Source organism: Rhizobium sp. SVR5-9E, assembly GCF_056755095.1.
The window spans coordinates 1-41733 of the sequence record NZ_JBNDHS010000055.1 but is presented as its reverse complement, the minus strand read 5'-3'; the positions used below and the strand labels follow the sequence as shown (position 1 = coordinate 41733).

Sequence of the window (41733 nt, the reverse complement as noted above, 5' to 3'; positions counted from 1 at the left end):
CGGTCGTGTTCGCTGCGATCTCGTGGAGCCGATACAAGGCAGGTTCACCGCGACCGCTAAGCCAACCACCCTTCCCATCAGGCTGTCTTTGGATAAAAGTCTTTGTGTCTGCCGGGTGCTCGTACCGCAACACCTCAAACAACACCTCGCCGTCGGCGGAGGTGTAGTCGTATGTCACCGCATGGTGATAACCCTTCGACAAAAGGTGGTAATCGCTGAACGGCTTCGGCGGATCGGCCCTGCGGACCAACTTGAGGTGCGTCGTCGACTCCGGCCGCTCACTCTTCTCGCCTGGGGTAAACTCAGGTTCGCCGCACTTGGCGAGCACCCAGTCCTTCATCGCGATGGGATCCTCACCGCTGAAGCAGTTAACAAGCATTCCGCGAGGGGCTGACGGGTCGATCAGGATCGAAATCTCAGCCGATCCCTTTTTGTGGCCTGGAGCGTGCACAGTAACTCGGTTGCCGCGGGCCTTGCCGCCCACTGCGCGAGCGACCGCCTCCGGGCTTAGATAAACAGGATCAGATTGCGTTTTTGGGAGTGTCATTGGCCGTAGGTGCCCCATCGTAAATGTGTGATGCCATCATGGTGATTTGCGCTGCTAGACGCGGGTCGAATGTGGCGGTTCGCCTGCTTCCTGCCTGGGCGGCGTAAACGATGCGGCGACCGTCAGGCGTTTCGAGCAGACGGAGGCCGAGGAGCCGGACGGTGTCGGAGAGCTCGAGATCGAACTCTGCAATCGTTCTGAGACCCCCGTTGCCACTTGCGACAACGGGGTCAAGATCAAGGATTCTCATTGCGTGGCCTCACGGTTGCCAGCGAACACCAAGGGAAACCAGTGAGGCTTGGCATATTTCCGCTTAATGCTTTTTGCGACGGGCATGTCGAGCATTCCGCCGTCGAAGGCGTATACTAGAGCGCTGGTAGGCGTCGCCACGATCTTGTTGGCAGCGACAAGCTGGGTCATCGCAGCGATCGCTGTTTTCGACATGTTGATCCAGATTGCGACCTTGTTATCCAGATTTCCCCAAACCTCGTCGCCAGTGAATCCTGGGATGTCGCGTGCGAGCTCCACCATGGAGACGCCAGAGCGCCTCCCCAGGTATTGGTAGATGCTTGTTTCGAGTTCGGACTGCTCAATGTTGGTCTTCGACATTATGTTCCTCCCTGTTATTGCGGCAATGCGTTCGTCAGCGGCCCAAAGTCGACAGATCCGCGCCCACGGTTGCGCGTCGCGAAATAGCGACCTTCGATCTCACTGCTGTCACCAAGAAGTTTCGTCACGCCGCAGGCCAGGAGGAACGCATCAAACCGCTTCGAACGTCTGCAATGGTCAAGGCCAACGAGAAATTCGTGGATGACTGCTTCGACGAGACATGGTCCAATCGGCTTCGCATAAATCTTTAATCGAGCAAGACTGTCAGCTTCCTCACTGATGTCCACGGCATCTACCCTCCATCCACTCCAGCCGCGGACTGCGGCCATGCGGTTGCCAGCGGCGCGCTCGACCCGAGCGACATCGTCTGCGGTTTCGACAATCGTAAAGGCCAGAACTTCGGCCAGAGACGGGCCGTTGATTTCGGTAGAAATGCGCAAAAGTCCTCCTTCGCCGGCGCTCGGCCGGTCGGCAAATCGTTGATGGTGATGTTGATGATTACTCAGGTATTAAGTGAGAAATTCCGGATTCCGCCAAGGGGCGTCTAAAACTTTAGGCGGCCCTGGCAGCGATTTTATCTTCGATCCACGCGATAACTTCCGCGCGCACAAAAGCGACACGCCGGTCCCCTAGCGGAACCGCGGGGACAAACCGCCCTTCGGCGCGATATCGATTCACCATCGTTCGTGACAAGCTCGTCATTCTGCAAACATCATTGAGTGAGATCAGTTGAGGGGTATTGTCGTTACTGGCAGACGGAATCATGGTGTCTCCTCTTCATCGCCGATGACAGAGTCCCGGCGTCCGGTTGATCGATAGATTTGAGAAGGATCGGTGACCGAGACGCTGTGCTCGGGTTGATCGTTGATCGACGCCGAAGCGCCGCGTTCCTCGGGAACGCTGCCGGCAGCGAAGCTGCGGTTTCACCCGTAAGGGCTGAACCAGATCGTTCCGGTTCTCATGCGGGCACCACCCCGCGAAATCAGGCGGCCACCACGTCCGCTTGACTATGATGAATATGATGTAAACTTACAATTTTGTCAAAATAGATATTTATCTCAGGTTGCAATATATCGCTTGACGCGTTTGAAAGTTAACACCCGTTTACAGTTGTCCGCAGTATTGCGCCCACTCCTCCATGAGCTTGCGGCGCCTCTCCAAAGCATCGCTGCGAGCATACGAACGCTCGACCTGGTCGCCAACGGCATGCGCAAGAGCCGCTTCAGCAATCTCGCGCGGGGCGTGGGAAACTTCAGTTGCCCAGTCGCGGAAAGAGCTTCTGAAGCCATGAACCGTGACGTCCTTGCCGCCGGCTGCCTTCAGTGCTTTGGCTAGGCTGGCGTCCGAGAGCGGCTTCTTGTCGCGAACGCCAGGAAACACGTATTCGTTGACAGACTGCCGCTTCATTTCCTCAAGAAGATTGATGACCTTAGGGACCAATGGCACACGGTGTTCCTTGCCGCTCTTCATCCTGAGTGGTGGAATCGTCCAAATCTTAGTCTTGAAGTCGATTTCCGACCAAACAGCACCGCGGACCTCGCCAGAACGGCAAGCGGTAAGGATGCACAACTCAAGTGCCCTCGCCGATACACCACTCAAATCTGCTAGCGCTTTCATAAAGGCCGGCGCTTCTGCGTACGGCATTGCGGCGTGGTGTGACGTGGCGGTAAGTTCGTTCGGCTTGTGGAGAACGTGCTCCAAGGCACCTTTCCACGTGGCCGGATTTTCTCCAGAACGGTGGCCTTCCACCTTGGCAGCGTCCAGCACCCGTTCGATCGCTTCGCGCAGTTTTTCTGCAGTTTCCTGTCGGGTGCCCCACAGCGGGCTTAGCACGCTGATCACGTCTTTGGTCTTAATGCTGGCAAGCGTCTTGCTGCGGATCGGCCTTGCGTGGTTTTCGAGTAGGTTTCGCCAGCGAGCCTCGGTCTTGGCGCCGCGCCACCGGCCCGCTTTCACAGCAGCATCGACAAAGGAGTCAGCGTACTGTCCAAACGTCATCGCCCGTGGGATTTCAGCCTGCTCTTCATTGCGGGCTACGATTGGATCTACACCGCGGCGGACAAGAGCCCTCGCCAGTTCCGCCTTCTCCCGCGCGTCAGCAAGCCCGACCGTGTGCAGCGGCCCGATTCCCATCTCTCTGCGCAAGCCGGCGAACGTGTATTGAAAAATCCAGTACCTTCCGCCACCTTTTGTGACGAGCCACAGGCCTCCGCCGTCACGCAGTTTGGCGGCCTTGCTTGCCGCAATAGACTTAACGGTCAAAGCGTTCCGAGTATGGCTCCCCATATATCTTCCCCACTTTCTCCCCACTTTTGGGTGCTGTGCTATAGATAAGCGTCTTGGATGAAATGGACAATGGTTTATAGTGAAATCAACATCTTAAATCACTCCTAGTTGTCACTATGGAGCAATATGGACGTTAAAAATTATCCGGCCCGGGGAGCCAGTTTCAAAGGCCTGCATTGAAAGATGCGGGCCTTTTCCGTCTTAATCAACTATCTGGCCGGCGGCGGACGATCTTCAAAACATGTGGCGCGTAAGCGAGCGCCCTTGCGGCGGTAAGAGCATCTGCTCGCGGCAAGTCGCCTCCCGCGAACGAAGGTCCCATGGGCCCGGTTTTAAAGCCCAGCCCCCCCGAGTAAGTGAGAAAGGCCGTTTTCTATATAATCCTCTAGATTCCGGTCGGATCAATCAAATGCTATCGGGATAGTCCTTGGTCCCGTGCCTTAGGGAGCATGGCTCGCATTGAGGGGTCCATGGAAATTCGGAAGCCGTTTACGGTAAGAGAACTGCGAAACGCAGACCGCGGCCATCTCGTAAAGATCAGCAGCGGCTATGCCGATCATGATGACCTAGCATTCATCTATGAGACCGACCCAAAGTTTGCGCACGTCATCGTCCTCAAGACGACTTCAGTGAGCGGGCATGTACCCTACGCAGATAAGTTCCCAAATCATTGCCTCTGCGTGGACTACGGGGATAGCTGGGTTATCGAGCCGATCGAGGACACCAGGAGTTCGACTGTGTACTCTCCCAACGAGTTCGGCGCCTTGGTGTTTGCGCCTGAGCGGATAATTTTGACTTTGGGGATGCTCAAACAAGGTGTGCAATTTGAGCCTCGTTTGTTTGATCTATCGACTTTTGCACTCACTCGGGAAAGACCTAATGAGGCATATATCGTGAAGGCCTGGAAGCTGTGGGTGAACGACGAAAGTAGACGCGAGAGCGAAGCCACGCCACTTCTATTCTTCCAGGCGACGACTTTACCACATTGCTCTCGCTAGATTGTTTTCTAGGGATTCGCGTGTACTCAAAAAAGAATTCGCATATGCTAAAATAACCTTCAACAATTCGGGGGGAGTTGCGCATGGCGAGCCTGGATTGCGGCCGGGAAGCAGGAGTTGCTCCCGCCGGATCGAACAACATGATAAAGCGGCTAGCTCGATCAGCGGGAGATTGGCTGCTGGGCGTGGAGCCCGAGCGTCTCATCGGCATTGGGCGGCTGGTTACCGCGACTTTTGCAATCCTCGCCATCTATCTTGATCCTACCCGGCCGGTCTCACTCCATGAATCAAGAGTTATATTAAGCCTTTATATTCTTTTCTCAGTGCTGCTGGTCATCTTTCCGATCCGCAAGGCATTGGACAACATCAGCCTTGTCCATATTTTCATTCACGTTATTGATGTTGTGATCCTCGTCTGGCTGACGCTCCTGACGGATGAACTCACCAGTCCCTTCTTCGCAGTTCTACCGTTCGTTCTCCTCGCGATGACGATGCGCTGGGGCCTGAAGGGAGCGGCATTCGGTGCGTCCATTCTGCTGGTCGTCCAATTGATCGTCGGCCTGCCCGATTTAAGGGATGGCGAGTCCGAGCTTAACCTGTTCATCATGCGGTCGACCTACTTCGTCTTCTCCGCCGTCATCCTCGGCTATTTCGGTGCCTACCGGGAACGCAGCCGTCAGCGATTGGCTAAGCTCGCTGAATGGCCGTTTGATGCCATTGCCAATGACCGTCTCTCTTGGCTCGGGCTCTTGTTCCGGCACGCGTCTCGCGTCCTTGACGGCTCCCGCTTGTTCGTCGTCTGGCGCGACCAGGAAGATGACGCAGGCTGCGTCGCTTACTGGGCAGCCGATTGTTTGAAGCTTGTCGACATTCAAAACGCGGATTTCTGGCGCCGCCACGATCTCCAGCGGCCGCGCAATGAAGACGATGCGGCAGCGTCGCCAAGGGCCGACGAGGAATTGACCGATTTGATCGCCGACCTGCCTGAATTCGCAGGAGTGGCAGGCGAGCCTATTCGGCGGATTTCTGCTGCGTCCTTTTCCAGCGTTCGCTACCGCGGACGTGTTTTCGTCATCAATTCTCCCGGCCGGCCTGACGAAGGGAGCGCGCTGACGCAGATCATTGCGACACGCTTGGGGTCTGAATTGGAGCGTCTCGCGCTGATACAACAAACAACTGAAGCCGCCCGCTCGGAGGAGCGTGTGCGCCTAGCTTGCGACCTGCACGACAGCGTGCTGCAGGATCTCACTGCCGCACGGCTAAAGCTTAAGCTTGCCGGTGAGGCTGCAGGAAACGACTGGAAACGCCAACTCGATGACGTGAGCTCGCTGATCCTCGAACAGCAGCGGCGCGTCCGCCAATTCGTCGAGAACAATCGCGCCGTCGGCAGCCCGGCCATTATCTCCCTTGAGCACACGCTGACAGGCTTCGCCGGGCTGCTGTCACAGCAATGGAATTGTCAAATCGAGGTTTCGATTAGGCCGCTCGAGTTGGCTGTACCCACATGGATGGTTCACGAAATCAAACAGCTTATGTCAGAGGCGGCCGCAAACGCGGTATGCCACGGGCACGCGACACAGCTCCGCATGTCGATCAGTCAGACCGACTTCGGCCTACAGGTCGAATTCATTGACGACGGATTGGGAATGCCCAGCGGTACGACGCATCCAAGACCTTCATCGCTCTCGGCGCGCGTCGGCAAGCTTGGAGGGGATCTGACGGTTTACCGCACCACGCCCGGCATCAGAATTCAGATTGATTTACCGAGAATTACGGAGGCCCTTTGATCTACTCCGTGGTTCTTGCCGACGACCATCCTTTGCTCCTTGGTGGGCTCCAGCAAATTCTGCTGAGTGCCCCAGATTTCAAGGTGGTGGGTATGGCCGCCAACGGAGCGGACGCACTCACGCTCATTCGCGACCTCAAGCCCAATATCGCGCTGCTTGACGTGTCGATGCCACGGACAAGCGGACTCGAGGTGTTGCGGGCATTGAAGGAAGACCGGCTTCGATTGAAGGTAGTCTTTCTCACGGCAACGATGAGTGGCGCCCAGATCGCCGATGCGATATCGATAGGGGCGTGGGGGATTTTGCTGAAGGAATACGCGCCCGAAGCGCTGCTCGACTGCCTGCGTCATGTCGCAAGTGACAAGAAATGGCTGCCTGCAGAACTTATAGCCAAGGCCAACGAGACACCCGATGTTGCGGACTTGAGAAAATTCGAGCTCCTAACCGCTCGTGAGCGGGAGATAGCCGCTCTGATATGCGGTGGACTATCGAACCGAACGATTGCTCAAAAGCTAGGGGCCTCCGAGGGAACGATCGGAATCCATCTCCACAACGTCTACCGCAAGCTGGAGATCAGCAACCGGACAACGCTCGCGGCGTTACACGTCCAATACATGGCCTCGCGCGGTGGGTGACAGCAGTCAGGCTTCGCGGAGCCCACTTGGCGCCATGCTTCAGGTGAGCCTCGGCGCGCCGCCGGGCTGGCGCTTATTTTCCTTGTCATGCGCGATGGAGGCCAACGCCCAGATATTTTTCCTGGAGAACCAGACTAAAGTCCGTTTCGGCTCGGGCTTCAGTCCGATTTCCACCGACTCAATAATAATCCATGCTCTGATCGATCTGAGGCGCAGACGTTCTGCATCCTGCGGCAAAGGTTAAGGGCTTTCCTTACCCGCCTTCTGGAAAGCCCTTTTTTGCACATGGATGCTGGCCAGGCGTTCTCCGCCTCCAGTCGGAAAACGGGAACCTCGCGCCCCGTAGTCAGTTTCTCTTTGATCCAATCAAGGGAGAAGCGACATGCCCAACGATCTCGACGCCGGCTTCACTGGCACGCCGACTGAACCAGCGACCGGCGCCCGGAAGGTAGCGCAGACTGCCGCCGGCGCGCTCAGGCGTGAAACAAGCGCTGTGGCGGCAGGAGCAGCAGATCATCCTCATACTGCCACGAGCCTCGTACTCGGGATTGGAGCCATGGCCTTTGCGCTCGGCTACTTGATGGGGAAGTCATCAGCGGAAAGAGACTACCGCTACTGGTGGTAAGCCGCCATCCACGATGGCGTCCATTGTTAGATCTGTCACCGGTGTTCGTCATTTGCGTTTCAGTGATTGCTGCAACCAACCTCGGTGCGGCGCGTTCCTTCACGTAGGAAATCTGAGGAACCCATCAATGAAAACAATCCTTTCCGTTTCGGCCGTCGCCTTGGCATTGTCCACCGGCGCAAGCTTCGCCCAGCAACCCAGCGATGCGGTGCCTCCGCCGCGGGCAACACAACGGCGGCGCCCGAATCCAATCCGCCGGCGCCGCAAGCAAGTCCCTCAGATGAGGGCCGCCCGCGCGCTGATTGGCGCAGGGGACGGGGTGATCGCCGGCTGCCGCCGCCATCAAAGGCCGCGCATTTCTACATCCAGGATGGCGACGTCAAAATCGACATCAAGTGCGCCGATGACGAACCGACAAAGGTTTGCGCCGACCTCCTCTTGCAGATGCTGGACAGATTGGAAGGGTCGTCATTATCTCGAGGTGATCGCGACCGCGATCGTGGTCGTGATGGCGATGGCGATGGTTACCGGTAGGGTGTCAGGTATGCCCACGGCGTCAGCAAATATCCTCGGAATGACGCGTCTGAACTTAAATCCGGAAAGGCACCGACTGGTGAGGTTGAGGCTGCGTCATCTAAGCTCAAATCTCAGGCCCACTCCCTGCTTCGGCTTATAGCGCCACCGGTTGCTCGTTCGCGAAGTGCAAGACGACAGATAGATCGGCTACCAACTGAGCCATTTGGACGTCAGGCTAGGCCCGATACTACCCGACCGCCTCATCGATCCAAGCGGCTAAAGAAAAAGTGCCTATCCCAGTTCTTGGAGGCATGAAGCCAAAGCGCGCGGTCTCCATCGCAAGAGCCGCGCCCATGCGCGATAAGATGCGCAAATTCTTGATTGTCAGGCGAAGGGAAATGTCCGAGCCCAAGTTAAGGGGACCACACCGCCTACCCTGAAAAGTCGAGCCTCCACCAGGTCGGCTCATATGATATAAAAGGTAGCGGGAGGGAAATATTATGGGGCATCAGTATATTTCGCTCGGCGCAGCATGCAACGCCGCGATGATGATCAAAAAGCTGGGCCTGAAAAAGGCATCCTACCCGTTTGATTGGCTCTTTAATCTTGATAGCGGTCTCGCATCCGTTACCGAGATGATCCAGGATGACTTTCAGAAGGTCTGCGCACCTGACTCCTATATGCCCGGAAACCATTCGAAGATTACAACTGAAGTTGTCGCCTACCGCGATTATCCGACCGTCCTGCATATCCACACCAATCCGATGTCGACGACCAGCAAACATGATGAGCTGGTCCGGCGATTTGACCGCTTTCGCTGTGCCCTGAGATCAAGAGATAAGCTGCACTTCGTCTACTACCGCAATCTCGCCGCCTCCCGGCTGACCGATCCGTCCGCCACGGCGCAGCAGGTGCTAAGTCAGCTAATCGACGAGGCAGGCGGGTTCCTCGACACCATATCTGCGCGGCGCGGAGGCGACACGTCTCTGCTTCTTGTTCTGGAAACCAACATTGAGGACATCGTGCCGGCTTCGATCGCGCTGGCGTCAGCGACAGTGCCGGATAGCCGCATCAGAATCGGGCACGCTATCTCACGCTACGATGACAATCCTGAGCTCAACGATGTCTGGAAACGTCAATGGACCGATCTGCTGCTGAACCAGACGGAAATGCCCCTACACCTTACGGCCCGCGCTCTAGCCAAGATCTATCTCAGGCGGCTAAAGAGCTTCATCAAGGGCGACCGCCTGCCTTCCATTTCTTTGCCCTCGCCGCTCACCCATTGAGCGAGCGTTCGGCGAATTCGGAGATTCTTCGAACGACTAGAGGAAAGCGTTGCTGCATGGATCGTTCAACGGTCTGAATATGCAAGCGGAACCCGCACCATCGAAAAAACGAGCGCATCGGGGAGCCGGCATATGAGGGACCTTTTCACGCAAGGCTCGGCGGCCATCTCCGATTGCAGCCTCTACCGCTGGCGGCTCGACCGGATCCTCGGCAGCACCGGCCTGGTCTTCGCCTACTTCGGCGTGAACGGATCAACGGCCGACGGCGAAGAAGACGATCAGACGGTCATGAAGTGGAGCGGCTTCACGGTGCGCAATGGCGGCTCCCGATACATCGTCGGCAACGCCTTCGGCCTGCGCGCCCGCAACGTCCAAAAGCTCGCCGCGGCGGCAGACCCGATCGGCCCTCTCAACGATGCCTATCTTGCTGATATCATTGCCGAGGCTGACGTTCTGGTGCCCTGCTGGGGCAGCCGATTCAAGCTTCCGCGCAGGCTACGGCCTCGCCTGGACGACATGAAAGCGATGATCTTTGCTGCCAGAAAGCCGGTCAAGGCGTTCGGCTTCACCGACGCAGGCGACCCTCTCCACCCATTGATGCTCGCATATGCGACGCCTCTCATCGACTGGAGCGCCGAATAGCCAATTCGGAAAGCATCACGAGGCAGGCGATCATTAGAGCGCGGCTGTTTTTGCTTTCCTCGAGGCATGCGTTCGGTCTATCTAATATTCAGAGGGCCACGTTCATGGAACTTCTCCTGACGCTCGTCATGGCATTCAGCTTGGTTCACGGCGGTGCGGCACCGGATTTACAGAAGCGCGTGTCTGATCCGAGCGGAAGCCAGTCGCCAGTGAGGCCCTCGGCAAACGCCGAGGCTCCCCGCCTGCCCACCCTCCGGCAAATTCTTTCAGTGTACTCGACCAGCTTGAGCGGCAATCCCATGCGGGAGAGCAAAAATACGCTTCGCGTCGTCAGTCAGACGGGGAGGAATTTTGCGGCCGTGTTAGTTGGACCGATGCTCGCCCAATGGATCACCGAGTCTCGCGATGCTTCTCGCAGTTCTCGCACGTCTGGTATTCCTCGCCGGGTTCGCGTGGCGCTCGGATCGGCGTATCCCTCCTATGTCTACGATCGAGTCCGATACAAGATCGGGGAGCGAGGAGAATGGAATATCGCCAAATTGGCGCTCGGCAACGGCGCGCATGCCGTCACCTTGTCCGACACCGTCATTTTCGCCAATCAAGAAGGCGCCCGCAGCTTAGCGCTATGGGCGCATGAACTAAAGCATGTCCAGCAGTACAAGGAATGGGGCGTTCAGGGATTCGCCGAGCGATACATCTACAATTATATCAGCGTGGAGGCGGAAGCATACGCAGCCGGAGACAGGTTCGCCAAAGCCGACTGACGCGTCCCAGGGACGAGCGCCAAGACTTCGATGGCGTCTCACACGACATATTGCAGGTGCGCCTCGCTGGCGGCAATCAGGAATTTCTTGCGAACGTCCTCGGGCGTCGCCACGTCATTGAACGCGTCAAGGCAAGTGACTTCGGCCCGATAGAGCGCCGGCGCTTCCTTCAAGGGCCATTCGGTCACCATGAGCCGATAGGCATCGGCGACCGTTGCCACCACGCGAAAGCGGTCTCCTACTTTGATGTTCACCGGCTGGAAGGCTCGATCATCGACTTGCATGACGAAATACTCCGACGAATCACGCGACTCAACGAATCAGCGGGCGAGTCGTTCCGGCTGCCGCGGAACCATCGCCGGTACAAGGAACAAATCATGGGCGCTCGCTGTTGTATCCGCGAGATCAAGGGGGTTTAGCCATGACCGCCAACGGAGAGCGCCTAGCATTCATATTTTACATCGCCGCCATCATCACGGCGGGTTGCGTCATCGTCATCGGAGCGTTGCTGGCTCCAAAGCCTGACTATGCCGACAGACGACCGGCACAGATCGATCAGAGCCAATGACCGTAGAACCGAGCAAGTATCCGGGAGAACTACGCCCTGGTAGCGGTTTTCGGCGGCACTTCGGTGCGTGAGGCGACGCCCCTCCCGACAGCGGGCATCCCCGCCTCAAGGCAAGCCGCGATAAAGGCTTCGCGCGCCACTTCCGCGGGAACTGCCCGGCTGATCGCTCCACGGCATTTGTCGATTGCTCGATCATATCGCTCGCCATGACGCAAAGGCCATTCGTTTTCGAGAAAATCCAGGGCGTCGAAGGCGGTATGAAATGTCCGTTCAAGTCCGCATTGCAGGTGGATTGCGACTGGAACTCGCCAAGGGACGTCATTGATAAACATGATCACTCCTCCTTTCGCGATATACCAATGCATATTCAAAAATATCGGGTGCGTCGAATTGGGTTCAAGAGGTAGAGGCCGCCCTCTTTTCGAGTGATCGCCTTAGTTGCAGCCACTCTTTTTAGGTAGGCTTTCAACTCTCCTCTTTCGCGTGCGATATGGAACCGGTGCAGCCAGGTTGCGTTTGTCGTATCGTAATGCGGCATCAAATGCCGACCACCGACCACCAATTTGCGCAGGTACATATGAGGGGGATACAGGTCAAAATGGCGCGTGCCGCTCTGGGCTGGGGCGTGCCTGATCTTGCCGCCAGATCAGGCATCGCCGCCACGACATTAGATCGTGTTGAGAACGGCATCGATATGGAGCAATCGACGATGGATGCGATCCAGGCTGCTCTGGAAGCTGCCGGCATCGCCTTCCTGGATGGCGATTACTCCGGCTCGGGCGGTCCGGGTGTGCGGCTGGCACGGCCGCTAGGCTCGTCCCTCGACACCGACGAAGCTCAAACGATCCAGTACCGGGAGGTTTTCGAGAACGATGCGCCGCCCGGCGCCGGTGGCTGAACGGAAGAGAACAGCTATCAGATTTTCAAGCGCATTTCCTTGGCCAGTTCGAAGCCGACGGAGCGATAGACGGGCTCGCCGGGGTCCGAGGCGTGAATGACAACGGTGGTACAACCGATCGACTTCAGATAGTCGACAGCTGCCGCTGTCAGCGCGCGAGCGATACCCTTGCGGCGAAAGGCGTCGTCGACGTAGACGGACCATATATAGCCATGCAACCGATGCTGCGGGGCTATCACCTCGGGAAACGGCGACTGATGGAGCTGGCAGGAAGAGGAGCCGGCAATCGCGCCATCGGCGACAGCCAGAAAGGATCTCAGCCGGCGTTGCGCGCGTCCCTCCTCCATGAAGGTTTCGATCCGAGACATTGCATCGCGCCGATAATGATCCTCGGGCGTACCATAGCTCTCCCATATCCGCAGATAGTGGCCCGCAACGATAGCATCTTCATCGGGTGTGGCGGCGCGAATTTCCATAGCCTACCTCGCAAGCGCTCGCTCTTGTTGCCGCGGTCTCCGCTGGATTGGTGCTGATGTCATTGCAGGTGCGGCTTGCGGAGAAAGCTGTTGCGATCGGCCGACTTGACGCGCAGCCATGCTTCGCGGCCGTTGCGCAAGACCCGCATCGGGATCTCGGCGCCGGCAGGACCGCTCTTCCACACCTTGCGGTAAAAATCGGCGAGCCCCTCAACTTCCCCATCCCGCACCTCCGAGATGATGTCGCCCTGGCGCAAGCCGGCTTCAGCGGCCGGACCTCCCTCGGCAACACTCATGACGACCACATCGCCATTGCTCTCGGCGGAAAAAGCCCCAAGCCAGGGCCGGGGCGGTTTGTTGACACGGCCCCGGTTCAGCAGATCGTCGAGGATAGGTGGCAACAGGTCAATCGGCACCGCCATGTTGATATCCGCGACCTCTCCGCCATGGCTCATTTGCAGGCGAAGCGAGCCAATGCCCAGGAGTTTGCCGTCTGCATCGACGAGGGCCGCACCTCCCCATGAGGGATGAGCCGGCGTGGTGAAGATGGCCTCGTCGAGCAAATACTCCCAATAGCCGGCGAATTCCTGCTTGGCGACGATGTTCGCCTGCACGAACTGGCCAATACCATCGGCAAGGACCACCGGATCGCCGATGTTAGCTTTGGAAGCGTTACCGAAATCCAGCGCCGGGAGGTCAAGCGGCGCAAGCGCCTGCACCAGGCCGAAGCCGCTTTCCTGATCATAGGCGAGCGCATGAGCAGGAACGATATGCCCGTCGTTGCGGGTCAGCCAAACCTCTTCAGACTCGGTAATCAGATACCCAATCGTCAGCACCAGCCCGTTTTCCCGGATGACCACACCGCTACCCTCCCGTCGGGTGCCGAGTGTCGTTGCCGTGAAGGCATCTTCCGGAATTATGGAGCGCACGGCCACGATCGACCGTATGACGGTGTTGATACTACTCATGTTTAGACCTCTATGAGGCGGGCATTGGACGCATATATAGGTATGACGCTGCGCGCCAGACGCAAGGCTCCAGCGCCTCGAATTTCTGGATTGGTCCGCAGCAAAATATCGGCAGGAATGCGCCAGAGAAGATGCAAGGCATAGGCAGGAACGATTCGCCTGCTGCTCGAGCCATTCACTACTCCGCGGGATGCGGTGTCGCCGGATGGTGACCGGACGAAGATAGCGGACGGTTGCGCCACCCCGTCCAGCGGTTCACCAGCCGGAAATAGAGGCCGTAAGGCATTAGCTGAAGAAGCTTCAGCATCAGGATGAAGCGCTTCGGAAAATTGACCTCGAAGCGACCGGATTTGAGGCCCGCCGCAATCTGCTCCGCGGCTTTCTCGGGTGAAACCAGCGACGGCATCGGAAATCGGTTCTTGGCAGCCAACGAGCTCTCGGTGAAGCCGTGGCAAATGATCTGGATGCGGATGCCCATCTTGTCGAGATCAAATTTCAGGCTTTCGGCCATGTTGATCAGCGCCGCCTCGGCCGCCCCATAGGCCGCACCGGTCGGCAGGCCCCCGTAACCGGCAGCGGAGGAGACGATGGCGATCTGCCCCTGCCCCTTGGCCTTCATATGCCGGACGGCCGGCAGAAGGCAGTTGACGACACCGGAGAGATTGACGGCAAAGCTCTTCTCGAAATCCGCGCGGTGCATCTCCTCCGCATGAACAGGCACGTAAACGCCCGTGTTGAAGACCGCCAACGCGAGCGCGCCGTATTCGTATTCGATCGAGGCGAGCACATGCTCCATATCTTCGGGATCGGTCACGTCACCATCGAGAACGATGATGCTGCCCGAAAGACCGCTTGCCTCGGCCTGTAGTTCGGCGAGGCTTTCATGGTTGCGGGCGGTCACCGCGACTTTGTACCCCTCGCCCGCCAGTTTCAGCGCCAGCGCGTGGCCGATTCCTGTACTCGCGCCGGAAATCCAAGCTACTCCATGTTCGGGCTGGGCGATGAAAGTGCGCATGGTAGACTTCCTCAAGAACGGCATAATACCCCGCTGACCTTCGGTTAGCTTCTTTACCATACCATTGTGGCTGCTTTCGGCCGGTTAGATCGCCGATGATCAGGCGATGGCTTTCGGTAAGCTGAATAGGCGCTCCGAGAGCGGCCGCCGCGCGGGCGGCAATCCGTGGGTCACCGGGCTGGAAACGGCGCGAGGCGCGATGTATGGCGGGAAGTCTAATTTTGCCCCGGCAGACGGAGGCATGGAATAGCATTTCTTGCCAACCCAGCCTTGTGAAGGGAAAAGACCGTTCCTAAACTACAGGTTCCACAGAGGCAGATTCCATGACCGTCCATCCATCCGTTATCGAGGCGATCGGCAACACTCCGCTCATCAAGCTGAAGGGAGCTTCCGAGGCGACCGGCTGCACCATCCTCGGCAAGGCGGAGTTTCTCAATCCCGGCCAGTCGGTGAAGGATCGCGCCGCGCTCTACATTATCCGCGATGCCGAGAAAAAGGGGCTGCTGAAACCGGGCGGCGTCATCGTCGAAGGCACTGCCGGCAACACCGGCATCGGGCTGACTGTCGTCGCCAAGGCGCTCGGCTATCGCACCGTCATCGTCATTCCGGAGACGCAGAGCCAGGAGAAGAAGGACGCGCTGAAGCTGCTCGGCGCCGAACTCGTCGAAGTGCCCGCCGTACCGTACAGGAATCCCAACAACTACGTGAAGGTCTCCGGCCGCCTGGCTGAGCAGCTGGCCAAGACCGACCCGAACGGTGCCATATGGGCAAACCAGTTCGACAATGTCGCGAACCGCCAGGCGCATATCGAAACGACGGCCAAGGAGATCTGGGACGACACGAATGGCAAGGTCGACGGTTTCGTCTCGGCCGTCGGCTCAGGCGGCACATTGGCTGGCGTTGCCGCCGGTCTCAAGGCGTTCAACAAGGACGTCAAGATTGCCATTGCCGATCCTGAAGGCGCCGCCCTCTACGAGTTCTACAAGAACGGCGAACTGAAGTCCTCGGGCTCCTCGATCACCGAAGGCATCGGCCAGGGCCGTATCACCGCCAATCTCGAAGGTTTCACGCCGGACTTTGCCTATCAGGTTTCGGACGCAGAAGCGCTGCCCTACATCTTCGATCTCGTGGAACACGAGGGGCTTTGCCTCGGCGGTTCGACGGGGATCAATATTGCCGGCGCGGTACGGCTTGCAAAGGATCTCGGACCGGGTCACACCGTCGTGACGATTCTCTGCGACTACGGCAACCGCTACCAGTCGAAGCTTTTCAATCCCGATTTCCTGACGTCGAAGGGCCTGCCCATTCCGGCATGGCTGACGTCGTCCCAGGATATAAAGATACCTTACGAACCAACAGCGTGAGACCCCATGCCAGTCAATGCCCTCTATCGTGACGACTTCTATCTTTCGACATGCGAGGCGGTCGTAACCGCCATTCACGAGGACGGGGGCATCGAGCTGGACCAGACCTGCTTCTATGCTGCGTCGGGCGGCCAGCCGGGCGATACCGGCTTCCTCGAGCGCTCCGACGGTTCGAAGATCGAACTCGCGCCGACAAAGCATGGGGCAAGCAAGGACATCGTCATCCACGTTCCCGCGGAAGCCCAAGCGCAGCCGGCAGTCGGCGAAAAGCTTGTGCTCCATGTCGACTGGCCGCGCCGATACAGGCTGATGCGCATGCATACGGCCTGCCACCTGCTTTCCGTGGTCTGTTCCTATCCGATCACCGGTGCGGCCGTCGGCGAGGAGGAGAGCCGCATCGATTTCGACATGAGCGAGACGATCGACAAGGACGAGGTGACGGCGAAGATGATGGAACTCGTCGGCCAGAACCACCCGGTCTATATCCAGTGGATCACGGACGAGGAGCTGGCTGCGAATCCCGGCATCGTGAAATCGAAGAATGTACGCCCGCCGATTGGACTCGGACGGGTCAGCCTCGTCTGCATCGGCGAAAACTCGGCGATTGACAGCCAGCCCTGCGGCGGCACACATGTGTCGGAAACGCAGGAAGTCGGCCAGATTCACATCGCAAAGATAGAGAAGAAGGGCAAGGAAAACCGGCGCTTCCGCATTCGCTTCGGCGTGCCCGGCAACGAAGCCTAGACGATCAGGGGAGAGACAAGAATGAGCGAAGAGAAGAGCCGTTTCGTCGTTTCGGCCGACTGGTTGCAGGGCGAGCTCGGAAAGGCCGACCTGCGCGTGCTGGACGCCTCCTTTTATCTCCCGGCGCAGAATCGCGACGCCGACGCCGAATATGCAAGCGGCCATATTCCGGGCGCGATCCGCTTTGACCAGGACAAGATCGCCGATCACTCGACCGGCCTTCCGCATACCATCCCCTCGCCGGAATATTTCGCCGAGGAAGTCGGCAAGATGGGTATTAGTGAGACGGATCGCATCGTCGTCTACGATGGCATCGGCATGTTCGCCTCGCCTCGCGTCTGGTGGCTTTTCCGGGTGATGGGCGCGAAGAACGTCTTCGTTCTCGACGGCGGCCTCGACGGCTGGAAGGCGGAGGGCCGTCCGCTGGAGACGGACGTTCCGACGTACGAGCCGGCGACCTTCAACACGAACTATGCCGCAAGCCGCGTCGTGACGCTCGACACCATGCGCGACATCGTTTCCAGCGCAGCACTGCAGATTGCCGACGCCCGCAGCGCCGGCCGTTTTGCAGGCACCGAGCCTGAACCACGCGCCGGCATGCGTTCCGGCCATATGCCCGGCGCCCGTAGCCTGCCTTCAGGCGTCTTCGCCACCAAGGGCCGGTTCAAGTCGCTGCCGGAACTGAAGGAGACGATCGAGGATGCGGGAATAGACCTATCGAAGCCGGTCGTCACCTCCTGCGGCTCGGGCATTACGGCCGCAATCATCACGCTGGCGCTGGAATCGCTCGGTCATACCGACAACAAGCTCTACGATGGCTCTTGGAGCGAATGGGGCAGCCGCGGCGACACGCCGGTGGTGACCGGCCCGCCCGGTCCGGCCAAGGCCTGAGACCCTCCATGGCCAGACCTGCTTCCTCGCTCACGGCTCATATTACCCGGCTGGAAATGACCTCGCCGCCGAAGGCGAGCCTGCCGGTACCGGTCAATATTCAGACCGCGATCATGCGCACGCCAGATATTCCCCTGCCCTTTTACCGGCATCTTTACCGCCAGGTCGGCGCCCGCTGGCAATGGGTCGACCGGCTGAGGATGAGCGATGAAAAGCTGGCGGCAACCCTGCACGACAAGCGCAACAATATCAGCGTGCTTTACGTTAACGGGGCGCCTGCCGGCTTCTACGAATATTTCTGCGAGGACGAGGATACGATCGAGCTCTGTCATTTCGGCCTGATCGAGCACGCGCTTGGCCTCGGTATCGGCAAGTGGTTCCTGCTGCAGGCACTCTATGCGATCTGGACGCTGAACCCGACGCGCGTCACGACAACGACGAACAACCTCGACCATCCTCGCGCGCTGCAGCTCTACCAGATGTTCGGCTTCTCTCCCGTCTCGACCGGCACCGGCATCGTGCGGCCGCTCAGCGACAAGGAATTGCTGGAGCTCGCAAAGAAGAGCTAGCCTGGCAGGAATCGGGTGGTTTCAGCGCCTTTGGAAGCGCATTCATGGCAGTCAAAGAAGGAGACCTGCCATGACCGACATCCGTTTTTCCGCCATGCCGACCGCCGACGCCGAAAACCTTTGGAACGGCGGTACGGACGCCTATGGTTTCCCGCCAGAGACGATGGTGTCTGATGGCCCCGGCCATCCCTGCCGCCATTGCCTGAGGAATATCGATGCTGGCGAGGAATTGCTGGTCTTCGCCTACCGGCCGTTTCCCGAGCTTCAGCCCTATGCTGAAACCGGTCCTGTCTTCCTCCACAAGGAACGCTGCGAGCGCTATGCCGCCGAAGAGGTCCTGCCGCCGGTTCTGACGAGCCCGGATTTCATCGTACGCGGCTACAATGCCGAAAATCGCATCGTCTACGGCACGGGCGCGGTGACGCTGACACCCGATATCCGCTCCTACGCCGCCAAACTCCTTGACCGTCCGGAGATCGCCTACGTGCATGTCCGCTCGGCGCGCAACAATTGCTTCCAGTGTCGGATCGACAAGGAAAAGGCGCCGGCTTTCAGCGAAACCGGCGCCCTCATCTAACGTATGGTGATGGAGTTACGCTACGTTCAGCAGGCTTTCCGGTGCGTAGGCCTCATAGCCCAGCGCATCGGCAACCGGCTTGTTGGTGATGCGGCCCTCGTGAACGTTGAGGCCATTGCGCAAATGCTTGTCCTCGGCGATGGCTCGCATGCCGCGGTCGGCGAGCGTCAGGCCATAGCCGATCGTAGCATTGTTGAGCGCCTGCGCTGACGTGACCGGCACGGCGCCCGGCATGTTGGCAACGCAATAGTGAACAACGCCGTCGACCTCATAGGTCGGCTCTGAATGCGTTGTCGCATGCGAGGTCTCGAAGCAGCCGCCCTGATCGATCGCGACATCGACGATGACGGAACCCTTCTTCATGCCGGACAGCATTTCGCGGGTGACGAGCTTCGGCGCGGCGGCACCCGGGATCAGTACGGCGCCGATGACGAGATCGGCGGAGAAGACCTCCTCCTCCAGTGCCTGAATGCCGGAATAGCGCGTATGGACGCGGCCATTGAAGATGTCGTCGAGTTGGCGCAGACGCGGCAACGACTTGTCGAGAATGCTGACATCGGCGCCAAGCCCCGCCGCCATTCTTGCCGCATGCAAACCGACGACGCCGCCGCCGATGACCGCCACCTTGGCCGGGAGCACGCCCGGCACGCCGCCGAGCAAAATGCCGAGGCCGCCGTTGGCTTTTTGAAGCGCCGTGGCGCCGGCTTGGATCGACAGGCGGCCCGCGACTTCCGACATCGGCGCAAGCAGCGGCAGGCCGCCACGTTCGTCGGTGACCGTTTCGTAAGCGACAGCCGTGACGCCGGAGGCGAGAAGGCCCTTCGTCTGCTCCGGATCGGGCGCGAGGTGGAGATAGGTATAGAGAATCTGGCCTTCACGAAGCTGCGCCCATTCGGAGGGCTGCGGCTCCTTGACCTTCACGATCATGTCGCACTTTTCGAAGATGTCCTTGGCCGAGGCGGCGATCTTCGCGCCAGCGGCACTATAGGCGGCATCGTCCGCGCCGATTCCGGCGCCTGCCTTTGTCTCGACCCAGACCTCGTGGCCATGGGCAACATATTCACGAACCGAAGCGGGTGTCAGGCCGACACGATATTCATGATTCTTGATTTCCTTCGGGCAACCGACACGCATTGAGCGTTCCTCTCCTTCTATGTCCGCTTGGGCGGAGCGTTATCAATGGACAAATCAAAACACCGAACGAACAAAATGTCCTTGCAAAGAGTATTTGCAGCGGGGCCCGTTTTCGAAGATTATTGCGTCAGTCGCTTATTTTCCGAAGGTTTTTCGAATGCAGGAACTCGATGCTATCGATCGTGCGATTCTCAAGGCGCTCCAAGCAAGCGCCCGGATCAGCAATGCCGACCTTGCGGCGAAAGTGGGCCTCTCGGCCTCTGCCTGCTCCAGACGCCTCGACATCCTCGAGAAAAGCGGCGTCATCGCCGGCTACCATGCGCGCCTTTCGCACAAGGCGCTCGAATACAAGATGATCGCCATCGTACATATCTCGCTGTCCGGCCAGTTCGCAAAGACGCTTGCGGAGTTCGAGGCGGCGGTGAAGCGCTGCCCGAACGTGCTCGTCTGCTATCTGATGTCGGGGGAATATGACTATATTCTGCGCGTTGCGGCCCGCGATCTCGAAGACTATGAGCGCATCCATCGCGACTGGCTCTCGGCCCTGCCACACGTCGTGAAGATCAATTCCAGCTTCGCGCTTCGGGAAATTATCGATAGGCCGAATGTCGGCCTTTAAGGCCTTGCAATGCAGTTGGAAACCTGACCTAGGTTCGATCGAACGCGGGCCGTTCCCGCCTCACGGCAAGACATGAAATCCAAGACCCAAGGCTATATTTTCGTCCTTCTGGCGATCACCATCTTTTCCCTGCAAGATGGCATCTCAAAGCATCTGGCGAGCGTCTACCCTCCCGTTCTCGTGACGATGATCCGCTATTGGGCCTTTGCGCTTTTCACGATTCTGCTCGCTTCCAGAATGCGTGGCGGGTTCAAGGCGACAGCACGCACAAAACGGCCCATTCTGCAGGTCTTCCGCGGCGTGGTGCTTGCCGCGCAGGTCGTGGTGGCGATCAGCAGTTTCGCAACCGTCGGCCTCGCCCATTCGCAGGCAATCTTTGCCGGAACACCCATTCTGATCGCCCTGCTCTCCATGCCACTGCTCGGTGAACGCGTCGGTTGGCGCCGCTGGACGGCAATCTGTGCGGGGCTCGCAGGCGTGCTTCTGATCTTGAAGCCGGAAAGCGGCTTCCTCGATCCGAAGCTGTTGCTTCCTATCTTCGGCTGCTTTCTTTTCGCCTTCTACGTCCTCGCCACCCGCCTCGTCAGCCGCGATGATTCCGCCATGACCAGCTTTTTCTACACCGGCGTCGCCGGCGGCATTACGATGACGCTCATCGGGCCTTTCTATTGGACCGGGATGTCAGCCGGCGACTGGGGGTGGATGGCGCTTCTCTGCATGACCGGCATCTCCAGCCATTACTTCCTGATCCGCGCCTATGACATGCTCGATGCCTCAGCCGTTCAGCCGCTCACCTATCTGCAGCTTGTCTATGCCTGCATCATCGGCGTTACGATCTATAGCGAAACACTGACATTCAACATGATCGTGGGCTCGGTGATCGTCGTCGCAGCCGGCATTTTCACGATCTGGCGCGAGCACGTGGTCGCCCGCCGCGCGCGGAATCAGAAGATCGAAGCCAGCTCATAGTTTAGCAATTGCTGTAAAAACATTTTCAATCTTTTCGCGATAACCTAGGCTATAAATTTCAATTGGGAGCAGCAGCATCATGCGAAATTTGAATATCATTACCCGTAAGGCTGAACGAAAATATTGCCGCGTGTTCGGGAAGGTCCGCTACCTCAACAAGGAAGTGGACGCCCGTATCATTGACATGTCTGTCACCGGCATGGCGGTCGAAATCAGATCGCCGATCCATGCGGCATCCGGCAGCCGCGTACAGATCCTAGCGGAGGACCTGGGAACGCTCCATGGCATCATCCGCTGGACCCACAATGGCCGCCTTGGGATCCAGTTCGATCCGAACTCCAACGCCCAGGCGCAGGTCGCCTCCTATTTCCGGTTCTTCCACAAGGACGTGAAGCCGGTCCTGACGCGCTAAATCCCTGTTATTTTCAGGGTTTACTCCTTTGGAAATCGCCCTAGTCTCGCCTCAGCGCAGCTGATGCCTGGTTTTCAAAGGAGTTCCCATGGCTTCCGTACTCGAACTGCCGCCGATTAGCCGGCGTTCACTGCTTGGCGGCATTGCCGCAACTTCGGCGCTCGTTCTCCTCCACCCTTTCACGGCGCGGGCAGCCGCCAATCAGGCGCATCTGCGGCTCATGGAAACGACGGATATTCACGTCAACGTCTTTCCCTACGACTATTATGCCGACAAGCCGAACGACACGATGGGTCTGGCGCGCACGGCGACGATCATCGATTCGATCCGTGGCGAAGCGGCAAACTCGCTGCTGATCGACAATGGCGACGTGCTGCAGGGCAATCCGATGGGCGACTACATGGCCTATCAGCACGGCATGAAGGACGGCGACGTCCACCCCATCATCAAGGCGATGAACACGCTCGGCTATACGGTCGGCACGCTTGGGAACCACGAGTTCAACTACGGCCTCGATTTCATGTTCAAGGTGCTTGGCGGCGCGAATTTCCCGTTCGTCTGCGCCAACCTCACCAAGGGTCAGCTTGCCTCCGATCCGACGAAGGACGATCTGTTCTTCAAACCGTACGTGATCGTTGAAAAGCAGATCAAGGATGGCGCAGGCAACGAGAGCCCGGTCAAGATCGGCTTCATCGGCTTCGTGCCGCCGCAGATCATGCTCTGGGATATCAAGAACCTTGAAGGCAAGGCGCAGACCCGCGACATCGTTGAGGCCGCGAAAGCCTGGGTTCCTGTCATGAAGGAGGAGGGCGCGGATATCGTCATCGCGCTTTCCCACTCCGGCATCGACGGCGCGGCACCATCCGAGAAAATGGAAAACGCCTCGCTCTACCTGGCTGCCGTCGATGGCATCGACGCGATCTTCACCGGCCACCAGCATCTGGTCTTCCCCGGCCCGAAGACCTGGGACGGCATTGCCAATGCCGATCCCGTCAAGGGCACGCTGCACGGCAAGCCGACAGTCATGGCAGGCTTCTGGGGCTCGCATCTCGGCCTCATCGACCTGCTTCTGGAAAAGGACGGCAAGAGCTGGAAGATCGCCGACTTCACCGCCGAGGCGCGCCCCATCTATCATCGCGACGAGAACAAGAAGATCGTCGCCGATGTCGCCGATAAGAAGGAAGTGATCGCGGCCGCCAACACCGAGCACGAGGCGACGCTCGCCTATGTCCGCACGCCGGTCGGCAAGACGTCGGCACCGCTCTACTCCTATTTCGCGCTGGTTGCCGACGATCCGTCGGTCCAGATCGTCAGCCAGGCGCAGACCTGGTACATCAAGCAGATGCTTGTTGACACAGAGTTCAAGGCTCTTCCGGTGCTTTCGGCGGCCGCTCCTTTCAAGGCAGGCGGCCGGGGCGGTGCCGATTACTACACCGATGTTCCTGCCGGCGACGTGGCGATCAAGAATGTTGCCGACCTCTATCTCTATCCGAACACCGTCCAGGCGGTTGTCGTGACCGGCGAACAGGTGAAAAACTGGCTGGAAATGTCTGCCGGCATGTTCAAAGAGATCAAGCCGGGCGCCAAGGACGCGGCGCTGCTCAACAATGATTTCCCGTCCTACAACTTCGATGTCATCGATGGCGTGACTTACCAGATCGACCTGTCGCAGCCGCGCAAGTACGACAATGACGGCAAGCCGATCAACGAAAACTCGAACCGCATCCAAAATCTGCAGTTCGACGGAAAACCGATCGATTCCGCGCAGAAATTCGTTGTCGTGACCAACAACTATCGCGCCGGCGGTGGCGGCAAGTTCCCGGAGATCGCCTCAGACAAGGTCGTCTTCCAGGCGCCGGATACCAACCGCGACGTCATCGTCCGCTTCATCCACGACCAGGGCACCATCAACCCCTCGGCCGACGGCAACTGGACCTTCAAACCGCTAGCCGGAACAACCGCCGTTTTCGAAAGCGGACCGAGGGCCAAGCAGTTTCTGGCGGACGTCAAGGGCGCGAAGATCGAGGAAGCCGGCGAAGGAAGCGACGGCTTTTCGAAATTCCGGCTGGTACTCTAGAGCGGTTCAGCTTTTCACGGAATCACGGAACCGCTCTATCTCTTTGTTTTCACGCAATTCCGGACGGAAAACCGCTGCGCACTTTTCCTGGAATTGCTCTAGAGCTGGTGTGAACCGGCGAGGCTGCAGAGCCTCGCCTACTCCGCCGCTAGCGGGATTTCGGGTGGCCGGATTTCGTTCAGAAATGCCTTGAAATCCGCATGATTGGGGCACCGCAAGAGCCGCGCTTCGAAAGCACCGATCATCCATGCGGTTGCCGGTCCGGGCGGATTGGCAAGGCGCCGCATGGCATAAATTGGATACTCGCCCTGTTCGTAGGCCTGAAGGTCAAGGTGAACGAGCCTACCGTTCGCGAGATCATCATGGATTATCGACGCAGGCAGACCGCCCCATCCCAAGCCCCCCCGGATCAACGCGTGCTTGGTCGAAATGTCGCTGACGCGCCACGTCTTGTAGGAAAGCACGTTGAAGTCTCGGCCCGTTGTCAGCCCGGACGCGTCGGTGACGACGAGTTGCACCTCCTCGCGTACATCTCCGAGCGTGAGCGGCCGGTCGATCCGGACCAAGGGATGGTCGCGTGAAGCGACGGGCAGCATGAAGGAATGACCGATCTTTTCCATATGGATCGAATCAGCCTGTTTCCGAACAGCTCCGCCGATGCCGATCGTCGCCTTGCCGCTCAGAACGGAGTCCATGACCATACCGAGTTCGCCAACCGCAAGATTTAGCGCAACGGAGGGAAACTTCTCTTGGAACTCCCGCAGCACATCCACGATCGCCGGCGACGGGACCATGACGCTCATCGCGACGGAAACCTCCGCTTCCAGTCCGTCCTTCAGGCTTTTCACGCGGGCACGCATCACCTGCAGGTCAGTCATCAGACGGCGTGCGTCCTCGAGCATCGCCTTGCCGGCGGCCGTCAGTTTCGGCTGGCGCGCACCCGACCGCTCGAAGAGCGGCATCTCGAGCTGCGCCTCAAGATTGGCGATCGTATAGCTGATGACCGACTGCGCCCGGTTCAAGACGCGGGACGCTGCGGAGAAGCTGCCGGTTTCGGCAACGGTCAAAAACACCTGTAGTTGGTCCAGGGTTGGGTTCGGGAGCATATATCCAATCCATCGATGATTTTGATCGACATTATCCCAGTTTTTTCGATAGCGGGCCAGACTTATTTTCCTTCTCGAAGCAGCCGCCGACCTCCCTGAAAAGGCGGCCAAGCGTAATTCGAAAAGGAAATTTGACCATGTCTTCCATCCTTCTTCTGACTTCCAGCCCGCGCGCTGAGTCCCTTTCCACGACGATTGCCGCCGATCTCGCCGAGAAGATCAAGAAGCAGCAGTCCGGCAGCGTCGTCGTAAGCCGCGACCTCGCCGCCAATCCGCTGCCGCATATCGACGATCTCTTCACCGCCGCCATCCGCAAGCCAGCCGATCAGCGCACCGCACAAGAAGCCGAAGCCGTCAAAACCTCCGATGCGCTGGTCGACGAACTGCTCGCCGCTGACACGGTCGTCATCGGCACGGGCCTCATCAACTTCAACATCTATTCGTCGCTGAAGACCTGGATCGACAATGTGGCCCGCGCCGGCCGCACCTTCAAGTACACAGAAAGCGGTCCGGTTGGCCTCGCAACCGGCAAGAAGGTCTATGTCGTTCTCGCTTCCGGCGGCGTCTATTCGCAGGGTCCGGCAGCCGGCATGAACCATGCCGTGCCTTACCTGAAGTCGGTGCTCGGCTTCCTCGGCATCACCGATATCGAGACGATCTATGTCGAAGGCCTCGCCTTTGGTCCTGAAGCTGCGGAAAAGGCAATCGGTGCCGCCAAGGCCCGTGCCGACGAGCTTGCTCTCGCGGCTTAACGGCAAGAAGCTTCAACTCGCTTCAAAAACGGCCGGCCCCTTGCCGGCCGTTTTCATTTGCCTGCGAACTCGCTGACGAAGGCTTCGACGGTTTCGAGGATTTCGGAAGCGAAGGCCTCGTCCTTGGCGATTCGGGCAAGCCCGACCGCGCCTGCCATGACCGAAGTGACAATGATCGCCTTGCGGCGCGCTTCGGCGTCCGGTCCGGCCTCCCCGGCGATCCTTTCGGTCATCTTGCCCAGATTGATCTTCATCTGCTCCGTCGCGAGCGTGCGGCACTCTTCACCGGAGCGGGCAAGATCGGCAGTCAACGCAGCAAAGGGGCAGCCTTCCCCTACACCGTTGAGGTGGCCCTTGCTCATATAGGTCGCCGCATACGCGCTAAGCGGAATGTCTTTCGGCTCCTTGCCCTGCGCCCTGACATTTGTCTCCCATGAACCGAAGGCCAGTTGCATCGCTTCGGCGACAAGCTGATCGCGGGACTCGAAGTGTTTGTAGAAGCCGCCGACCGTCAGCCCGGCTTCCTTCATGATGTCGGCCACTCCGATGCCCTCCAGACCCTTCTCGCGCAAGCGGCGGGACGCGATCTCGACGATCCGCTCGTGCGTCTTCTGCTTTTCGAGTTGTGAATGGCCCATAGGATACTCCTGGCAATGCCTCTTGACTTATCTGGATTATAAGCATAATCCTCCAGCATGGATTTCAACCATAATCCAGATTGCGTTCACTTCCAAGAGGAGCCATCCCATGCGTCTCAAGAACAAAGTTGCCCTGATCACCGGCGGCAATAGCGGCATCGGCCTTGCAACGGCCAAGGTGTTTCTGGCCGAAGGTGCGAAAGTCATTATCACCGGGCGCAATCCGGAAACGCTCGCCGCCGCGCAGAAAACGCTGGGTGAAGGCGTGCTGGCGCTGAAGGTCGATGTCACCGACGTCGCGGCCACCGAAAGGGCCTTCGCCGAAGCGGCAGCAGAGTTCGGCAAGTTCGACATCCTTTTCGCCAATGCCGGCATCGGCGGCGCAACGCCGCTCGGTCAGACATCACTTGAGCAGTTCGAGCGCATTATCAGCACCAATCTGACGGCCGTGTTCTTCACGGTTCAATCGGCGCTGCCGCATTTGAACGACGGCGCCTCGGTGATCCTCAACGGCTCAGTGCATGCGGTTCTCGGCATGCCGGGCTGGTCGGCCTATGCTGCTACCAAGGGTGCGGTCCGTTCCATGACGCGCAACATGGCATCCGAATTCGCACCTCGCGGCATTCGCGTCAACCAGGTGACCCCGGGCGGCACGAAGACGCCGATCTGGGCTCCCTATTCGCAGACGCCGGATGCAGCCGCAGCACTTGAAGAACGCATCGGTGGCATGAGCGCGCTCGGCCGCATGAGCGAAGCCGAGGAGATTGCCAAGGCCGCGCTCTACTTTGCTTCGGATGATTCATCGAACGTTACCGGGATCGAGATCACGGTTGACGGCGGGGCGACGAGCGCACCATCCGGCGCAAAGATATTCCGCGCAGCGTAAACCTCAGCCGACCTTGACGAGACCCGAGCGGCCGACAACGCAGTTGCGGCCGCTTTTCTTCGCCTGATAGAGCCGTTCATCCGCCGCGGAGAGAACGGTTGTAAAGCTCACGCCATCCTCGTCCGCCGTTGCAACGCCGATGCTGACAGTGACGGACTGCGCGTCCGGCGTCCTGACGCTCGTCGCGATCGCCCATCTGAGGCGTTCGGCGACCAGCAGCCCCTCTTGGTGGCTCGTACCCGGGCAAATAGCGACGAATTCTTCACCGCCGAAGCGGAACACCCTGTCTGCAGAACGCAGGATCGTTCCAAGCCGGGACGTGATTGCCTTCAGCACCTCGTCGCCCTGCAGGTGGCCGAAGTTATCGTTGACGTCCTTGAAATGGTCGGCGTCGATGATGATGACGGTTACGAAGTGCCCCTGACGCAACGCTTCACGCACCATCACCGGCGCTTCCAACTCCATGCGTGAGCGGTCGTAAACGCCCGTCAAAATGTCCCTGCCCGTCCGTTCGAGAAGATCATTGTACCGCTCGCGGAAGGTCAGATCGCCGAACAGGTCGCTGAGGGAGCGCGGCGCACCTGAAATAGCCTTTCGGCGAATATAAACCTCGTAGACAGCAAAGAGTGCGGTGTAGACGAAGATCGCGAACATCTTCGCGATCCAGCCGCCCCAGAACGCTGCGAGCGGCACGTCGAGGAAAAGGTGCAAGGCGCCGAAGAAGCCGATCTGGTCAAACGTCAGCAAGACAAGGCCGCAGATCATGAAACGAAAAATCACATTCCGTCTGATCCAGCGGCCGAGGCGCTCATAAAGCAGGATGATGCCGAGCGCATCGAGATAGAGCAGCGTCGTGCCCCAGACCATCAGCCAGCCCATTTCGTTCAGGAAAGCGAAATCGGCGCCGTTGCCGGGCGAAACTTCGACGGTCTGATGCAGCTGCAGAATCCAAGCGATCGCGACTGTCAGGAGATTGCCGATGAACAGGCCGTAGATCGGCTGCCGGACCGTCGAGGCGTCCTCCTGAAGATAAAGCATCAGGATCATCATCAACTTGCCAGCGAAGAACACCGACGATCCCGGCGATGCGACGCCGAAGGGTAGTGACACATAGAAAACGGCGGCGAGGTACGTCTCGAGAAAATGCATGACGCCGAGCGCCGTCATGAAGACGCCAAGGCCAAGCCGATGGCGGAAATGCAGCAAGGTCACCATCAGCGTGAAATAGCCGAGGGCTTGCAGCACAATGAGACCGAGGTTGAGAATTGCCATCACGCCTTCCGCTCTCTAACCAGATCTGCATAGCGCGATAGGGTTAAGAAACGGTCAGGTCCGGCAGTCGTCGTGAAACTAGGGGTGCATCAGGACGACGCGCATCCCGTGCTGCAGCCACTCGCCGATGGCATTCCGAGGAAGAGCATTTCAGCGTCAGGCTAAACCTGACGCTCCTTTTCGCCGTCGCCGAAAAGCGACGGGCCGTGCTGATCGATGATCTGCTGTGCCTTGCGCACGGTGCACTCGATCGCATCGTCTGAAGAGGAAAACACGTCGGCGCGGATGAAATTGCGCACCAGAACCTCGTCGCCGACCGTCTTTTCGATGCGGCCCGCCAAGCGGAACTGGCTGCCTTCCTTCCGCGGCTCGGCATAGATGGCGCAATCGCCATAAAGCTGCGGTTCGCCCTTAGGCGCTGCGCTGTCTTCGGCGGATTTGCCGCCGGAAAAGATCGAGACAATACTGGAAAAGATCGAAGCCATATATCGCATTTAGCACGGGCCGCAGCCGCCCGCAAAGTCAAATGATGAGGTTGGCGAGGATCTCGTTCTCGGTGATGTCCTCGAAGCCCAAGCCCGCCTTTTCAAAATTCGCAATCAGCGTCGCGAAGTTCTCCGGTGCCGTGGTTTCGATGCCGATCAGGACCGAACCGAAGTTGCGCGCCGTCTTCTTGAGATATTCGAAGCGGGCGATATCGTCGTCCGGACCCAGCAGATTGAGGAAATCGCGAAGTGCGCCCGGACGCTGAGGCATCCGCAGGATGAAATATTTCTTCAGACCGGCGTAGCGCATGGCGCGCTCCTTGACATCAGGCAGCCGTTCGAAGTCGAAATTGCCGCCGGAGACGATGGCAACGATGGTCTTGCCGCGGAGGGTCTGCGGATCCATCGCGGCAAGGGCAGTCAGCGACAGCGCCCCTGCAGGCTCCAGTACGACGCCTTCGACATTCAGCATTTCCGAGATCGTCACGCAGATCGCATTTTCCGGCATCAGCATGACCTGCTGCGAGGAAAAACCCTTCAGGGCCGCGAAATTGAGGTCTCCGATTCGGCCGACGGCTGCGCCATCGACGAAATTGTCGACTTTCTGGAGGGTGACCACCTCGCCCGCCTCCATGCTCCGCCTGAGACTTGGCGCGCCCGCCGGCTCGGTAAACACGAATGCGGATTTCGGCAGCGAGCCAGCAAGATAGCCGGTGATCCCCGCGGCAAGTCCGCCGCCGCCGACCGGCATGATCAGCATGTCGGGCACCCTGCCCTCCGGCAGCTGCTGCATGATCTCGGCGGCGACCGTCGCCTGTCCTTCGATGATGTCCTCATGGTCGAACGGCGGGACCATGACGCCTCCGGCAGCTTCCGCATGGTCGCGCGCGGCCTGGTAGCACTGATCGAAGAAGTCGCCATAGAGCTTGATGGTGATGAACTCCGCGCCGAAGATGCGGGTCTTGTCGATCTTCTGCTGCGGTGTGGTCACCGGCATGAAGACAACGCCCTGCACCCCGAAGTGACGGCAGACATAGGCAAAGCCCTGCGCATGATTGCCCGCCGAAGCGCAGACGAAGACGCGCTCGCCGCCGCCTTCTGCGATCGCCTTGCGGAAGAAGTTGAAGGCGCCGCGAATCTTGTAGGAACGGACAGGCGACAGGTCTTCCCGCTTCAGCCAGATTTCAGCGCCATAGCGGGCCGAAAGATGGTCGTTGAGCTGCAGCGGTGTCGCGGGAAAGAGGCTGCGCACCGCTTCTTCAGCGCGCTCTACATCCTGTCGTGTAATGGTCATCGGTGCATTCCTTATCCGGACACCGCTATGGCATAGGTCGGCTGGCAAAAGAAGCCGATTCAGCGCCCTTTCGGTTCCTGGCCCCACGGAGGGCTTTTTTAAGCGTTACGGCGGTTTATCGCCGTTGCCCGGTGCGCTTGCCTGGCAATGTTGCTAAACGTGACAGTATGATGATTTCACGTCTCCTTCGACCGCTCGCCTGGCTGCTGCTTGCGGCCATCATTTTCGTTACCGTTTCGCCGATCGAGCTCAGGCCGCATACGATCACGACCGTCGATGGCGACCGCGCGCTTGCCTATGTCGTCGCGGGCTTCGTCTTCGCAATCGCCTATCCGCGGCAGTGGAAGCTCGTCGCACTCTTCTTGATCTTCGGTGCGCTTGCGATCGAATCGTTGCAATACCTGTCGCCGACACGTCATGCGCGTCTGCACGATGTGGTTGTCAAAGCCGCCGGAGCCACGCTCGGGATTCTCGCCGGCCGCGCCGTCTACCGGCGTCTGCAGACTAGGCAGAGGATCAAAACGGTACCTGCTCAGGGATAGACCTTCCTGAGAGTTGCAAAACATCTGCTTGACTGAATCGCCCAAGTGCTTGAAGGGAAAAGGCATGCGGGCGTGGCGAAACTGGTAGACGCAAGGGACTTAAAATCCCTCGGCCTTTGGCTGTACGGGTTCGATTCCCGTCGCCCGCACCAAATAAACAGAGCGTAGCGCCGCGTGCTACGCCAGGCAGAAACTAAAAGCATCTGCATCCGCCGGACCTCGCGCCAATCGATTCGAGGGGAAATCTCGTTCCGCCAAGGCGATTCGATCTCGCGATTTTGAACAAAATCCCGCCCCTGCCGGTTATCCCGGAGAACGACGACGAGAAAGACGATGGATTTCGTAGAGGCGGTCAACGCTGCCCGATCCTGGCTGCAGACTTTCCTTCTGAACGAGTGGACGCTCTATCAGTCCGCCCTGATCCTCGTCGGTTACCTGCTTTCCGGTTTCTTGGCCAAACGGATAGAGCCGGCAGTGGAATCCCGCGCCCGTACGATCAAGGGCAATCCGGACCTGCTGCGCGTCATCATCGCGTTCATGCGGCGGCTTCGCTGGCTCTTTCTCATTGTGTGGCTTGCAATTGCGGATGTGGTCCTGCTGCGATTTGCATGGCCCTCGCACCGGTGGCTCGTGTCGACAGCACTTACGCTGGCGGTGGCGTGGTTCGTCATATCGGTGCTCACGCGCATCATCAGAAATCAAACTCTGGCGCGGGTGGTTGCCGCCGTCGGCTGGCTCTACTTTGCACTTTACGCGCTTGGGCTCGACGGCGCGCTTCTGGCAGCCCTCGATGGCGTCGCCGTCAATCTCGGTGCGGTTCGGTTGTCGATGTTGCTTGTCGTGAAGGCCATCGTCCTTTCTGTCGCGATGATCTGGCTCGCGGTGCTGATCGGCAACATGTCCTCCAACTGGATACAAAAATCCGCGGATCTCACACCATCCTTGAAGGTCCTCATCAGCAAATTGATCAAGATAGGGCTGATCGTCGTTGCGGGCGCAATTGCCCTATCTGCAACAGGCATCGACTTGACGGCACTCACGATCTTTTCGGGTGCAGTCGGCGTCGGCATCGGTTTTGGCCTGCAGAAGGTCGTCTCCAACTTCATCTCCGGAATCATCATCCTGCTCGATAAATCCATCAAACCAGGCGACACGATTACGCTGGGGGAGACTTTCGGCTCGATCCGTGACCTGCGCTCCCGCTTCGTCTCGGTCATCACCAGAGATGGCAAGGAGTATCTCATTCCGAACGAAGACTTCATTTCTCAGCAGGTCGTGAACTGGTCGTTCTCCAGTGAGTATGTCCGCATCGAAGTGAGCTTCGGAACTTCATATGACAGCGATCCGCACGAGGTTGTCCGCATCGCGATCGAGGCCGCGCAAACCATTCCCCGCGTTGCCAGCACCTACGCCAAGCCAGTCTGCTGGATGATAGGGTTTGGTGCATCATCGCTCGATTTCAAGCTGAGATTCTGGATCTCCGATCCGAGCAACGGACTGACGAACGTTCGCGGCGAAGTCCTCATGGCTTTGTGGGACGCGTTCAAGGCAGCGGGTATTTCCATCCCCTACCCGCATCGTGAAATCATCATGAAGACGCCTGTTGAGGTTACCGGCGCATAAGGGAGCGAAGGTCGGCATGGCGCAGGGAGCAGTAGCTAAGGCACGACGAGGGCTCGCCGAAGGGTTGGAAAGCGAGCCCTGTCGCACCTCGTGCCGCGGGGACCTTCAAAACCCTGCGGCAGGTGGACCCACGATCTCTGTGTGTCCCAGTAGCAGAATGCCAGATAACGCAACCACCGCAAACCCGCCCAAAGGTACTAGTACGGTATCGGACCGGTGCGCGTGCTACATGTAAGCCGCCAAGATCAACAGCGCCGCTCCGGCCGCTGCCAAACCCAGACCCAGCCAGTTTCTCGTCACTCCCAGAAAGCGAAGCCCCTGTCCGCTCGGCTCCAATGTCCGCTTGGTGTCGGTAAAGGAAGTTCGGTGCGGATCGCTGAGCGGGCGCCGGCCGAGTGCCTCCCGGAACAGGAGGAATGTTCCGCAGATCACGAGGGCTGCGCCGATCAGAACTACGGCCACGGTGTCCTCCTCTTGGCTTCCGCGCTTGATGAGGGAAAACTTCTCTACGCCACAAGTGTTCCTGGATGTCCGTGAATCGGCAGGCATGATGTTGCGAGGTGAGCGTCCAAGGTACGAAAACGGACGTAGCGCGATTACATCATTGACCGCTTATATAACCCGAATACTATGCCCCCTGCCTGTACAGGTTAGAGGGGTTTCGGATGTTCACTTCCTGCAGACCAATACGCGAAGCCGATTTCAAGATGCTGTCTGGGGCAGTTCAGGCGTGGTACCGACACTATGGGGCGTCGGTGAACGATACGAGAACCCAAGTGCTATGCAGCGCCGCCATTGATCTCTACAACGACGGACACAGGACAATCGAGGAGATCGCTTCACGGTTGATCGATACCTACAACGGGCCGGATACAACCAGGATCAATGCCGCGACGTCCATGGCGATCCACTAGCCGGCCATGCCTGCTTTGAACAAGAAACGGCGCGGCAATAAACCGCGCCGTTTCTCTGTCGTGCGTAGGTTTTAGCCGGCGAGCTTTGCGGCGAGCTTTGCAACGTGCGCGCCCTGATACTTTGCGCCCTCGAGTTCGATTGCCGAAGGCTGACGCGAGCCGTCTCCGTTCGTGATCGTCGAGGCGCCGTAGGGCGAGCCGCCCTTGATCTCATCCACGCCCATCTGGCCCTGGAAGGCATAGGGAAGACCGGCGACGACCATGCCCTGGTGCAGGAACGTCGGGATGAAGCCGAGGATGGTCGACTCCTGGCCGCCATGCTGCGTGGCGGACGAGGTGAATACCGAGCCTACCTTGCCGACGAGCTTGCCGGCGAACCAGAGGCCACCCGTCTGGTCCCAGAAGTTGCGCATCTGCGATGCAACGGTGCCGAAACGCGTGCCGGCGCCCACGATGATCGCATCGTAGTCGCTAAGCTCTTCCGGGGTAGCGATCGGAGCAGCTTGATCAAGCTTGAAGTGGGAAGCCTTGGCGACTTCTTCCGGCACCAGTTCCGGAACGCGCTTGACAGTAACCTCGGCACCGGCCGATCTGGCACCTTCCGCAACGGCATATGCCATTGTTTCGATGTGGCCATACGCGGAATAATAGAGAACGAGAACCTTCGCCATAATGAACTCCCTTGAGACATGGGCTTGAACTGGTGACGGGCGGGGTTTTAGCAGTGCGCTCCTGCCAGCATAACCCGTTCGGGAGTAACTCAGTGTTCACTCGATGTAGACGAAAATTCACTTGTCGTTTCCATTGCGCCTTGCGCGACGGAGTGCCGCCGTTTGCAACCCCGAAAAAGGGCGCTACCTTTAGCGAAGCCCCACTATTGGAAATCTTTCATGAGCAATGAAACCCTCGTCACCGCCGCCATGCTCGCCATCGGCGACGAACTCTTGTCCGGCCGGACCAAGGACAAGAATATTGGCCATCTGGCGGATATGCTTCTGCTGTCCGGCATCGATCTCAAAGAGGTGCGTATCGTCGCCGACGACGAACAGGCGATCGCCGATGCCTTGAATGCTCTGCGAAGCAAATATGATTACGTCTTCACGTCGGGCGGCATCGGCCCGACGCATGACGACATCACCGCGGATGCGGTCTCCAAGGCTTTCGGAGTGCCCTGCGAGCATGATGCGGCGGCAATGACACTGCTCGGTGACATGTACAAGCGCCGCGAGATAGAATTCACCGAAGCCCGCCAGCGCATGGCGCGCATGCCGCGCGGTGCCGCACACATCGCCAATCCCGTCTCGACTGCGCCGGGCTTCGTCATCGGCAACGTCTACGTGATGGCCGGCGTGCCGCAAGTGTTCCAGGCAATGGTCGACAATGTTCTGCCGACGCTTCGCACCGGAACGCGCATGCTCTCGCTCGCCATCGCCTCTCCCTATGCGGAGGGCGAGATCGGCATGCCGCTCGCCGCCATTCAAAAGGCCCATCCGGAAACCAGCATCGGCTCTTATCCGCGCTACATCGGCCAGAAATTTTCAACGGAAATCGTCGTGCGCGGCCGGTCGCAGGCAACCGTGGACGCCGCAGGCGCCGAAGTTCACGCCATGATCGAGGACATTCGCAAAGCCAGGGAGATTTCGGAAAACCATTCCGCAGAAGCTTGAGCCGTTCACGCAGGGATTACCCTCGCCCGGAACCGTTCCGGCAGCGAACGCATTCCTTGCCTGCGGAGCTTATTTTCAGCCGCCAAGGAGAATTGATATGTCTTACAAAACCATACTCACCATTCTCGATACGGCCGACTGCAGCCGCGCTGCCGCCGATTTTGCGTTTTCCATTGCCGCCGAACACGACGCTCACGTCATCGGGCTCCATGCCGAAAGCATTTCAGCAGTCCCGCTGGTTGCGCCGATGGAAATTCCCGATCCGGTCGCCCTTCAGGCCCTGCAGGATATGGCCCACACCGAGACCGTCGAGGTGGAGCGCATCTTTCGCCAGAAAGCCGGGGCTTCGGGCGTGTCGTTCGAATGGCGCAGCTTTGCCACCGCGGCGGGATACGGTTCGGCCCCGCTGATCGAGAGCGCCCGCAGCGCGGACCTCTTGATTGCCTCGCAGGCTGATCCTTCGAAGCCGTCGGACAACCAAGCCGACATCGACAGTTTCCTCTTCGAAAGCGGCCGCCCGGTTCTGATCATCCCCTACATCATGCGCCAGCCAAAGCCGATCAAACGGGTGATGATCGCCTGGAACGGCTCGAAAGAGGCCGCACGCGCGACATTCGATGCCATGCCGTTCCTGAAGGCGGCCGATGAGGTCGAAGTGTTCTCCGTCGACCCTGTGGACACGGCGATGCAGACCGCGGGCCTGGCGGGAGCCGAGATCGCCGCAACCCTTGCCCGCCACGGCGTGAAGGCCACGCTTGCGGTCGCCGAAAGCGCTCACAAGAGCGCTTCGAGCGTGATTGAAAACCGCCTCTCTGACAGCAGCATCGACCTTCTCGTCATGGGCGCCTACACGCATTCGCGCCTCTGGCAGATGATCTTCGGCGGCACGACGAAAGCTGTGCTGCAGTCGATGACCGCACTCACGCTGCTCTCCCGCTGACGAAGCGGCGGGACTTGCGTTTTGGATGCAAATCCCGCTAATTGCAGCGACCGGCGACTGCCTCCGGCATTTCCTTTCGCGCAGTTCAGGCTGCGCGATTTGTGTTTGACGGACTGCGTTTGATCGCCGGCGGTTTGCCTCTTTACGCCTGCGGAGCAGTTCGATGTCCCTCCCCGATAAAGCCTTTCCCGTTTCCTGGGATCAGTTCCATCGCGATGCCCGCGCGCTTGCCTGGCGCATCGCCGGCCTTAACAAAGAATTCAAGGGCATCGTCTGCATCACCCGTGGCGGACTGGTGCCGGCGGCGATCATCTGCCGGGAACTCAACATCCGCCTGATCGAAACGGTCTGCGTCGCCTCCTATCACGACTATGTGAACCAAGGGGACATGATGGTGCTGAAGGGCATTGCGCCGGAACTCAAGGAGAATGGCGGCGAAGGAATCCTCGTCGTCGACGATCTGACCGATACCGGCAAGACGGCGGTGCAGGTCCGCGCCATGCTCCCCAAGGCGCATTTCGCCTGCGTCTATGCCAAGCCCCTCGGCGTGCCGACGATTGACACCTTCGTGACGGAAGTCAGCCAGGATACCTGGATCTACTTCCCCTGGGACATGGGCTTCAGCTACCAGGAGCCGATTGCCAAAGCACCGCGCTGACGCTGCCCTGCCATCCCGGCAAAGCCTCATGCTGCGCCGGTTGGCAGTTGGCAATCTTGCGGATCTACGGTGTGGCGCGATTACCAGGGCACAGGTCGATGCCTGTTCGTGGCCCGAATCACACAGAGCAACCGTCCGAGGCAAGAAAGACGGCATTCCGGGACGGATTAAAGTCCTCACGCTGCTCTCGACGCCTTCTGGGGGCTCTCCGAATCGCAATGCCGATTGAGGCGAGAAATACAACTGATAGGTTTGGATTTCGGTCGACTTTTTCTTCTCGCCTGCGCTTTTGGGCACTTGGGACCCTCAAAACCCCTGAGGATCAGGCGCTTCAGGCTTTTCCCCAGTCTCCACAGCCCCGTCCACAATATGTTGTGGTGAATGCTTCCTTAACGACCACCCCTTGACGGAATCACCTGTTTCTCACTTAATGATTTCCGATGTTTCGGCGGTAGCTGAACCGGAATTAACGAGGCCGGTTCTTTTCAAAACTCAAGCGTGAATCAAGGCATTGCATCCATGACGGGGGCCTGCCCCTGAGGGATTTTGCGCGCGATTTTGTTCTTCAAAAAGTGACATCCGGGACTGGCGATAAGAAGCTGTTAATACTATATTTAGCGTTTGCAGCCACCATCACCACAAGATACAGGGAAGTCATTCTGCAATGACACTCCTGTCACGATACGGAAACGAGAACTGGCTGCGCATCTTCCGGCGCCGCCGGATGAGGAAACTTGCGCCTTGGTCAAGGGGATGGGGGCGCGCAAATAGAGGTTCAAGGAAATGCGCATAGAACGCCGTTTCACAAAGGCAGGTCAAAGCGCTTACGCGGAGATCGAATTCCGCAAGGCGACGAGCGAGATCAAGAACCCCGACGGTTCGATCGTTTTCCGCCTGGAGAACATTGACGTTCCCGCGCAGTTCTCCCAGGTCGCGGCCGACATCCTGGCGCAGAAGTATTTCCGCAAGGCCGGCGTTCCGGCAAAGCTGAAGAAGGTTGAGGAAAACGACGTTCCTTCCTTCCTGTGGCGCTCCGTTGCCGACGAAGCCGCGTTGAAGAGCCTTCCGAAGGAAGAGCAGTATAGCTCGGAAACCGATGCGCGCCAGGTCTTCGACCGTCTTGCCGGCACCTGGACCTATTGGGGCTGGAAGGGCGGCTATTTCTCGTCCGAAGAAGATGCCTCTGCCTTCAAGGACGAGCTTGCCTACATGCTCGCCACCCAGCGTGTTGCCCCGAACTCCCCGCAGTGGTTCAACACCGGCCTGCACTGGGCCTACGGCATCGACGGCCCCGGCCAGGGTCACTTCTATGTCGACCCCTTTACCGGCAAGCTGGTGAAGTCGAAGTCTGCCTATGAGCACCCGCAGCCGCATGCCTGCTTCATCCAGTCCGTCGAAGACGACCTCGTTAACGAGGGCGGCATCATGGACCTCTGGGTGCGCGAAGCGCGCCTCTTCAAGTACGGCTCCGGCACCGGCTCCAACTTCTCGATGCTGCGCGGCGAAGGCGAAAAGCTGTCCGGCGGCGGCCGTTCCTCCGGCCTGATGAGCTTCCTGAAGATCGGCGACCGCGCTGCCGGCGCGATCAAGTCGGGCGGCACGACGCGCCGCGCCGCCAAGATGGTCGTCGTCGACATCGACCATCCGGATATCGAGGAATACATCAACTGGAAGGTCAAGGAAGAGCAGAAGGTTGCCGCCCTCGTCACCGGTTCCAAGATCGTCGCCAAGCATCTGAAGGCGATCATGAAGGCCTGCGTGAACTGCGAAGGCGGCGATGACGGCGATTGCTTCGACCCGAACAAAAACCCTGCGCTGAAGCGCGAAATCCGCGCTGCCAAGAAGGACCAGGTTCCGGAGAACTACGTCCAGCGCGTCATCCAGTTCGCTCGCCAGGGCTACACGGACATGGAGTTCAAGACCTACGATACGGACTGGGATAGCGAAGCCTACCTCACCGTTTCCGGCCAGAACTCCAACAACTCCGTCTCGATCAAGGACGACTTCCTGCGCGCCGTCGAAAACGACGGCGACTGGCACCTGACCGCCCGCAAGGACGGCAAGGTCATGAAGACGCTGAAGGCCCGCGACCTCTGGGAATCGATCTCGTACGCCGCCTGGGCATCGGCGGACCCCGGCCTGCACTTCAACACGACGATGAACGACTGGCACACCTCGCCGGCCGGCGGCCAGATCCGCGGCTCGAACCCGTGCTCGGAATACATGTTCCTCGACGACACGGCCTGCAACCTCGCCTCGCTGAACCTGCTGCAGTTCAAGGACAGGGCGACGAAGCGCATCGACATCGCCGACTACGAACATGCCGTCCGCCTGTGGACCGTCGTGCTCGAAGTCTCGGTCATGATGGCGCAGTTCCCGTCGAAGCGGATCGCCGAACTCTCCTACGAATACCGCACGCTCGGCCTCGGCTACGCGAATATCGGCGGCCTGCTGATGTCGTCCGGCATTCCCTACGACAGCGCAGAAGGCCGCGCCATCGCGGGCTCGCTGACGGCGATCATGACCGGCATCTGCTACGCAACATCAGCCGAAATGGCTGCCGAGCTCGGACCGTTCCCGAACTTCGCACCGAACCGCGAGAGCATGCTGCGCGTCATGCGCAACCATCGCCGCGCCGCCTACGGCGAGACCTCCGGCTACGAAGCGCTGTCGGTCAACCCGGTTGCGCTGATCCACTCCGAAAACCCGGACCAGGATCTCGCCGCCCATGCCAAGTGCGCCTGGGACAAGGCCATCGAACTCGGCGAGAAGCACGGCTACCGCAATGCGCAGGTCTCGGTCATCGCACCGACCGGCACGATCGGCCTTGTCATGGACTGCGACACGACCGGCATCGAGCCCGACTTCGCACTGGTCAAGTTCAAGAAGCTTGCCGGCGGCGGCTACTTCAAGATCATCAACCGCGCCGTTCCGGAGGCTCTCCGCACGCTGGGCTATTCGGAAAGCCAGATCGCCGAGATCGAAGCTTACGCTGTCGGCCACGGCAACCTGAACCAGGCACCGGCTATCAACCCCTCGACGTTGAAGGCCAAGGGCTTCACCGACGAGAAGGTCGAGGCGGTCAACGGCGCACTGAAGAGTGCCTTCGACATCAAGTTCGTCTTCAACCAGTGGACGCTCGGCACCGACTTCCTCAAGGAAACCCTGAAGGTTTCCGACGAGCAGCTCTCCGACATGAGCTTCAACCTGCTCGATCATCTCGGCTTCTCGAAGAAAGACATCGAAGCGGCAAACGTTCACGTTTGCGGTGCGATGACGCTTGAGGGCGCGCCGTTCCTGAAGAACGAGCACCTCGCCGTCTTCGATTGCGCCAACCCCTGCGGCAAGATCGGCAAGCGCTACCTCTCGGTCGAGAGCCACATCCGCATGATGGCGGCTGCCCAGCCCTTCATCTCGGGTGCGATCTCCAAGACGATCAACATGCCGAACGATGCCACCGTCGAGGATTGCAAGAGCGCCTACATGCTCTCCTGGAAGCTCGGCCTCAAGGCGAACGCGCTTTACCGCGACGGTTCCAAGCTGTCGCAGCCGCTGAACGCCTCGCTGATCGAGGAGGAAGGCGACGAGGATGCGCTGGAAGAGCTGCTGCAGCAGCCGGTCGCGGCCCAGGCCGTCACCGTCACCGAGAAGATCATCGAGCGTGTGATCGAACGCGTCACCCGCGAGCGTGAAAAGCTGCCGAACCGCCGCCAGGGCTATACCCAGAAGGCCGCCGTCGGCGGACACAAGGTGTACCTGCGCACCGGCGAATTCGGCGATGGCCGCCTCGGCGAAATCTTCATCGACATGCACAAGGAAGGTGCGGCCTTCCGGGCGATGATGAACAACTTCGCGATCGCCATCTCGCTCGGCCTGCAGTACGGCGTGCCGCTCGAAGAATATGTGGAGGCCTTCACCTTCACCAAGTTCGAGCCGGCCGGCATGGTCATCGGCAACGACGCGATCAAGAACGCCACGTCGATCCTCGACTACGTGTTCCGCGAACTCGCCGTCTCCTACCTCGGCCGCCACGATCTGGCGCATGTCGACACGTCGGACTTCTCCAACACGGCGCTCGGCAAGGGCATCCAGGAAGGCAAGACGAACCTCGTCTCGACCGGCTGGACCCGCGGCTATAAGCCGACGCTGGTTCCCGGCACCGGCGGCGACCGTCAGGTCGGCGAGCCGAAGGGTGCGGCCACCGCCGCCCCCGCCCGCGCCTCTTCAGGTGGCACGGTCACCTCGTTCGCAGGCGCTGCCGCCCGCAAGCTGGAACCGACCGTCGCCATCTCCACCTCCGAAATCGTCGCCTTCAAGCGCGATTACGAGGAGCGCGCCAAGGAATTGGCCGAAGAGATCGCCGAAGAGGTGAGCGAGGAACTTGTCAGCGAAGACCAGGCAACCGCCCTCTTCTCCGACAAGGCCGCAGCCGACGCTGCATCGGCGAAGACGGAAGCCAAGAAGGTCGAAGCCGAACGCCGCGCCCGCTCCATCATGCAGGGCTACACCGGCAACATGTGCTCCGAGTGCCAGAACTTCACGATGGTGCGCAACGGCACCTGCGAGAAGTGCGACACCTGCGGAAGTACGAGCGGTTGCAGCTGATGAGCTAATTCACAATGGATGGATGGGATAAGATAAGTAAGGGCGCTTCGGCGCCCTTACTGTTTGCGGACGACGCTTTCTCCAGCCTCATCCTGAGGTGCGAAGCCCGAAGGGCGCAGCCTCGAAGGATCGGAGGCTGGCCACTACCGAAGCTCCATTACCCGCCCTCGTCCTTCGAGGCTGCGGCTTCGCCTGCGCGCCTCAGGATGAGGGCTGATCGTCTGCGCCTTGCTGGCAAGTCAAATGCGGATGTCGCCATGACGTCTGGCTAAGTCTACGCTTGCAGCGTCTCTGTTCTCCGCGCGCCCAATCCAGCCTCATCCTGAGGTGTGGAGCCCGAAGGGTGCGGCCTCGAAGGATCGGAGGCTGGCCGCC

General features: G+C 59.3%; 47 protein-coding genes and 1 tRNA gene. 28 read left to right on the top strand and 20 right to left on the bottom strand.

Features of this window, described 5'->3' with window-relative positions:
• The 6 genes from ACPYOJ_RS22375 to ACPYOJ_RS22350 form a co-directional block, all read right to left on the bottom strand.
• Window positions 1–340 (bottom strand): hypothetical protein (locus tag ACPYOJ_RS22375; protein WP_481418202.1); only part of this gene is annotated, 340 nt, incomplete at its 3' end.
• 181 nt (window positions 341–521) lie between these two features.
• Entirely contained in the window at window positions 522–797 is a 276-nt protein-coding gene (locus ACPYOJ_RS22370; protein ID WP_481418201.1) for a hypothetical protein, read from the bottom strand.
• Entirely contained in the window at window positions 794–1156 is a 363-nt protein-coding gene (locus ACPYOJ_RS22365) for a hypothetical protein (RefSeq protein ID WP_481418200.1), read from the bottom strand. Before ACPYOJ_RS22365 ends, ACPYOJ_RS22370 begins: the two co-directional genes overlap by 4 nt.
• 14 nt (window positions 1157–1170) lie before the next feature.
• Window positions 1171–1596 carry a hypothetical protein gene (locus ACPYOJ_RS22360; RefSeq protein ID WP_481418199.1) on the bottom strand — a complete coding sequence of 142 codons (426 nt, stop codon included), beginning with the start codon at window positions 1594–1596 and terminating at the stop codon, window positions 1171–1173.
• A gap of 112 nt (window positions 1597–1708) precedes the next feature.
• Window positions 1709–1921, bottom strand: coding sequence for a helix-turn-helix transcriptional regulator (locus ACPYOJ_RS22355; protein WP_481418198.1), 213 nt, complete (start codon window positions 1919–1921; stop codon window positions 1709–1711).
• Window positions 1922–2260: 339 nt separating this feature from the next.
• Window positions 2261–3442, bottom strand: coding sequence for a tyrosine-type recombinase/integrase (locus tag ACPYOJ_RS22350; protein ID WP_481418197.1), 1182 nt, complete (start codon window positions 3440–3442; stop codon window positions 2261–2263).
• Window positions 3443–3912: 470 nt separating this feature from the next.
• Between ACPYOJ_RS22350 and ACPYOJ_RS22345 the strand changes: the two genes are divergently transcribed.
• The 3 genes from ACPYOJ_RS22345 (at window position 3913) to ACPYOJ_RS22335 (ending at window position 6862) form a co-directional block, all read left to right on the top strand.
• Window positions 3913–4440, top strand: a complete 528-nt coding sequence (locus ACPYOJ_RS22345; RefSeq protein ID WP_481418196.1) for a hypothetical protein — start codon at window positions 3913–3915, stop codon at window positions 4438–4440.
• 83 nt (window positions 4441–4523) lie between these two features.
• Window positions 4524–6227: a sensor histidine kinase gene (locus ACPYOJ_RS22340; RefSeq protein WP_481418195.1), complete on the top strand. Its 1704-nt coding sequence runs from the start codon at window positions 4524–4526 to the stop codon at window positions 6225–6227.
• Window positions 6228–6235: 8 nt separating this feature from the next.
• Entirely contained in the window at window positions 6236–6862 is a 627-nt protein-coding gene (locus tag ACPYOJ_RS22335) for a response regulator (protein ID WP_481418194.1), read from the top strand.
• A gap of 39 nt (window positions 6863–6901) precedes the next feature.
• Here the strand turns inward: ACPYOJ_RS22335 and ACPYOJ_RS22330 are convergent, their stop codons facing one another.
• Window positions 6902–7099 carry a hypothetical protein gene (locus ACPYOJ_RS22330; protein WP_481418193.1) on the bottom strand — a complete coding sequence of 66 codons (198 nt, stop codon included), beginning with the start codon at window positions 7097–7099 and terminating at the stop codon, window positions 6902–6904.
• A 145-nt stretch (window positions 7100–7244) separates the two neighbouring features.
• Between ACPYOJ_RS22330 and ACPYOJ_RS22325 the strand changes: the two genes are divergently transcribed.
• The 4 genes from ACPYOJ_RS22325 (at window position 7245) to ACPYOJ_RS22310 (ending at window position 10695) form a co-directional block, all read left to right on the top strand.
• Window positions 7245–7487 carry a hypothetical protein gene (locus tag ACPYOJ_RS22325; protein ID WP_481418192.1) on the top strand — a complete coding sequence of 81 codons (243 nt, stop codon included), beginning with the start codon at window positions 7245–7247 and terminating at the stop codon, window positions 7485–7487.
• Between the two features lie 1016 nt (window positions 7488–8503).
• Window positions 8504–9289, top strand: a complete 786-nt coding sequence (locus tag ACPYOJ_RS22320; RefSeq protein WP_481418191.1) for a DUF1796 family putative cysteine peptidase — start codon at window positions 8504–8506, stop codon at window positions 9287–9289.
• A gap of 132 nt (window positions 9290–9421) precedes the next feature.
• A complete protein-coding gene (locus ACPYOJ_RS22315; protein ID WP_481418190.1) occupies window positions 9422–9931 on the top strand; it encodes a DUF1643 domain-containing protein in 510 nt (169 codons plus the stop codon).
• Window positions 9932–10035: 104 nt separating this feature from the next.
• Window positions 10036–10695: an eCIS core domain-containing protein gene (locus ACPYOJ_RS22310; RefSeq protein ID WP_481418189.1), complete on the top strand. Its 660-nt coding sequence runs from the start codon at window positions 10036–10038 to the stop codon at window positions 10693–10695.
• A 38-nt stretch (window positions 10696–10733) separates the two neighbouring features.
• Here ACPYOJ_RS22310 and ACPYOJ_RS22305 read toward each other — a convergent pair whose 3' ends face one another.
• Entirely contained in the window at window positions 10734–10979 is a 246-nt protein-coding gene (locus ACPYOJ_RS22305; protein WP_481418188.1) for a DUF982 domain-containing protein, read from the bottom strand.
• A 137-nt stretch (window positions 10980–11116) separates the two neighbouring features.
• On the opposite strand from ACPYOJ_RS22305, the gene ACPYOJ_RS22300 reads away from it, so the two are divergent.
• Window positions 11117–11263: a hypothetical protein gene (locus ACPYOJ_RS22300; RefSeq protein ID WP_481418187.1), complete on the top strand. Its 147-nt coding sequence runs from the start codon at window positions 11117–11119 to the stop codon at window positions 11261–11263.
• A 29-nt stretch (window positions 11264–11292) separates the two neighbouring features.
• On the opposite strand, the gene ACPYOJ_RS22295 is transcribed toward ACPYOJ_RS22300, so the two are convergent.
• Entirely contained in the window at window positions 11293–11595 is a 303-nt protein-coding gene (locus ACPYOJ_RS22295; RefSeq protein WP_481418186.1) for a DUF982 domain-containing protein, read from the bottom strand.
• Between the two features lie 266 nt (window positions 11596–11861).
• On the opposite strand from ACPYOJ_RS22295, the gene ACPYOJ_RS22290 reads away from it, so the two are divergent.
• The gene (locus tag ACPYOJ_RS22290; protein WP_481418185.1) at window positions 11862–12161 is read left to right on the top strand and encodes a helix-turn-helix domain-containing protein; all 300 of its coding nucleotides are present in this window, start codon (window positions 11862–11864) and stop codon (window positions 12159–12161) included.
• A gap of 17 nt (window positions 12162–12178) precedes the next feature.
• Here the strand turns inward: ACPYOJ_RS22290 and ACPYOJ_RS22285 are convergent, their stop codons facing one another.
• The 3 genes from ACPYOJ_RS22285 to ACPYOJ_RS22275 all read right to left on the bottom strand — a co-directional run bounded on the left by ACPYOJ_RS22285 (window position 12179) and on the right by ACPYOJ_RS22275 (window position 14620).
• On the bottom strand, window positions 12179–12637 hold the full coding sequence (locus ACPYOJ_RS22285; protein ID WP_481418184.1) for a GNAT family N-acetyltransferase: 459 nt from the start codon (window positions 12635–12637) through the stop codon (window positions 12179–12181).
• A 59-nt stretch (window positions 12638–12696) separates the two neighbouring features.
• Window positions 12697–13605 carry a S1C family serine protease gene (locus ACPYOJ_RS22280; protein ID WP_481418183.1) on the bottom strand — a complete coding sequence of 303 codons (909 nt, stop codon included), beginning with the start codon at window positions 13603–13605 and terminating at the stop codon, window positions 12697–12699.
• 178 nt (window positions 13606–13783) lie between these two features.
• Window positions 13784–14620, bottom strand: coding sequence for an SDR family NAD(P)-dependent oxidoreductase (locus ACPYOJ_RS22275; protein ID WP_481418182.1), 837 nt, complete (start codon window positions 14618–14620; stop codon window positions 13784–13786).
• Between the two features lie 323 nt (window positions 14621–14943).
• Here ACPYOJ_RS22275 and ACPYOJ_RS22270 point away from each other — a divergent pair, with 323 nt between their 5' ends.
• From ACPYOJ_RS22270 to ACPYOJ_RS22250, 5 genes are all read left to right on the top strand, one after another.
• Complete coding sequence (locus tag ACPYOJ_RS22270) at window positions 14944–15984, top strand: cysteine synthase A (RefSeq protein WP_481418181.1); 1041 nt, start codon at window positions 14944–14946, stop codon at window positions 15982–15984.
• Window positions 15985–15990: 6 nt separating this feature from the next.
• On the top strand, window positions 15991–16728 hold the full coding sequence (locus tag ACPYOJ_RS22265) for an alanyl-tRNA editing protein (protein ID WP_481418180.1): 738 nt from the start codon (window positions 15991–15993) through the stop codon (window positions 16726–16728).
• Between the two features lie 21 nt (window positions 16729–16749).
• Entirely contained in the window at window positions 16750–17619 is an 870-nt protein-coding gene (gene sseA / locus ACPYOJ_RS22260) for a 3-mercaptopyruvate sulfurtransferase (protein ID WP_481418179.1), read from the top strand.
• Window positions 17620–17627: 8 nt separating this feature from the next.
• Entirely contained in the window at window positions 17628–18188 is a 561-nt protein-coding gene (locus ACPYOJ_RS22255) for a GNAT family N-acetyltransferase (RefSeq protein ID WP_168829417.1), read from the top strand.
• A 70-nt stretch (window positions 18189–18258) separates the two neighbouring features.
• Entirely contained in the window at window positions 18259–18765 is a 507-nt protein-coding gene (locus tag ACPYOJ_RS22250) for a DUF1203 domain-containing protein (RefSeq protein WP_481418178.1), read from the top strand.
• 15 nt (window positions 18766–18780) lie between these two features.
• On the opposite strand, the gene ald is transcribed toward ACPYOJ_RS22250, so the two are convergent.
• Window positions 18781–19899 (bottom strand): alanine dehydrogenase, encoded by a 1119-nt coding sequence (gene ald / locus ACPYOJ_RS22245; RefSeq protein ID WP_481418177.1) that lies wholly within the window; start codon window positions 19897–19899, stop codon window positions 18781–18783.
• Window positions 19900–20056: 157 nt separating this feature from the next.
• Here ald and ACPYOJ_RS22240 point away from each other — a divergent pair, with 157 nt between their 5' ends.
• The 4 genes from ACPYOJ_RS22240 (at window position 20057) to ACPYOJ_RS22225 (ending at window position 23976) form a co-directional block, all read left to right on the top strand.
• Window positions 20057–20518 carry an Lrp/AsnC family transcriptional regulator gene (locus ACPYOJ_RS22240; RefSeq protein WP_168829414.1) on the top strand — a complete coding sequence of 154 codons (462 nt, stop codon included), beginning with the start codon at window positions 20057–20059 and terminating at the stop codon, window positions 20516–20518.
• Window positions 20519–20590: 72 nt separating this feature from the next.
• Window positions 20591–21487 (top strand): DMT family transporter, encoded by an 897-nt coding sequence (locus tag ACPYOJ_RS22235; RefSeq protein ID WP_481418176.1) that lies wholly within the window; start codon window positions 20591–20593, stop codon window positions 21485–21487.
• 79 nt (window positions 21488–21566) lie between these two features.
• Window positions 21567–21899 (top strand): PilZ domain-containing protein, encoded by a 333-nt coding sequence (locus ACPYOJ_RS22230; RefSeq protein WP_481418175.1) that lies wholly within the window; start codon window positions 21567–21569, stop codon window positions 21897–21899.
• 88 nt (window positions 21900–21987) lie between these two features.
• Entirely contained in the window at window positions 21988–23976 is a 1989-nt protein-coding gene (locus ACPYOJ_RS22225; RefSeq protein WP_481418174.1) for a bifunctional 2',3'-cyclic-nucleotide 2'-phosphodiesterase/3'-nucleotidase, read from the top strand.
• 137 nt (window positions 23977–24113) lie between these two features.
• On the opposite strand, the gene ACPYOJ_RS22220 is transcribed toward ACPYOJ_RS22225, so the two are convergent.
• Window positions 24114–25082 (bottom strand): LysR family transcriptional regulator, encoded by a 969-nt coding sequence (locus ACPYOJ_RS22220; RefSeq protein WP_481418173.1) that lies wholly within the window; start codon window positions 25080–25082, stop codon window positions 24114–24116.
• 137 nt (window positions 25083–25219) lie between these two features.
• On the opposite strand from ACPYOJ_RS22220, the gene ACPYOJ_RS22215 reads away from it, so the two are divergent.
• Entirely contained in the window at window positions 25220–25834 is a 615-nt protein-coding gene (locus ACPYOJ_RS22215) for an FMN-dependent NADH-azoreductase (RefSeq protein ID WP_481418172.1), read from the top strand.
• Between the two features lie 53 nt (window positions 25835–25887).
• On the opposite strand, the gene ACPYOJ_RS22210 is transcribed toward ACPYOJ_RS22215, so the two are convergent.
• On the bottom strand, window positions 25888–26472 hold the full coding sequence (locus ACPYOJ_RS22210) for a TetR/AcrR family transcriptional regulator (RefSeq protein WP_481418171.1): 585 nt from the start codon (window positions 26470–26472) through the stop codon (window positions 25888–25890).
• Between the two features lie 109 nt (window positions 26473–26581).
• Between ACPYOJ_RS22210 and ACPYOJ_RS22205 the strand changes: the two genes are divergently transcribed.
• Complete coding sequence (locus tag ACPYOJ_RS22205; RefSeq protein WP_481418170.1) at window positions 26582–27358, top strand: SDR family oxidoreductase; 777 nt, start codon at window positions 26582–26584, stop codon at window positions 27356–27358.
• A gap of 3 nt (window positions 27359–27361) precedes the next feature.
• Here ACPYOJ_RS22205 and ACPYOJ_RS22200 read toward each other — a convergent pair whose 3' ends face one another.
• From ACPYOJ_RS22200 to ilvA, 3 genes are all read right to left on the bottom strand, one after another.
• Window positions 27362–28633, bottom strand: coding sequence for a GGDEF domain-containing protein (locus tag ACPYOJ_RS22200; protein WP_481418169.1), 1272 nt, complete (start codon window positions 28631–28633; stop codon window positions 27362–27364).
• A gap of 158 nt (window positions 28634–28791) precedes the next feature.
• The gene (locus tag ACPYOJ_RS22195; protein ID WP_168829407.1) at window positions 28792–29115 is read right to left on the bottom strand and encodes an HlyU family transcriptional regulator; all 324 of its coding nucleotides are present in this window, start codon (window positions 29113–29115) and stop codon (window positions 28792–28794) included.
• A 37-nt stretch (window positions 29116–29152) separates the two neighbouring features.
• Window positions 29153–30403, bottom strand: a complete 1251-nt coding sequence (gene ilvA / locus ACPYOJ_RS22190) for a threonine ammonia-lyase (protein WP_481418203.1) — start codon at window positions 30401–30403, stop codon at window positions 29153–29155.
• Between the two features lie 173 nt (window positions 30404–30576).
• Here ilvA and ACPYOJ_RS22185 point away from each other — a divergent pair, with 173 nt between their 5' ends.
• The 3 genes from ACPYOJ_RS22185 to ACPYOJ_RS22175 all read left to right on the top strand — a co-directional run bounded on the left by ACPYOJ_RS22185 (window position 30577) and on the right by ACPYOJ_RS22175 (window position 32574).
• Window positions 30577–30951, top strand: coding sequence for a VanZ family protein (locus ACPYOJ_RS22185; RefSeq protein ID WP_481418168.1), 375 nt, complete (start codon window positions 30577–30579; stop codon window positions 30949–30951).
• A gap of 66 nt (window positions 30952–31017) precedes the next feature.
• Window positions 31018–31103, top strand: a tRNA-Leu gene (locus ACPYOJ_RS22180).
• 181 nt (window positions 31104–31284) lie between these two features.
• The gene (locus ACPYOJ_RS22175) at window positions 31285–32574 is read left to right on the top strand and encodes a mechanosensitive ion channel family protein (RefSeq protein ID WP_481418167.1); all 1290 of its coding nucleotides are present in this window, start codon (window positions 31285–31287) and stop codon (window positions 32572–32574) included.
• Window positions 32575–32799: 225 nt separating this feature from the next.
• On the opposite strand, the gene ACPYOJ_RS22170 is transcribed toward ACPYOJ_RS22175, so the two are convergent.
• Window positions 32800–33036 (bottom strand): hypothetical protein, encoded by a 237-nt coding sequence (locus ACPYOJ_RS22170; protein WP_481418166.1) that lies wholly within the window; start codon window positions 33034–33036, stop codon window positions 32800–32802.
• A gap of 293 nt (window positions 33037–33329) precedes the next feature.
• Here ACPYOJ_RS22170 and ACPYOJ_RS22165 point away from each other — a divergent pair, with 293 nt between their 5' ends.
• Window positions 33330–33488, top strand: a complete 159-nt coding sequence (locus ACPYOJ_RS22165) for a hypothetical protein (RefSeq protein WP_312862106.1) — start codon at window positions 33330–33332, stop codon at window positions 33486–33488.
• Window positions 33489–33559: 71 nt separating this feature from the next.
• Here the strand turns inward: ACPYOJ_RS22165 and wrbA are convergent, their stop codons facing one another.
• The gene (wrbA, locus tag ACPYOJ_RS22160) at window positions 33560–34159 is read right to left on the bottom strand and encodes an NAD(P)H:quinone oxidoreductase type IV (RefSeq protein WP_481418165.1); all 600 of its coding nucleotides are present in this window, start codon (window positions 34157–34159) and stop codon (window positions 33560–33562) included.
• 219 nt (window positions 34160–34378) lie between these two features.
• Here wrbA and ACPYOJ_RS22155 point away from each other — a divergent pair, with 219 nt between their 5' ends.
• The 4 genes from ACPYOJ_RS22155 (at window position 34379) to ACPYOJ_RS22140 (ending at window position 41358) form a co-directional block, all read left to right on the top strand.
• Window positions 34379–35155: a competence/damage-inducible protein A gene (locus tag ACPYOJ_RS22155; protein ID WP_481418164.1), complete on the top strand. Its 777-nt coding sequence runs from the start codon at window positions 34379–34381 to the stop codon at window positions 35153–35155.
• A 97-nt stretch (window positions 35156–35252) separates the two neighbouring features.
• Window positions 35253–36095: a universal stress protein gene (locus ACPYOJ_RS22150; protein ID WP_481418163.1), complete on the top strand. Its 843-nt coding sequence runs from the start codon at window positions 35253–35255 to the stop codon at window positions 36093–36095.
• A gap of 163 nt (window positions 36096–36258) precedes the next feature.
• The gene (gene gpt / locus ACPYOJ_RS22145) at window positions 36259–36753 is read left to right on the top strand and encodes a xanthine phosphoribosyltransferase (protein ID WP_168829399.1); all 495 of its coding nucleotides are present in this window, start codon (window positions 36259–36261) and stop codon (window positions 36751–36753) included.
• 783 nt (window positions 36754–37536) lie between these two features.
• Window positions 37537–41358, top strand: coding sequence for a vitamin B12-dependent ribonucleotide reductase (locus tag ACPYOJ_RS22140; protein ID WP_481418162.1), 3822 nt, complete (start codon window positions 37537–37539; stop codon window positions 41356–41358).
• Window positions 41359–41733: the final 375 nt, after the last annotated feature.

Bases quoted from the DNA above. Each gene is read 5' to 3' on its own strand.
- ACPYOJ_RS22270 (WP_481418181.1), top strand. From the start codon at position 14,944: ATGACCGTCCATCCATCCGTTATCGAGGCGATCGGCAACACTCCGCTC.
- wrbA (WP_481418165.1), bottom strand. From the start codon at position 34,159: ATGGCGAAGGTTCTCGTTCTCTATTATTCCGCGTATGGCCACATCGAA.
- ACPYOJ_RS22205 (WP_481418170.1), top strand. From the start codon at position 26,582: ATGCGTCTCAAGAACAAAGTTGCCCTGATCACCGGCGGCAATAGCGGC.
- ACPYOJ_RS22265 (WP_481418180.1), top strand. From the start codon at position 15,991: ATGCCAGTCAATGCCCTCTATCGTGACGACTTCTATCTTTCGACATGC.
- ACPYOJ_RS22140 (WP_481418162.1), top strand. From the start codon at position 37,537: ATGCGCATAGAACGCCGTTTCACAAAGGCAGGTCAAAGCGCTTACGCG.
- ACPYOJ_RS22215 (WP_481418172.1), top strand. From the start codon at position 25,220: ATGTCTTCCATCCTTCTTCTGACTTCCAGCCCGCGCGCTGAGTCCCTT.
- ACPYOJ_RS22175 (WP_481418167.1), top strand. From the start codon at position 31,285: ATGGATTTCGTAGAGGCGGTCAACGCTGCCCGATCCTGGCTGCAGACT.
- sseA (WP_481418179.1), top strand. From the start codon at position 16,750: ATGAGCGAAGAGAAGAGCCGTTTCGTCGTTTCGGCCGACTGGTTGCAG.
- ACPYOJ_RS22310 (WP_481418189.1), top strand. From the start codon at position 10,036: ATGGAACTTCTCCTGACGCTCGTCATGGCATTCAGCTTGGTTCACGGC.
- ACPYOJ_RS22340 (WP_481418195.1), top strand. From the start codon at position 4,524: ATGGCGAGCCTGGATTGCGGCCGGGAAGCAGGAGTTGCTCCCGCCGGA.
- ACPYOJ_RS22325 (WP_481418192.1), top strand. From the start codon at position 7,245: ATGCCCAACGATCTCGACGCCGGCTTCACTGGCACGCCGACTGAACCA.
- ACPYOJ_RS22355 (WP_481418198.1), bottom strand. From the start codon at position 1,921: ATGATTCCGTCTGCCAGTAACGACAATACCCCTCAACTGATCTCACTC.
- gpt (WP_168829399.1), top strand. From the start codon at position 36,259: ATGTCCCTCCCCGATAAAGCCTTTCCCGTTTCCTGGGATCAGTTCCAT.
- ACPYOJ_RS22285 (WP_481418184.1), bottom strand. From the start codon at position 12,637: ATGGAAATTCGCGCCGCCACACCCGATGAAGATGCTATCGTTGCGGGC.
- ACPYOJ_RS22275 (WP_481418182.1), bottom strand. From the start codon at position 14,620: ATGCGCACTTTCATCGCCCAGCCCGAACATGGAGTAGCTTGGATTTCC.
- ACPYOJ_RS22300 (WP_481418187.1), top strand. From the start codon at position 11,117: ATGACCGCCAACGGAGAGCGCCTAGCATTCATATTTTACATCGCCGCC.
- ACPYOJ_RS22210 (WP_481418171.1), bottom strand. From the start codon at position 26,472: ATGGGCCATTCACAACTCGAAAAGCAGAAGACGCACGAGCGGATCGTC.
- ACPYOJ_RS22345 (WP_481418196.1), top strand. From the start codon at position 3,913: ATGGAAATTCGGAAGCCGTTTACGGTAAGAGAACTGCGAAACGCAGAC.
- ACPYOJ_RS22250 (WP_481418178.1), top strand. From the start codon at position 18,259: ATGACCGACATCCGTTTTTCCGCCATGCCGACCGCCGACGCCGAAAAC.
- ACPYOJ_RS22255 (WP_168829417.1), top strand. From the start codon at position 17,628: ATGGCCAGACCTGCTTCCTCGCTCACGGCTCATATTACCCGGCTGGAA.
- ACPYOJ_RS22305 (WP_481418188.1), bottom strand. From the start codon at position 10,979: ATGCAAGTCGATGATCGAGCCTTCCAGCCGGTGAACATCAAAGTAGGA.
- ACPYOJ_RS22290 (WP_481418185.1), top strand. From the start codon at position 11,862: ATGGCGCGTGCCGCTCTGGGCTGGGGCGTGCCTGATCTTGCCGCCAGA.
- ACPYOJ_RS22240 (WP_168829414.1), top strand. From the start codon at position 20,057: ATGCAGGAACTCGATGCTATCGATCGTGCGATTCTCAAGGCGCTCCAA.
- ACPYOJ_RS22225 (WP_481418174.1), top strand. From the start codon at position 21,988: ATGGCTTCCGTACTCGAACTGCCGCCGATTAGCCGGCGTTCACTGCTT.
- ACPYOJ_RS22230 (WP_481418175.1), top strand. From the start codon at position 21,567: ATGCGAAATTTGAATATCATTACCCGTAAGGCTGAACGAAAATATTGC.
- ACPYOJ_RS22315 (WP_481418190.1), top strand. From the start codon at position 9,422: ATGAGGGACCTTTTCACGCAAGGCTCGGCGGCCATCTCCGATTGCAGC.
- ACPYOJ_RS22280 (WP_481418183.1), bottom strand. From the start codon at position 13,605: ATGAGTAGTATCAACACCGTCATACGGTCGATCGTGGCCGTGCGCTCC.
- ACPYOJ_RS22155 (WP_481418164.1), top strand. From the start codon at position 34,379: ATGAGCAATGAAACCCTCGTCACCGCCGCCATGCTCGCCATCGGCGAC.
- ACPYOJ_RS22370 (WP_481418201.1), bottom strand. From the start codon at position 797: ATGAGAATCCTTGATCTTGACCCCGTTGTCGCAAGTGGCAACGGGGGT.
- ACPYOJ_RS22195 (WP_168829407.1), bottom strand. From the start codon at position 29,115: ATGGCTTCGATCTTTTCCAGTATTGTCTCGATCTTTTCCGGCGGCAAA.
- ACPYOJ_RS22350 (WP_481418197.1), bottom strand. From the start codon at position 3,442: ATGGGGAGCCATACTCGGAACGCTTTGACCGTTAAGTCTATTGCGGCA.
- ACPYOJ_RS22150 (WP_481418163.1), top strand. From the start codon at position 35,253: ATGTCTTACAAAACCATACTCACCATTCTCGATACGGCCGACTGCAGC.
- ald (WP_481418177.1), bottom strand. From the start codon at position 19,899: ATGCGTGTCGGTTGCCCGAAGGAAATCAAGAATCATGAATATCGTGTC.
- ACPYOJ_RS22320 (WP_481418191.1), top strand. From the start codon at position 8,504: ATGGGGCATCAGTATATTTCGCTCGGCGCAGCATGCAACGCCGCGATG.
- ACPYOJ_RS22185 (WP_481418168.1), top strand. From the start codon at position 30,577: ATGATGATTTCACGTCTCCTTCGACCGCTCGCCTGGCTGCTGCTTGCG.
- ACPYOJ_RS22295 (WP_481418186.1), bottom strand. From the start codon at position 11,595: ATGTTTATCAATGACGTCCCTTGGCGAGTTCCAGTCGCAATCCACCTG.
- ACPYOJ_RS22365 (WP_481418200.1), bottom strand. From the start codon at position 1,156: ATGTCGAAGACCAACATTGAGCAGTCCGAACTCGAAACAAGCATCTAC.
- ACPYOJ_RS22235 (WP_481418176.1), top strand. From the start codon at position 20,591: ATGAAATCCAAGACCCAAGGCTATATTTTCGTCCTTCTGGCGATCACC.
- ACPYOJ_RS22220 (WP_481418173.1), bottom strand. From the start codon at position 25,082: ATGCTCCCGAACCCAACCCTGGACCAACTACAGGTGTTTTTGACCGTT.